The organism is Emticicia aquatilis, assembly GCF_014644295.1.
Classification (GTDB): Bacteria; Bacteroidota; Bacteroidia; order Cytophagales; family Spirosomataceae; genus Emticicia; species Emticicia aquatilis.
Window position 1 is genome coordinate 173,015 of the sequence record NZ_BMKK01000002.1, and the last position, 57,671, is coordinate 230,685.

Annotated in this window: 53 protein-coding genes and 1 pseudogene (2 of these 54 running past the window's edge); 10 read left to right on the forward strand and 44 right to left on the reverse strand. The window is 32.6% G+C overall.

Annotated features, from left to right (window positions below; translation table 11 throughout):
* The 7 genes from IEX65_RS04900 to IEX65_RS04930 form a co-directional block, all read right to left on the reverse strand.
* Window positions 1-408: the 5' portion of a hypothetical protein gene (locus tag IEX65_RS04900; RefSeq protein ID WP_188764913.1), read on the reverse strand. The gene continues 96 nt to the left of window position 1, outside the view; the window shows 408 of its 504 coding nt (coding positions 1-408); it begins with the start codon at window positions 406-408; its stop codon lies off the left edge, out of view.
* A 6-nt stretch (window positions 409-414) separates the two neighbouring features.
* Window positions 415-810 (reverse strand): hypothetical protein, encoded by a 396-nt coding sequence (locus IEX65_RS04905; RefSeq protein WP_188764914.1) that lies wholly within the window; start codon window positions 808-810, stop codon window positions 415-417.
* A gap of 236 nt (window positions 811-1,046) precedes the next feature.
* Window positions 1,047-3,767, reverse strand: coding sequence for a hypothetical protein (locus IEX65_RS04910; protein ID WP_188764915.1), 2,721 nt, complete (start codon window positions 3,765-3,767; stop codon window positions 1,047-1,049).
* Window positions 3,768-4,239: 472 nt separating this feature from the next.
* Window positions 4,240-5,007, reverse strand: coding sequence for a COG1470 family protein (locus IEX65_RS04915; RefSeq protein ID WP_188764916.1), 768 nt, complete (start codon window positions 5,005-5,007; stop codon window positions 4,240-4,242).
* Between the two features lie 88 nt (window positions 5,008-5,095).
* Window positions 5,096-5,719, reverse strand: a complete 624-nt coding sequence (locus IEX65_RS04920; RefSeq protein WP_188764917.1) for a hypothetical protein — start codon at window positions 5,717-5,719, stop codon at window positions 5,096-5,098.
* Window positions 5,720-6,173: 454 nt separating this feature from the next.
* Window positions 6,174-6,563, reverse strand: coding sequence for a response regulator (locus IEX65_RS04925; RefSeq protein ID WP_188764918.1), 390 nt, complete (start codon window positions 6,561-6,563; stop codon window positions 6,174-6,176).
* 914 nt (window positions 6,564-7,477) lie between these two features.
* Complete coding sequence (locus tag IEX65_RS04930; RefSeq protein ID WP_188764919.1) at window positions 7,478-10,198, reverse strand: PAS domain S-box protein; 2,721 nt, start codon at window positions 10,196-10,198, stop codon at window positions 7,478-7,480.
* Window positions 10,199-11,809: 1,611 nt separating this feature from the next.
* Here IEX65_RS04930 and IEX65_RS04935 point away from each other — a divergent pair.
* The 3 genes from IEX65_RS04935 (at window position 11,810) to IEX65_RS04945 (ending at window position 14,719) form a co-directional block, all read left to right on the forward strand.
* Window positions 11,810-12,511 (forward strand): LytR/AlgR family response regulator transcription factor, encoded by a 702-nt coding sequence (locus IEX65_RS04935; RefSeq protein WP_188764920.1) that lies wholly within the window; start codon window positions 11,810-11,812, stop codon window positions 12,509-12,511.
* 760 nt (window positions 12,512-13,271) lie between these two features.
* Window positions 13,272-14,018 carry a helix-turn-helix domain-containing protein gene (locus tag IEX65_RS04940; protein ID WP_188764921.1) on the forward strand — a complete coding sequence of 249 codons (747 nt, stop codon included), beginning with the start codon at window positions 13,272-13,274 and terminating at the stop codon, window positions 14,016-14,018.
* Window positions 14,019-14,224: 206 nt separating this feature from the next.
* Window positions 14,225-14,719, forward strand: a complete 495-nt coding sequence (locus tag IEX65_RS04945) for an AP2/ERF family transcription factor (protein WP_188764922.1) — start codon at window positions 14,225-14,227, stop codon at window positions 14,717-14,719.
* A 247-nt stretch (window positions 14,720-14,966) separates the two neighbouring features.
* Here the strand turns inward: IEX65_RS04945 and IEX65_RS04950 are convergent, their stop codons facing one another.
* The gene (locus tag IEX65_RS04950) at window positions 14,967-17,750 is read right to left on the reverse strand and encodes a PAS domain-containing sensor histidine kinase (protein WP_188764923.1); all 2,784 of its coding nucleotides are present in this window, start codon (window positions 17,748-17,750) and stop codon (window positions 14,967-14,969) included.
* A gap of 1,082 nt (window positions 17,751-18,832) precedes the next feature.
* On the opposite strand from IEX65_RS04950, the gene IEX65_RS04955 reads away from it, so the two are divergent.
* A complete protein-coding gene (locus tag IEX65_RS04955) occupies window positions 18,833-19,045 on the forward strand; it encodes a hypothetical protein (RefSeq protein WP_188764924.1) in 213 nt (70 codons plus the stop codon).
* Window positions 19,046-19,267: 222 nt separating this feature from the next.
* Here IEX65_RS04955 and IEX65_RS04960 read toward each other — a convergent pair.
* Window positions 19,268-20,380, reverse strand: a pseudogene (locus IEX65_RS04960) (IS3 family transposase); the annotation flags it as partial.
* Window positions 20,381-20,405: 25 nt separating this feature from the next.
* Between IEX65_RS04960 and IEX65_RS04965 the strand changes: the two are divergent.
* The 4 genes from IEX65_RS04965 (at window position 20,406) to IEX65_RS04980 (ending at window position 23,732) form a co-directional block, all read left to right on the forward strand.
* Complete coding sequence (locus tag IEX65_RS04965) at window positions 20,406-20,642, forward strand: hypothetical protein (RefSeq protein ID WP_188765401.1); 237 nt, start codon at window positions 20,406-20,408, stop codon at window positions 20,640-20,642.
* A gap of 723 nt (window positions 20,643-21,365) precedes the next feature.
* A complete protein-coding gene (locus IEX65_RS04970) occupies window positions 21,366-21,800 on the forward strand; it encodes a hypothetical protein (protein ID WP_188764925.1) in 435 nt (144 codons plus the stop codon).
* 4 nt (window positions 21,801-21,804) lie between these two features.
* Window positions 21,805-22,050 (forward strand): hypothetical protein, encoded by a 246-nt coding sequence (locus IEX65_RS04975; RefSeq protein ID WP_188764926.1) that lies wholly within the window; start codon window positions 21,805-21,807, stop codon window positions 22,048-22,050.
* Between the two features lie 305 nt (window positions 22,051-22,355).
* Entirely contained in the window at window positions 22,356-23,732 is a 1,377-nt protein-coding gene (locus IEX65_RS04980; RefSeq protein ID WP_188764927.1) for a tyrosine-type recombinase/integrase, read from the forward strand.
* Window positions 23,733-23,779: 47 nt separating this feature from the next.
* On the opposite strand, the gene IEX65_RS04985 is transcribed toward IEX65_RS04980, so the two are convergent.
* The 10 genes from IEX65_RS04985 to IEX65_RS05030 form a co-directional block, all read right to left on the reverse strand.
* Window positions 23,780-25,006, reverse strand: a complete 1,227-nt coding sequence (locus tag IEX65_RS04985) for a hypothetical protein (protein ID WP_188764928.1) — start codon at window positions 25,004-25,006, stop codon at window positions 23,780-23,782.
* Window positions 25,007-25,012: 6 nt separating this feature from the next.
* Window positions 25,013-25,456 (reverse strand): QcrA and Rieske domain-containing protein, encoded by a 444-nt coding sequence (locus IEX65_RS04990; RefSeq protein ID WP_188764929.1) that lies wholly within the window; start codon window positions 25,454-25,456, stop codon window positions 25,013-25,015.
* A gap of 1 nt (window position 25,457) precedes the next feature.
* On the reverse strand, window positions 25,458-26,651 hold the full coding sequence (locus tag IEX65_RS04995) for a di-heme oxidoredictase family protein (RefSeq protein ID WP_188764930.1): 1,194 nt from the start codon (window positions 26,649-26,651) through the stop codon (window positions 25,458-25,460).
* Between the two features lie 167 nt (window positions 26,652-26,818).
* Window positions 26,819-27,595, reverse strand: a complete 777-nt coding sequence (locus tag IEX65_RS05000; protein ID WP_188764931.1) for a sterol desaturase family protein — start codon at window positions 27,593-27,595, stop codon at window positions 26,819-26,821.
* A 64-nt stretch (window positions 27,596-27,659) separates the two neighbouring features.
* Entirely contained in the window at window positions 27,660-28,241 is a 582-nt protein-coding gene (locus tag IEX65_RS05005; RefSeq protein WP_188764932.1) for a Crp/Fnr family transcriptional regulator, read from the reverse strand.
* 4 nt (window positions 28,242-28,245) lie between these two features.
* Window positions 28,246-28,776, reverse strand: a complete 531-nt coding sequence (locus IEX65_RS05010) for a hypothetical protein (RefSeq protein ID WP_188764933.1) — start codon at window positions 28,774-28,776, stop codon at window positions 28,246-28,248.
* Between the two features lie 127 nt (window positions 28,777-28,903).
* Window positions 28,904-30,952, reverse strand: a complete 2,049-nt coding sequence (locus IEX65_RS05015; RefSeq protein ID WP_188764934.1) for a heavy metal translocating P-type ATPase — start codon at window positions 30,950-30,952, stop codon at window positions 28,904-28,906.
* A 30-nt stretch (window positions 30,953-30,982) separates the two neighbouring features.
* A complete protein-coding gene (locus IEX65_RS05020; protein ID WP_188764935.1) occupies window positions 30,983-32,215 on the reverse strand; it encodes an efflux RND transporter periplasmic adaptor subunit in 1,233 nt (410 codons plus the stop codon).
* 10 nt (window positions 32,216-32,225) lie between these two features.
* Window positions 32,226-36,566, reverse strand: coding sequence for a CusA/CzcA family heavy metal efflux RND transporter (locus IEX65_RS05025; protein ID WP_188765385.1), 4,341 nt, complete (start codon window positions 36,564-36,566; stop codon window positions 32,226-32,228).
* A gap of 99 nt (window positions 36,567-36,665) precedes the next feature.
* Entirely contained in the window at window positions 36,666-36,995 is a 330-nt protein-coding gene (locus IEX65_RS05030) for a DUF6660 family protein (RefSeq protein WP_229250527.1), read from the reverse strand.
* 113 nt (window positions 36,996-37,108) lie between these two features.
* Between IEX65_RS05030 and IEX65_RS05035 the strand changes: the two genes are divergently transcribed.
* Entirely contained in the window at window positions 37,109-38,602 is a 1,494-nt protein-coding gene (locus IEX65_RS05035; protein WP_188764936.1) for a 3-coathanger stack domain-containing protein, read from the forward strand.
* A gap of 128 nt (window positions 38,603-38,730) precedes the next feature.
* On the opposite strand, the gene IEX65_RS28010 is transcribed toward IEX65_RS05035, so the two are convergent.
* The 7 genes from IEX65_RS28010 to IEX65_RS05065 all read right to left on the reverse strand — a co-directional run bounded on the left by IEX65_RS28010 (window position 38,731) and on the right by IEX65_RS05065 (window position 41,692).
* Entirely contained in the window at window positions 38,731-38,949 is a 219-nt protein-coding gene (locus tag IEX65_RS28010; RefSeq protein ID WP_229250529.1) for a GDCCVxC domain-containing (seleno)protein, read from the reverse strand.
* A complete protein-coding gene (merTP, locus tag IEX65_RS05040) occupies window positions 38,949-39,566 on the reverse strand; it encodes a mercuric transport protein MerTP (protein ID WP_188764937.1) in 618 nt (205 codons plus the stop codon). The genes IEX65_RS28010 and merTP overlap by 1 nt, the downstream gene beginning before the upstream one ends.
* Entirely contained in the window at window positions 39,563-39,937 is a 375-nt protein-coding gene (locus IEX65_RS05045; protein WP_188764938.1) for an ArsR/SmtB family transcription factor, read from the reverse strand. Before IEX65_RS05045 ends, merTP begins: the two co-directional genes overlap by 4 nt.
* 103 nt (window positions 39,938-40,040) lie before the next feature.
* Entirely contained in the window at window positions 40,041-40,574 is a 534-nt protein-coding gene (locus IEX65_RS05050) for a redoxin domain-containing protein (protein ID WP_188764939.1), read from the reverse strand.
* A 72-nt stretch (window positions 40,575-40,646) separates the two neighbouring features.
* Window positions 40,647-41,027, reverse strand: a complete 381-nt coding sequence (locus tag IEX65_RS05055; protein ID WP_188764940.1) for a hypothetical protein — start codon at window positions 41,025-41,027, stop codon at window positions 40,647-40,649.
* Between the two features lie 26 nt (window positions 41,028-41,053).
* Window positions 41,054-41,383: a YnfA family protein gene (locus tag IEX65_RS05060; protein WP_188764941.1), complete on the reverse strand. Its 330-nt coding sequence runs from the start codon at window positions 41,381-41,383 to the stop codon at window positions 41,054-41,056.
* Between the two features lie 33 nt (window positions 41,384-41,416).
* Window positions 41,417-41,692: a hypothetical protein gene (locus IEX65_RS05065; RefSeq protein ID WP_188764942.1), complete on the reverse strand. Its 276-nt coding sequence runs from the start codon at window positions 41,690-41,692 to the stop codon at window positions 41,417-41,419.
* 87 nt (window positions 41,693-41,779) lie between these two features.
* Between IEX65_RS05065 and IEX65_RS05070 the strand changes: the two genes are divergently transcribed.
* On the forward strand, window positions 41,780-42,178 hold the full coding sequence (locus IEX65_RS05070; protein ID WP_188764943.1) for a MerR family transcriptional regulator: 399 nt from the start codon (window positions 41,780-41,782) through the stop codon (window positions 42,176-42,178).
* On the opposite strand, the gene IEX65_RS05075 is transcribed toward IEX65_RS05070, so the two are convergent.
* From IEX65_RS05075 to IEX65_RS05160, 18 genes are all read right to left on the reverse strand, one after another.
* Entirely contained in the window at window positions 42,175-43,380 is a 1,206-nt protein-coding gene (locus tag IEX65_RS05075; RefSeq protein ID WP_188764944.1) for an MFS transporter, read from the reverse strand. The two genes, IEX65_RS05070 and IEX65_RS05075, sit on opposite strands and share 4 nt — an antisense overlap.
* A 10-nt stretch (window positions 43,381-43,390) precedes the next feature.
* The gene (locus IEX65_RS05080) at window positions 43,391-44,494 is read right to left on the reverse strand and encodes an MBL fold metallo-hydrolase (RefSeq protein ID WP_188764945.1); all 1,104 of its coding nucleotides are present in this window, start codon (window positions 44,492-44,494) and stop codon (window positions 43,391-43,393) included.
* A gap of 65 nt (window positions 44,495-44,559) precedes the next feature.
* A complete protein-coding gene (locus IEX65_RS05085; RefSeq protein ID WP_188764946.1) occupies window positions 44,560-45,123 on the reverse strand; it encodes a Crp/Fnr family transcriptional regulator in 564 nt (187 codons plus the stop codon).
* Window positions 45,124-45,183: 60 nt separating this feature from the next.
* A complete protein-coding gene (locus IEX65_RS05090) occupies window positions 45,184-47,532 on the reverse strand; it encodes a multicopper oxidase domain-containing protein (RefSeq protein ID WP_229250531.1) in 2,349 nt (782 codons plus the stop codon).
* Between the two features lie 2 nt (window positions 47,533-47,534).
* Window positions 47,535-48,269 carry a hypothetical protein gene (locus IEX65_RS05095; RefSeq protein ID WP_188764947.1) on the reverse strand — a complete coding sequence of 245 codons (735 nt, stop codon included), beginning with the start codon at window positions 48,267-48,269 and terminating at the stop codon, window positions 47,535-47,537.
* A 3-nt stretch (window positions 48,270-48,272) separates the two neighbouring features.
* A complete protein-coding gene (locus IEX65_RS05100; RefSeq protein ID WP_188764948.1) occupies window positions 48,273-49,520 on the reverse strand; it encodes a type II restriction enzyme NmeDI-related protein in 1,248 nt (415 codons plus the stop codon).
* The gene (locus IEX65_RS05105) at window positions 49,517-49,981 is read right to left on the reverse strand and encodes a hypothetical protein (RefSeq protein WP_188764949.1); all 465 of its coding nucleotides are present in this window, start codon (window positions 49,979-49,981) and stop codon (window positions 49,517-49,519) included. Before IEX65_RS05105 ends, IEX65_RS05100 begins: the two co-directional genes overlap by 4 nt.
* Before the next feature lie 52 nt (window positions 49,982-50,033).
* A complete protein-coding gene (locus tag IEX65_RS05110; RefSeq protein ID WP_188764950.1) occupies window positions 50,034-50,732 on the reverse strand; it encodes a class I SAM-dependent methyltransferase in 699 nt (232 codons plus the stop codon).
* A 6-nt stretch (window positions 50,733-50,738) separates the two neighbouring features.
* The gene (locus tag IEX65_RS05115) at window positions 50,739-51,185 is read right to left on the reverse strand and encodes a heme-binding domain-containing protein (protein ID WP_188764951.1); all 447 of its coding nucleotides are present in this window, start codon (window positions 51,183-51,185) and stop codon (window positions 50,739-50,741) included.
* Between the two features lies 1 nt (window position 51,186).
* Entirely contained in the window at window positions 51,187-51,732 is a 546-nt protein-coding gene (locus IEX65_RS05120) for a DUF3347 domain-containing protein (RefSeq protein ID WP_188764952.1), read from the reverse strand.
* A 142-nt stretch (window positions 51,733-51,874) separates the two neighbouring features.
* Entirely contained in the window at window positions 51,875-52,330 is a 456-nt protein-coding gene (locus IEX65_RS05125; protein WP_188764953.1) for a hypothetical protein, read from the reverse strand.
* Window positions 52,331-52,364: 34 nt separating this feature from the next.
* Window positions 52,365-53,081 (reverse strand): heavy-metal-associated domain-containing protein, encoded by a 717-nt coding sequence (locus IEX65_RS05130; RefSeq protein ID WP_188764954.1) that lies wholly within the window; start codon window positions 53,079-53,081, stop codon window positions 52,365-52,367.
* A gap of 11 nt (window positions 53,082-53,092) precedes the next feature.
* A complete protein-coding gene (locus IEX65_RS05135; RefSeq protein WP_188764955.1) occupies window positions 53,093-53,389 on the reverse strand; it encodes a four-helix bundle copper-binding protein in 297 nt (98 codons plus the stop codon).
* 143 nt (window positions 53,390-53,532) lie between these two features.
* Window positions 53,533-54,909 carry a DUF2911 domain-containing protein gene (locus IEX65_RS05140; RefSeq protein WP_188764956.1) on the reverse strand — a complete coding sequence of 459 codons (1,377 nt, stop codon included), beginning with the start codon at window positions 54,907-54,909 and terminating at the stop codon, window positions 53,533-53,535.
* Between the two features lie 27 nt (window positions 54,910-54,936).
* Complete coding sequence (locus IEX65_RS05145) at window positions 54,937-55,290, reverse strand: heavy-metal-associated domain-containing protein (RefSeq protein WP_188764957.1); 354 nt, start codon at window positions 55,288-55,290, stop codon at window positions 54,937-54,939.
* Window positions 55,291-55,382: 92 nt separating this feature from the next.
* Window positions 55,383-55,817, reverse strand: coding sequence for a Rieske 2Fe-2S domain-containing protein (locus tag IEX65_RS05150; protein ID WP_188765388.1), 435 nt, complete (start codon window positions 55,815-55,817; stop codon window positions 55,383-55,385).
* 33 nt (window positions 55,818-55,850) lie between these two features.
* On the reverse strand, window positions 55,851-57,308 hold the full coding sequence (locus tag IEX65_RS05155) for a multicopper oxidase family protein (RefSeq protein WP_229250533.1): 1,458 nt from the start codon (window positions 57,306-57,308) through the stop codon (window positions 55,851-55,853).
* Between the two features lie 30 nt (window positions 57,309-57,338).
* Window positions 57,339-57,671 carry the 3' portion of a YncE family protein gene (locus IEX65_RS05160; RefSeq protein ID WP_188764958.1) on the reverse strand. It continues 732 nt past the right edge of the window, so only the last 333 of its 1,065 coding nucleotides appear in the window; its start codon lies beyond the right edge, outside the window; the stop codon is at window positions 57,339-57,341.

Here is a 57,671-nt window from a genome sequence, read left to right on the forward strand (position 1 = left end):
AGATAATCGGTCTTTTATTCCACTGAAAAAAGTTTGTGGTATAATTGTTATTTCTTGATACGCCGTGGTTCCACTTGGATATATTGAAGCTCCGGAAGCAAATGAACTTCCATCATTAGTTTTGTTAACCCATAGTCTTAGATTAGCATTCCAAGTGAGAGGCACACTTGCAACTGATAATTGCCAATTAGAACATCCATCAGAATTGGTAATATTTACGGTAAGGTTACCTTGTGTTCGTGCGATTGTAAGGTCACTACTTTCGTAATCTAATCCTGTTCGACTGCTCGGTAGAGGAGTAAGAGTTTCGGATGACGAAGTTCCTATTAGGCTAATCGTAGGAGTACACTGAGAAAAAGTATCTATAATGGTACTACAAAAAAAACATAAGTATAATAATTGTTTCATTTATTTTTAAGTTATAGTAAAGGTGATACTTAGGTTTGTATTTCCTTCTCTTAAAAGACTGTAATCAGAGATGACTAATTCAAATTTTATATTATATCCATATCCACTACCTTGGCCTGTATATGCTCCGCCAATATTAGAAATTATAACTTGTGGACTTGTTGATAGATTTACTGAAGATACACTGCTACCAAGAACTCCCGCACCTCCACTTGCTGGACTAATAGTTAACTTTAGTGCCATTCCACTCGGAATACTTCCAGATGTAATTTGAGCATAAATCGTACGGGTTAATGAAAACGGTACGGCAGATGTGAAATTAATCCATTTGGATGTGTTGCTACCAACAACTCGTATTGATTCTCCAGCAATTGTTGGAGAGGTTACTACTAAATTAAACACCGAATTATCTGGAGCAAGTGATATATAAGCGACTTCAGTAACAGTTGCAGATAAAGATGCAGTTTGCCCAAAGCAGACCGTTTGAAAAAAAAAGAATACTATTAATTTAATAAACTTCATATAATTATAAGAATTAATTAACTTGCCATATAGCTTTATCAAGCAAATTCACGTATAAGATTGGGTAAATACTGCAAATAATATGTTTTCATTATCGACTATTTAGCTTATAATCGTCAATTTTTTATTAATCTATAATTTGTTTTTTTCTTAGAATTCTGATTTCGAGCTGTTTTTTTAGTTTGTTTTACATTTTTTACATTTGGCTTAGATTTCGGTACTGCAAGAGTAGGTCTGTTAAATTTTTTGTATGATGAATTAGTTGCAGAAAAATCTTTTTTATTCTCTCTTTTATCAGTCAGGTTAAAAGTTGTAGGACTAAACTCAATTGTACGCTTATAATTTTCGATGGTAAAATCCACCTCTATACGATTATCCTCAACTACTTCGATTGATTGAGTAGCATCTGAAATAGAATAATCTTCTTGATTTCCTCCAATAACGCTCGCTGTTATTAACCATTTACCTGGTTTAACTTGTTTACATGAGAATTCATCATCTTTATTAACTTTGGTATAGAATGTTTCTTCATCATTTGATACTTTTATTAAAACTGAGGGTTTTGATTTTCTTTCATCGTTATCAACATTTACAAAGAATACCTTCCCCACAATTGAGCCCGTCTTGGTCAGTGATAAATTTATTTGTTTTGTGCTATCCCCTTTGAGGTCCACTTCTAAAGGGAGCCTAAGATTTGCTATGACTCCCTGAGGTACACTTGCTTTATCAATGTCTATATAGTATTTATCTGATATTAAATTTTTAAAGTAAAACTTTCCGTCTTTATCTGAAACATATTTTCTGTCTCCCAGAGTTATGACAATTCCTTCTTTTTTGAGTCCAGCAGATGTCAGTGATATTTGTCCTTGTATATTACCTAAATTCTTTACTCGTGATATAGGAGCATTTAATAAATACGAATACTTTAAAACAAAATACAATGTGTTTTGCATTGAAGCGTTAAATCCTGGAATAAGTGTTTTTCCTCCTAATAATTGGAAAGTATGCTTTTTAAGGTTTAAATTAACCGTTGTATAGAGGAGACTTTGGGTCTGAGTGAGTTCATCAAGAGCATAGTTACTTCTATAATTGAAATAGGCATTGAGTTTATTATTTACAGGTAATCTGAGAGATGCACCGTAATAAAAATAGTCAGTAAGTATGTTTTGAGCCGAGAACCTGCTCGTTCGGTCATGTTGTAAATAAACACCAGCCCAAGCCCATGGAAAAATACGCACTTCAGGTTGTATTACATTAGATATATTTTGTCTTATAATAGAAGGGTCATCTAAAGTTAACAGATTTTTGGCTTTTCCAAATCGTCCTTCATACCAAATATTTATTCTTGTGCCGTTTAGGTTGTATGCCAATCGAGCATATTCTTGTTGATAGAAAAAACGTTTAGGTTCCATTCTATCTTCATTTTTTTGCCAGTTATAGCTTAGATTTATACTACTATTCTGGTTAATATTATAACCCGCATATCCCATAAAGTTTGTGCTGAAAGGAGAAGTGCTAAAATTGATTACATCCATACTGGGATTTAATCGCATGATATTGGCATTTACTCCCAAGCTTACTTTTTTACTTACATTTGCAGAAATACTGTTTGATAATAAATAGCTATTTCTAAAATAGCCATAAAACTCTTTCCCGGAATAAATGAAATTACCTCCGTAATTTAGTTTTCTGATATTAAATCCAATCTTTGTTAAGGCTGCAAAATCATATTTTTTACTATACATACTTCCTGTAATCTCTGATTCAAAATTGAATCTTTCTGTTCTGTAATTAGTTGCAAGTCCAACTAAATTTACCCATACAAACCGCCTGATTTGTGTATATTTAGAAGAATAATCTATGGAGAGACGCAACTTGGGATTTGGGATAAAGTATAGACTTCCTCCGAATGTAGTTTTTTGTTCATTAAAAAACCTCGGATACGTATAAAAAGCATATATGCCAACTTTATTATAGCGAGTTTCAATGTTGGCCCCTCTACCAAATCGACCGTTTTCCATCAATTGATTTAACTGAAGAGTAAAATCACCTAATTGAACGCTTGACATAAACTTATTTTTGCTGTATTTATACCTTAGAGTATAAATATCATAACTACCTAAAAATGGGATATTGAAATTGGTAGGACCGTGTATGAAGAAGTTTAATAAATGTCTGTTGGCTTTATCTAAATACCCATTCCCACTAATGTCTGCTTGAACACCGTATGTAGCTTTTTTATTAACAAAATACATTGTACTCCAAAAACCTACATTTATAGGAAAACGGTTATATAGTTCAGTCTTTTTTATCTTTTTTGAATATACTAAAATAGAATTTGTAAAAGTTATAGGTTTTAGTGAATCTTTTAGAATTGCCTTAATGCCAAATGTATAATTGAAAGAATTAGTCTCTCCTTCTGGAATCAAAAGTTTAGTAAAAATCTTTGTAGATTCATTAGGATTTATTCCATTAATTTCGCTTTTCCCATCAATTTTTCCCCCAAGTGCTTCTAATTTTAAGTTATCTTTAATATTACCTCGGTTTTCCACTAAGTATTCAACTTTTAAACTATCGCCTTCTTTAGCGGATTCTGGCAGTAAAACTGGTGAAATAATGATTTTTCTGACCGATAAAACTTGAACCTGAAAAGGTTTTTCAATGCGGTAGCCTGATGCGGTGCTTATTAGAATCCGAGATGTGATAGTTCCAGGTGGTGAAAATTCAGATGTATTGATAGAAAATATATACTTTACTTTTTTCTGACCAATGAGTGTTTCTGGTTCTTTTTTAGAGAGTACTTCCCATGTATCAGGTACTTTTAAGGATACTGTCATTTTTTCTTTGAATGTAGATGAAGTTTCTACATCAAATATTAAATTGAAATATGAACCTGGAGCAATTCTTTTAGGTATATTTACTATGCTTACCCTTATACCACTTTGTGATAAACACAAGCTGGAATGTAAAAAGAAAAATAGAATATAGCAGCACTTTTTCACACTTTATAGAAGTTAACTCATTAAATAATATGGTGTACTTTGGAGGTTGACCAAATAAGTAATATTTGTCAATTGTTTTTTATGATTTTAATTGTTTGATACTTTATTTGTGTCAGTTAAGAATGAAGAGCAATCACAAAAAGAATCAAACCATCAGGATAATTATTAGTTAATACTCAGCTTACTATACTATTGAGTGATATCATTTTAAATTAATATAGACCATTTTTTAAATATTCATCTCGCTTAAATAAAAGATTATATTGTATTGTGATGTCTTGATAACACAATAATGTTATAGTGAAGTTTATTCAATTTTTATGCTGATATTCGAGCCAAATATTTTTTTTCCAGTATCAGATATAATAACACCATCATATTTGCCTGGAGGTAAATTTTTTACTTCTATATCATATGTGTTACATCGAGTAGGATAAATTCTCTTACTTTCTGCCTTAGCAACTTGAATTTTTGTTCCCTTAGAATCATACACTTCTAACTGCACCTTTACAGGTACAGCAAAAAAACCTGTATTCTCTAATTCAACTTTTACTATTCTACCATTGGAATTATTTTTGGTTAAGGAAACATTTCTGTAAACCAATTTTGGCGATTCAAATGAACCTAAATCAACAATAATTTGAATAGCATACCTTGCCTTATTTTGAACTTTTAAATCTCTATCAGAAGAAACGATAGGGTCTCCCGGTTCTACCATAGCTGCTCCCCAATATGTACCTGATGTAATATTATTTGGTAGGTTTATTCTATATGTTAGATTAAACTCTTCTTTTGGATTAAGAGTCTTTTCATCAACATCAAACTCTAACCATTCATTTAAACTCCTATCGTGATTTTGAGTATCTGAAAAAAAAGCACCGCTTCCACAGATAAACATAATATTGTATTTAGATGATGTAAAAGCTTGAGGGGTCTTTCCTATATTCTTCAATTTAATTTGTCCGACAATTTGCCCATTAGGAGATGATTGGTAAACATGGCTTAATCCATTTGTTATGACTATCTGTGCGTATGTATTAATAGGAAGAAAAATAATTAGGAAGTACTTTTTCATTTATTATTTAACAATTTTATATATATCCTTAAATAACATAATGATATTTAAGGATATATAGTTAATTTTAATTAACTCCTTAGTGATATTAGATTGTATCAGCCAATGTGTAAACAACTGCAACTGTATAGGTGTCAGCTCTTAATGCTGCATATTGTGCTGATGTTATTCCTGACATTGTTGTGGAATAAGTGAGTGCAGCACCTGAAGTGGCTGTGGTACCAGTAAACCCACTTGTGATACCGCTAATCAGCTTTGGAGTACTTGATACTGGGTTTCCAGTTGAAACTATTCCAGTTACACCTGATGTTTGAGGAGTAACGATATTTATCACACCACCAGTTGCACCAAGATTACCATTACTTGTGATACCTGCGGCATCAACTACTGGTACTGTTGCTACTACTTTTAAAGTAATACCTGCTAAACTCGTCTCTGAAGTTGATGCTGTTACGTAAATAGCTCTATTAGTGGAAGCGGCATTCATCATTGACGAATATTGTAGATAGATAGGTGTTGCTGAGCTAACATCGGCCATATTTGCACCAGCAGTTGTAGGAGCTACGTAGGTCAGATTCTGTGTACTATTACCGACGATTGCAATTAAGGTAACTGATGGAATAACAACATTTACAGTTTGAGTAACTTGTGTTTGTGCATAAGAACGGCCAAATGCAATTAAAAGAACGATTAATAAAGCAGTTTTTTTCATTTGTTTTTTTTTTAAGTGTAAAAAATATGGAGTTGATTTAAAATTCAAAAAGAGTATAATATTAATCATAGAATTAAATCTATTTTTAATAACTTATTATTCTTAACTATTACCTTACACTATTTTTTATTTCCCTAACTATTCACAAATAACATTGAGCAATAACTCAACTACAAATTATATCGTTAGAGGGACACTAATAATCGGCAAATGGAAAAATTTTGCTACTTATGATGAAATAGTATAACCAATTGAAAGCAGAAAATGTAATTGATTTAATTTTATACAATATTGGCAGGAATGATGATTTCTATTGTTACAATTGTATGTATTCAATAATAATTAAAATAAGAGAGAAAAAAGATTTGTAAAGAAGTCAGAAGTAAGTATGGCAATGCTGGGAAATAAATATATTATTTGAAATAAAATTATTAACTTACATGTATATACGTATTTAGTTTGATTGAGTTATTCTAAAGAGATTATAGTTTAATATGTACTTGTCAAGTATAGTTACTATTTCATCTTTAGAATATGGTTTTATTACTCTGCCATTAAAAAGTTGCTTATATCTCAATAATTCATTTGTTGTTTCAGAAGTACTTTGCAAAATAATAGGCGTATTACAATTTTGATTGTTTTTATGTCTAATTTTTCTTGAAGCCTCAATCCCATTCATAATGGGCATTTCTATATCCATTAATATTAAATCAAATTTTTCTTTCAATGAAAGTTCAACAGCATCTTTCCCATTAGCGGCTACTTTATAGTTGTAACCCTGAGAAGATAAAATTATACTTAAATGCTGTTGATTGAAAATCGAATCGTCAACTATTAATATCATAGCGTTATTATGTTATGTGTGTTTATATCTTTTTTAATATTTCGGAGTTAGCCAAAATATATCTTATGATTTAAGTAAGCCCAAAGCTGATATAAATGTAATTATTCTAATTCACAACCAATTTAAATGCGTTTCTTCTATTCGATGAACTGATGTATATAATCTGTGAACGGTTATTTTTTGCTTAGAATTGATTGTGAATCTTGTTTTACTGATATTGATTGATAGTTTCAATCCATTGAAAATTAACTTTTAAAGAAGCTCTAAGGAATTTTTTGTTTATGTATTCACATACTACTTATTTAATATAAGTCTTAACAAATGAAATAATTGATAATAGAATATAAAAAAGAATTATGGTAAGGATATTTAGAGTAGGGTAAATGAATGTGCTTAGTAGTAAGGATAATACTGATTAGCGATTAAGAGTGTCGATTGAACGACTATTTTTTAGGGATAATAAACTAAACCTTATGTTTGTGATAACATTTTAATAAGGTGTTCACTCAAATAGCAATTGAATAATAATAGGACGGAAGTATTGCGTCCTATTATTTTATATAAAAGAGTAAGCTTGACTTTAATGATTCATCATAATATTAATATCAGCAGTATGTTATAGCTTACTATAAATCGAATTTAAAAATTTAAAAAGTACAAATATGTGCTTTTTAAGTATGGGTAAATAATTCACAGCAAATGCAAGTAGATAAGAAAAAATGGACGTTTTGCGTCCATTTTTCTTTTATATACTATTCAACGATTATTGCTGTCGTTTCAGATATATTTTTTTTGTTCCCATTCTAATTGTTCAATATTTGTAACTGGTATGTAAAGAATTCACTTGAGTTTGAGTTGATATTCTTTTCATCGTGGCTTATTGAAAAGTAGGATATATAATTTATCCTACTTTTTTAAGTAAATTCTTCTTTTTTTAGTATTTCAATTTGTTTATCAATAATTTTTTCGATTTTAGTAAGGTCCCAGTATTTGGATAAGTTATTAACTGAATCATTATAACTCGAATTGTTAGAAAGTATATGTTCAATGTCTTGCTCAACGAATGTTAGTCCGACCATTTTAAAAGCTGGTTTTATACTGTGAAGTTTATTCATAGTTTCATTGAAATTTACTTTATCAACATTTAGGATAATTTCCTTAAATTCTCCTAAATAGTTTTGCTTAAAATATTCAAAAACACTTAGAGCATATTCTCTGTCTTTTTCATAAAATTGTTTTAAGAAGACTGTATCTAAATTTGGGTGAAATGGAATCTCTTTCTTTATTGATTGAAGATTATCGGATTTAAAATATAGTTGCATTTTTTCATATAAATCCGAAATGGTAAAAGGCTTTCTAATAATATCATTCATTCCATTTTTTAATATTTCACTCTCAATATTGGAAGTTACTACTGCGGTCATTGCAATTATCGTAAATACATCTTCATTATATTTTTTTCTAAGTTTAGCTGCTGTTTCTATACCAGAAATTCCTGGTAATTGTAAATCCATCAGTATTAAATCGTATTTGCTTTCTTGAAATTCGGTGAGAGCATCTTCTCCTGATGAAACAATATGAAAATTCACTGACCACTTATTCAAAACTTTTGCTACATATTTTTGATTAAGGTCATTATCTTCAACAACTAAAACTTGTACTGAACTAAATTGAGTATTTGTTGTGAAATTTGATTTTGGTGTAACGACTTGTTCTGTTGGATTTCCTTTTTCAAAAACCATATCAAAGTAAAAAGTAGAGCCTTCTCCTTTTACACTTTTTACTTCAATTTTGCTATTTTGTAAAGTTAGTAACCGTTTAACAATATTTAAGCCTAATCCAGAACCCTGTGATTTGTGAAACTTTGTAGAGGGAAGTTGTTTAAATTTTTCAAAAATAACTTCCTTCATCTCTTCATCAATACCAATACCTGTATCTGAAACTTTAAAATTTAGTTTTATTGTATTATCAGTTTCCTCTTGATGAGTTACACTTAAAATGATGCTACCTTCATGCGTGAACTTTTCAGCATTTGAAAGTAAATTGCTCAAAACTTGTTGCAATATTACTTTATCAGCTATAATATTTAAATTTGGTTCAAAGTCAAAATCTATTTTAAATTTTATATTTTTTTTGGATATAACATACTCAAATGTATTAACAATTTTTAAGAGAAAATTTAGTAACCTAAAAGTTGTTTTTTTGATTTCAACATTACCCGATTCAATTTTTGATATATCTAAAATATCAGAAACAAGTTTTTGAAGATACCTTGTTGAGGTATCAAGAATCTCAACATATTCTTTTTGTTCATTATCAATATTTGTCATTCTTAGCAAATCACTCATGCCAATTATCGCATTAATTGGTGTTTTTAATTCATGGGTCATACTCGCCAAAAAAAACTTTTCGCTTTCTTCAGCTTTTTTTGCATATAAGTTAGCATATCTAAGAGCTTCTTCTAAGACTTTTCGTTCGGTTATATCGTAAAAAAACAAGACACTACCTTGAATGTTCTTCTGTTGAGTCTGAATTGGCGAAATATTTACCAGTACCCAATTGCGGTCATTGTTACTTTTGATTAATTGCATCTCTTGACTCTGTTTCTGGCCATTCGAAAGACTCAAAAGGTTTGAAAGATTACTTTTCTTGCAATCAGATAAAATAAATTTATCAATGCACTGCCCAATAAGTTGTTGTTCAGTATATTCAATCATTTTACAAAAGTTTGCCGAAGGATAAGTTATCAAACCTGAATCATCGACCTCAACAACGCCAAATTGTAAATTCTCAAATATTCCTCTATACTTTTTTTCGCTTTCTTTTATAATATCAAGTGCGTAATAACTATTAGTTATATCTTCATATTTCCAGATACTAAATTCGGACTCATACCTGTTTTTGAAAGGGAAATAGCTTCTTTCTAAAACTCTACCATCTTTCAAATGTAAAACTTCGCCTAATACTTCAGTTCTATTATTGGATATTGAAATTGTAGAGGCTCTGAAGCCTTCGGGTGAAGTAAATAAACCCATGACTATATCCAAAGCCTCAAAACAGTTCTTTCCAACTAACTGTTCTGGAGAAACCGCCAAACCAAAAGTATTAATCAATGCTTGATTAATTATAACTATATTCCCGTTAGAATCTTCCATTAAAATTCCAACTTTAAGATTTTCTACTAAACTCTTTGAAAAAATATTCTTCTCATCGAAATCTTCAAATATATCTCGTTTTTGACTAACGTCATTTGCAGTGATAGTAACTAAATTTTCATTTTCTATATTAGTTACAAAGAGATTCAATCTTATCCAAATATATGTACTTTGTGCATTTCTAATTGGGAATTCAACATAAGATGAGGTTTGTGGAGTAGGGGATTTAAAGAGATTTCGGATAAAAGGGCCATACATTTCAAAAAAGATTTTTTGTAGTTTGGGATTGATTCCATAACCTAAAATTCTAATGGCTGAAGAAGAAATAAACTTTACTCTGCCTTTTTTATTAATTACACAGAATAAATCTGTAATCGTTGATTCTAATTGCTCACATGTATTATCAAAATGAGAATCTGGTAATAGATATAAAATATATTTTTTTGTTTTACGATAGTAATTTTTCAAAATAGATATCATGCTTGAATAAAATTTATATGTAATAGAGGTTGTTAATATTAATGAATAAAAAATATAAATACGATGAACAGCAATGAAAAGTAACAAGAGTAAAAAAAAAGTCTATGAATGGTATTTTATAATCGGTGAGTGGTATTGTTACATTATAAAAATGAGAATAATAATTTTAAAAAACTAAATTGTAAATATGAAAAAACAAGTAGTCTGGCAATTGATTTGAATCATATCTCTATCGAGTTATTCAAAAAAAAGTTTTTTCCTATTTCCAATTAAAATTAATTTATTAATTACTTTTCTTTTTATAAAATGCTGATATTTAATGGGTTATAGAGATATAGAATTGATTGTATAATAAATGTGTAGCTGTTTTTTATTGAGAAGAGAACAGATAAATAAAACATTTTAGTATTGTAATGAGTTTATTAACGAATTATACGAATCAAATACAAGTGAATTTGAGAAAGTAAGGAGGTTGACTATAAACTATGTAAAGAAGTAATATAGAATTAATTGTAAAAAAATAGGGGGAATAAAGACTCCCCCATTTTTAATTTTATTTAGTCCCAAAATAAAAATGATGAAAAGGTGCTTACTTATAAAGCCCTGTAACTTAATTTTTACTGTACATGTGCAATTAACAATGAAACTAATTATCGCACAATTTTAATCGGTGAATGGTCGAAATTTATCTATAAATGTGTTTTTATAATTAATATTTGCATTTTAAATGAAAAGTTTTATATTTACAGTATGAAATTAATCCGTAGAAAATACATTTTGACTATCGATTGTTAGTGTTGTTTCATGATTACCAATCTGCCTATTATTTTATGATTTCAATTATTTAGTCTTCTTTTTCATTGTAACATATCTGCTGTTTTACAATAATTGTTATGATTTTTATGTATTGAATATCATAGCTTTATTAAGTTTATAGTATGCTGATTTAACCCAATTTTAATTTATAATATTTTAAATGAACTAACTATTTCTACGTATAGGAGGTGTACAATTATTATTTCGTAAATATTTCAATATACTAAAATTTTCAGAAATAAATCATCATTTTGCCGTTTATATAGTGTTATTTACCGTTCATATAGTGTTGTTTGCAGATAATTTGTGTCATTTCATAGAATTTACATGCCAGTTTTATTAAATTACTTTATTTAAATCCGAACTTAGCATTGTGATTCAGACAGCTTATATGAATATTTTGATTAGAAATCTGTAAGATACATATTGGATTTTAAAGCAAATACGTAAGCTAAACATTATTTTGGACTTTAATTAATGATTTTAACATGTGAGCTTTCAATTATAAAAAAATGAGAACTATCATATACAGAAATAGTCAAAGAAATGTTATGTAACCTGTCTGATTTACGATAAATACTGATTTTAATCTGAAATGCTTTTGTCATATTATTTATGACTTGAACGGATATTGAATTGGATATTGACTTTCCGTTTGATTTCTAAACTATTTTATTAACTAATTCAAATCAAAACAAGAGATTTTTAATTTTCAAAGTTAGTAATCATAATGCTGTGAACTTTTTTGGAGAGGAGTATTTGAATTGAAAAAATTATGTATTAAACTTTAAAAAAATGAATTGTATTATAATTGAAGATGATTTTTTGTCACAGCAAACAATAATTAGATATTGCAAGATGTTTGGTGATGAATTGAACATTTTAGGGGTTTTTGATTCTGTGGAAAGTGCTGAGGCATTTATCAAAAATTGCGAAAAGAAAGTAGATTTAATATTTGTTGATGTGATTTTACCTGGAAAAAATGGAATTGACTTTATTTCTGACTTGTTTATAATGCCATATATTATAATGACAACTTCATATGATAGTTATGCTGTGAAGGCATTTGAAATGAATGTAGTAGATTATCTTAAAAAACCATTCATATACAGACGTTTTGTTCAGTCAATTCAGAAGGTAAAGAAACTAATAAAAATGGACGAAGATAAGGGGTCTAATGAAACTCTTATATTAAAAAATAAAGGAGCCATTACACGATTTTTAATTAAGGATATAGATTATATAGAATCATATTCAGATTATATTAAGATATATATAAAGAAAGATGCTTTTCTGCATCTAATAGCTTTGAGAGATATTTTGAAGAAACTACCTTCTGAGAAATTTGTACAAATTCATAGGCGTTTTATTGTAAATATCGAAAAAATAACCTCTATAAATGAAAATAAAATTTACTTGGATGGGTATGAAGATTTAGAACTCCCTATAAGTCGAGCCCAAAGAAAAAATTTTTATTCGCTTTTTTTGAAGCAGTAAATATAGATAATTAGCGTTTTCTTCTCTCCCCTTAAATTTAGGTCGTTATTAATCAAACTTCTTAATTTAAGGGGAGAATAATTATATATGCCTATCCCTCCAAAATAGTTGGAACAAATCTAACTTTAGTTATCTTCTTAAAAAGTACATAAAAATCAATACTTCTTGTATTAATAACATTCATAAGAATTGTATAATATTTTCTTTTCTGAAATAGATAATAATCACTCACCGAATATGTAATACCATCCACCGAGTATAATTGTATCGAATATCTTGATACCCTAAATTAGTACCTACGATAGGTTGTAATTAAATCGCATTGAATACATCGACTGTAAATTCAAAGTGAAAGTTACTTGTCTTATAGTTAGCGTTCTAAAAGAGTAACTCTATGTTTTGGTCAAAAACGTTTTTATATTTTTTTATATTCGGATTAGGGGTCTTTTTTTTCCTATTAATGGTAAAAAGACTGCGATATTTTGAATCAACGAAATATTTTTTTTATATCAATGTATGTTTTTATTTCATTGTATTTAATCATAATCTAAGTATCATTAAATATAATTCCACAATTCTTTCCGAACTTGATTATACATTCGATTTTATTGCATTTTTAGGTATTTTCATTAGATTCTACATAATGAAGATGACATATCCTGTCAAAACATTTTCGTTAAGAAATTTGAGGCATTTTATACTTCCAACTTTCGTAATAGTTGGGAAAATATTTGTAAAGAATACCCTATTTAACAAAAATATGATACTAATTTTTCAACAGTTTTATATTCCTATTATTAGTGTAAGTGATTTTTCACTGGCCTTATTTATCATAGGCTTTTCATACGTCATTACATCTTTGATTATTATTCTACGATTTATCAATAAACAATCTGCAATTTTTAAGCTAATAAATAAAAAGACCTTGATTTGGTTAAAAATAGTAATATTTGTTACGGCTTTATTTATGATATTAGAATTAATGCTTTTTTTAAATATAGAAAATAAATATAATTCACTACTGGTTTTTGGTCAGCATATTTTAATAATCACTCTAATTTTCTACCTCCTTTTTTCGCCTAAAACAGTAAAGAAAATGCGAGGTTGTGTGCATGTTATTCCAGAAATAAACGACATAAATGTATTGCCCCAGGCTTTCAGAGGAACAACCTACGACTATTGGCATTCAATTATTGAAGATTATATTTCCGTTAAAATGCCATATCTTAATATGAACTTCAATGCCAACGAGATGGCGTCAGATTTAAGTATTAGTAAACAAAAATTGCTTACAATACTCAAATATGTTTACAGAATGGATTTTGTAGAATTTGTAAATCGACATCGAGTTTATTATTTTTTAGAACTTTCAAATGATAAAACATTTAGTTCTTTACATGTAGAGTACCAAGCATTAAGAGTTGGGTTCTATAATAAATCTGATTTCCATTATCATTTCCGAAAATACATGAATTCCTTGCCTCCTTTAAACATCAGTCAAGATTAGTACATTTTTAAACGAGAAATGCTTGAAATAGGTCTACACAAATACTGATTTTTCTTAAAATATCTTTTAATTAACTTTTGAAATCTATTTTTTTTATTCAAAATCCATACAACGACTATGTCCCTCCATTCGTCGAATATTGTTTTTTTAGATGATTATCGTAGTTAGTTTTGAATTACTTAGAAAATCAAAATAAATAGAACTTTATGAAAAAAATACAACTTAAAAATGGTTTAGAAGTTTTAGTTGATGACGATATTTATGGAGAAGTAGTTAACCATAAATGGAATATTTGTACAGTGAAAGGAAAACGTTATGTTAGAACAACTATATACTTTCCCAAAAAACAAGATATTTATTTGCATCATATTGTTTTAGGCGGTTTAATGAAAGGCTATACTGCTTTGTTTGTCGATGGAAATTCTCTTAATTGCCAGAAAGAAAATTTAATTCAGGTACCTTTTCATACCAAATCTCATATTAGACCATGTCATTTCACTAACAAAACATCTAAATATAGAGGTGTTTATGTAAGCAGAGGGATGTATATATCATCAATCCAAATGGGTGGTAAATTTAATTACTTGGGGACATTCATTTCCGAAAAAGAAGCTGCTATTAAATATGATTTGAAAGCAATTGAGCTTTATAAACAGTTTGCAATTACAAATATAATTACGAATCCTTATTTTGTACTATAAAGGTGTACTTTTGATTGACACAGTTTAATCCATTTAGTGTTTTGTGATTATTGGTCTTGAGCTTTTAAGTTTATAGGGTTTTAAACTTTAAGTTTGGGAGATGAAACCGATATTTGAAAAAATAAATGTTTTATATTTAGTTTAAAACCTAATTTAGCATATATATAAAATATGCAGTTTAACAAAATGCTGCATATTTTTATATTTATTTGAATCTAAATAACTTATTTGAGTTTTATTATCTTTTTCAGATTGGCTGATTTTTTAATTGTTTTGTCCTTTTTAAGTCTTCAATTTGATTTTCAATTAATGAACTAATCGTTTTAATATCTTTTTTTAGAAAAATATCACTTAGGGCATTACTTTCAATTTCATTGTTTTTAATTACTTCTTCAATCATTAGTTCCACTTTGGTTAATCCTACCATTTTGAAAGAAGGTTTAATCGTATGAAGTCGTTTTTTTATATCTTCTATTGAAATGTTATTTGAATTTTGAATTAAGGATTCAAATTCTTTTAAATAAACAGTGTGGAATTGAACAAAAACCTCTATTGCATAATCTATATCATCTTTATAGAATTGTGTTAAAAAATCTGTGTCTAATTCATTGTGAAAATGTATTAATGGTTCTGGTATTTTATTCTGTCTGACTGTGTCGAAGCAAATTGAAATTTTATCATAAAGTTCATCAGTAGTAAACGGTTTCTTTATAATGTCATCCATTCCATACTTTAATATTTCAACTTCTATTTTGGGAAATACTACGGCTGTCATGGCAATAATAAAGAAAACTCGATTCTGAAAAGTAGTTCTGAGTTTGATTGATAACTCAAAACCATTGATGCCAGGTAGTTGTATATCTACCATTACACAGTCAAAATGAGTGTTAGAGAATTTTCTAATAGCCTCTTCTCCTGAACCAGCTATTTCATAATATATCGACCATTTGCAGAATAGTCTTTTTAAGTATTCTTGATTTAATATGTTGTCTTCAACAATAAGAACCCTTAATTCATCTAAGGGAGCATTTAAAAATTGATTCGGTTTTTCGATTTTTTTGAGTATTTCAGGTATTTCGAGACCTTTCTCATAGACGAGGTCAAATGAAAAAATAGAGCCTTTTCCTACAGAACTTGATACATTAATACTACTATTTTGTATTTCAACTAATGATTTTACGATAGATAGCCCTAAGCCCGTTCCTTGCGATTTATGCTGTTTGGTTGCGGGTAGTTGCACAAATTTTTCAAAAATATTATCTTCATTTTCCTTACTAAGGCCTATACCTGTATCTTCAACTGTAAATCGAAGTTTGATATGTTGATTTGTTTGGTGAATTCTCTCAACAACTAATTTAACAGTACCAACTTCTGTGAATTTTTCGGCGTTTGAGAGTAAGTTTATAATAATTTGCTGAAGGAGTAGGGGGTCGCCTATAACGTATGTATCAAGTTTAAATTTCCACTCAAATTTGAAAGTGATATTTTTTTTAGATAAGCTATATTCAAAACTTCGTGTGATTTCAGAAAGCATTTTCTTTAAATCGAACGATTGATTATTAACAACTAAATTACCCGTTTCTATTTTTGAGATGTCGAGAATATCAGAAATTAACTTTTGTAAAAACATAGTAGATGTTTCCATGACATCTAAATAGTCTTTTTGTTCGATGTTAAGTTGGGTTAGTTTTAGTAAATCGCCCATACCTAATATGGCATTGATTGGAGTTTTGAGCTCATGGGTCATGCTGGCCAGAAACATCTTTTCTCTTTCAGTTGCTCTGTTGGCAATATCATTTGCATGCTTTAGGTCTTGTTCGAGTTGTTTTCTTTCAGTAATATCATAATGAATGCCAATTGAACCAATTACTTCGTGATTATGATTGAAAATAGGTGTTCCACTAACCAAAAGCCATGCGGATGTTCCATCTTTTTTAACTAAAGGAACCTCATAAGTACTACTAATACCTTGTTCTCTTTTACTTTGATTGATTGTAAATATTTGTTTATTCTCTGGTTTTAAGAAAAGCTCATTTGCTTTTTTCCCAAGTAGTTCTTCTTTGGTATATCCTGTTATTTGACAAAAATGATTATACACATTTGTTATGGTATCATTATTATCAACTTCCAAAATACCAAGTTGCATATTTTCAATTATTTTTGTGTATTTCTCTTCACTTTCTTTAACTTTTTCGTTTAAGTTATAATTTTGTGTGACATCTCTGTAATACCAAAAATAGCTGTACTCTCCATTCGGATTAAGAATCATTGTAAAATCTCTTTCAAAAGTTTTACCATTTTTTGTCTTCAAGACTTCACATTTAATATTTTTTCTTTGGAGAATGTTTTGTTCTATCCCCTCTGAGAATAAATTTGGATAAATAAATGAATCTTTTAAACGGTCAATAAAAACATTACAATCTTCCCCAATGAACGTTGAAGGTGTCTCGTCGTTCATATCAAAAAATGACAATAATCCGTCATTCAAAAACAATATTCGACGATTAGAATCCTCTACCAAAATACCATTACTACTATTTTTAAATATATTGAACCAAATATTTGATTGGTTGGTATGATAAAAATGATTGGACTGAATATTGATATCCTTCATGGTTCCTATAATAAGTAAATCATCATGGATTTTTGTTATCGTTATATTTAATCTAATCCATATGTATCTTCCGTTTTTACCTTTGATGGGGAACTCTACATAGGGATAAGTCCAGTTATTTTTATTAATGGCATCATCAAAGATTTGTTTGAAATAGTCGGTGTAATTTCTTTTAATAAAAATTTTAAAATAGTTTAGTTCGGTTGAGTTAAAAAATACCTGACAAGTTTTTTTTATAAATTTTATGTTATTATTTGTGTCTGTAACCAAAATTAAGTCATCTATATTAGCTTCTAATGTTTCGCATTTTTGTAAAAAAAAACTCTTTTTAGAATTAGTATAAACAAAGTTTTTAATACCAATTATCTTATTAATTATATTATAAGTAAAAATTTTATGTATTGATAGTGATTTCATATTTACATTTTTGTTTCAATCCTTTTTTATTTGGAGCACATTTTTTGAATCTTAATTATTTTGCATAATTCTAAAAATTTAATTGTAGTATTTATTCTTTAACTATAGATTAACCCAGCAGAGTTTCATAAGTTTTTCTTTTATTCCATAATAACATGTTATACGTCATATAACTTTGTGCTGACTGCTGCTTAGGTAATTAAATTTTTAATTAAAATACACTTAAGTGATGGTAAAAATTAAATTGATAATATTTTTTTACCGAGCGTCGGTCGCCACGGAGTTGCCCAGAGTTTAAAAATCACAGAGTTTTTCTATTTTTTCTTTGTGTAACTCCGTGTTGTACTTCGTGTACCTCTGTGGTAGAATACTATCAATTAAATAGTTCTTTATACTTACATACAATTAGCAAATATTTTCAGATTGTTTGATGATTATCCGTATTATCAAAGGTTTATAGAATTCTAAGTAATATACAATTTGAAACATTGGAATATTTAGACTAATGTTTCAGTTATCATTAAAATGTGAATGTAGGAATGATTACTTATACTGTGTAGTGGAGTTTTTTTAAAAACAGCGGCATACATATAAACTCACAATTTATTGATTTTACTCTCCAAACTAATTATTGTTCGACCAATGGTTTTATAAAATCGGTGAATGGTAGTTTTAATACCTAATTTTTAGTAACAAATTGTATTTATTTAATGTACAGGTATATTTCAGATTGGATATGTTTTTGATTTTTTTTACCTCTAATCGCCCAGTATCAGTAACACACTTCCGAACCTTTGTAAAGTTTTAATCCATTGATAATCATATAAAAAATAGATAAAAGTTTAAGTAATAGGTAAGGTACAGTACAAAGTCTACTAATTAATTTAGATGTATTGTATAAAATCATTTTAACCTAAAGCATATTTTACCTATGAGCGATTTTTACAGTCGGTTTATAGACTTTTTTTTTATATGAAGTTAGTTGAGCAGAAATTTAGGAATAAAATTATTTTTTTAGGTACTTGTTAGAAAGCTTAAATAATAATACACGCCTTATTATTTTTCATCTTCAACTTAATATTATGAAATATTTTTTATTTACAATCGGACTTCATAATAATGATAAGGGAATTTGGTTTGATGATGTAATAGTGAAAGGTCCGCAAGTTCCTGACCATTTAGATTTGATTGAGGTCTTGAAATCAAGGTATTTCTCAAAAATTATTGGAGTTACAGGTATTAAAGAGGTTCAATATGAGAAGAATCGGATTCAAGTTATTGTAATGAATAGATAATTCAAAATTTCATTCTCACATAAACTTATAATAATTGATACATAGTAAATATCCCCCTAAATAAGATATTATATATATATTACAGCGAAGGAGGTTCTTCGTCCATTTTGGTGAAATAAGGTGTACCCAATAGTTTAGACAGTATTTTTACTATTGTTGTTGTAAATTTTTCTTTTTTTGCTACTTTTTTTCTTTTGTTAATTGCTGTGGAAAAGTAGATAACTATGCCGCTTTTGAATAGACCTTATCAGGGGTTAAATAGTCTAAGCTCTGATGAAATCGTCTCTGATTATAAAATTCAAAGTATTCTTCTAACCCCTTATTCAACTCTGTTCCACTTTGATAAGATTTTAGGTAAATATCCGCTTCGGCGGTCCGATTCATATTTGACGCTTTTCCAAACTCTCTCTACAAAAATATTATCAATAGCTCTCCCTTTACCGTCCATCGAAATCTGTATTTGATTGTCCTTGAGAATTTGTGTAAAGGTATTAGAAGTAAATTGTGAACCCTGGTCAGTGTTGAAAATTTCGGGTTTTCCAAACTCCCCAATGGTATCTTTTAGGACTTCGGCACACCACTTAGCTTCCATTGTATTGCTAACCGACCATGTTAAAACTTTTCTTGAAAATAAATCTACAATCGCTATCAAATACATAAATCCCTTTGCCATCGGAATATAGGTGATGTCGGTTGCCCATACTTGATTCGGTCGCATAACCTTCAAGCCTTTTAGTAAATATGGGTAAATCGTATGCTCTTTATTTGGTAAAGATGTATTTGGCTTGCGATATACTGCTTCTATACCCATTTTTCGCATTATTCGCTGTACCCGTTTATGATTGACTGAATAACCCAAACTCCTCAAATGTGCAGTCATTCGACGGATGCCATAGAAGGGAGTTTTGAGGTATTGTTTATCTAATTCTGTCATTAAAATTAGGTTTTGGTCGCTTTCCTGACCTACTGGTTTATAATAAATCCGTGAACGGCATAAACCTAATAAATGACATTGATGACTGATACTAAGGTCTTGATTTAACTTCTCTACAAGTTTTATACGTTCTGATGACGGCTTGGCTACAACTTTTTTTTTAGAAAGGCAATGTCCATTTGCAATCTCCCTATTTGCTCATATAAGACCGATGTATCCTCCGACTTTTCTTTCTTACTCTCTGAATCTTGCTCGAATACTAAATTCGCTCCTGCTAAAAATGCCTTCTTCCAATCGCTAATCTGTGTAGGATGCAGTTCGTACTTGGCTGCTAATTCTGAAAGTGTTTGCTTTTCCTTAATAGCTTCTATGGCAACTTTTGCCTTAAAATCCGAACTGAAATCCCATTGTTTTAATGTTTAAACAGTGATTAATTATCTTGCCTGTCTAAATTTTGGGGTACATTATAAGGAATTTGATGAGTTATTAGAAAAGTTGCGAAGAAAAGTATGGCTTAAAATAGGACAAAATGCACTACCAAGTCTCGGTATTATTGATAGAGAAAACGTTCGTTGGTGCAATACTCGTTCTTTAAATGAGATGTTTTTTGGGAACAAAAAAGTAAAAGGTATAAAAAGACATGTAATAGTCGATAATAATTGATTTCTATTAGTAATCATAATAACAGTAGCTAATATTCATGATTGACAAGCCACCTTACAATTGATGCAGGTTTTAAAAAATTTATGAAGCAGAGCGAAAGTGATTTTAGCAAATGCGAGGTTATGGAGGAGAAATAATAGAACAAATAAAAAGGAATTTTGACTATTTGCTCCAAATAACGTTAAGAATAGGTAGAAATATCTTTCAGCAACCTGAATGATAGGTAATCAAACGAAAATTTTCTTGGTTCGATGACTGAAAGCTATGTCATTATTATGAATTATTGATGGAAACTGCCGAAGAAATGGTAAAAATATTAGCTATAAAACTTTTAATTAATAAAAATTAAACATGGTCTTAGTTGAAAGAATTTAAATAAGCTATCGCAGTTATACTCGTAAATTCGTCAATTCTCGGAATGTTGGTAATTTATACTGTTATCCATTTAATTGTAATGAGTGATTTTAAAACATTTTATTACATGAAGATAAATTTTATTTTTTATTGATGAAAAATGTGGAGTTTCTTATGCTATATGTTACTACAATGTTCATTTGTCTTGTCAATTATTGTCCCCACTTGTAATTTATAGACCGCAAATTGCCTCAAGTAAACTCGAATTTACCTTAATTAATTCAAATTAACTAATGTAAACCCTAATTAACCCAAATGTGGTTAGTTAGGGTTTTGTAGTTTAGTACAACAATAAAATAATACAAATACATGCAAACAACAATGCGAACAGGTAGAGCTTTGCAATTAGATGAAATTGCGAACTCTCGAAACAAAGTAACACTTGGCTTTAAATGTAGTCCACAATTGAAAATCGGTTTAGCTAAGGAAGCACAAAGTTTTAGTATGAGTCTTTCAGAGTATGTAGAAGCGATTGTAGAAAATCGAAATACTCACAACAAAACTCAACAATTAAATGAAGTAAATGATAGTGAGGCTTTAATTTGGCAGCTTAATGCACAAGTTAAAGAATTAACAAGGAAGCTCTCTTTTTTCTATGAGGAACCAATGATGAAAAACACTTTTTTAAAATACCGTGGTCAGATTATTCCATATACTGATAAGGATGGAATCTCAAGAAAAGATGCGATAACGAGTATTGAAGATGTGTACAAGATTTTATTTAAAACCAATAAACTTTCTTAAAGCCATGTTTATACAAACAGAAAATCCATTTGGAGAGATAATGCCAGTACCTTATTCTCCTTCGTCATTAATGGAAATTACTCCTTCAAGTAAACCCTCAAATATTTGGAAATTTATTTTGGGTATTTCTATTTTCATAGGTGGAGTATTCGTTTTCTTTGTTTTAAAAAAAAAAAATGAAGAAGCGGGAGCCGCAAATATTGAATTTCAAAAAGTGGAGAGCGGTTTAAACCAAAATGAAATTGTTTAAACCATGTTTAAACCGAGATTTTGTTTAAACTAAAAATATCAATAAAAAAGCCTTATAATCTATTTATTATAAGGCTTTTAACTCTGCTCCCGAAGCTGGGCTCGAACCAGCGACCCTCTGATTAACAGTTATGTAAACTTGCCTTATGATACCCTCTTTTATCTACGTTTTATAGCTTTTTTGTGCAAAAATAGCTCTTTTTTGACCTTTTTTTTCGCTTGTTAATGCTTGTTTGAGGTTGATTGACTACCTTTGTATTGCATATTGTATTGCATATTGTATTGCATATTTTATTCTGAAACATCATGGCATTAGCAACTATAAAACTTTTTTTAGATACCCGACAAATGAAAGTTGAGGGTATTGGCATGGTCAAAATTTTGACTACTTTCAAACGTCAGCAGAAGCTTTATACTACTGGAATAAAAGTATCTTCTCTTGATTGGGCAAAACTTCAAAGGAATGTTGATGAAAATGGACTGTCTTCAAAATTGAGAGATAGTAAGTTCATCGACCTTTACACCCAACTCTATGGAGAGAACAGTTCGCTAAAACGAGCTAAAGTTATTCTTGAAAAATTAGGTGATGATTTTACATTTGAAGACTTTAAGTATCTATTTAGTAAACCTACTGAAAGTGTAGAAATTAGTAATAAGGAAACCAATAATATACTTATTGCTCTTGAGAATAAATCAAAAGAGATGTTAAAAAATGAAAGAATTTCCAGTGCAGACCTTTATCAAACTGTTGCTAATTCTTTGAAAAGATTCCTTACATCATTGAGTAATGATGAGCGATTCGAACTAAAATTGCCAATTTTGAGTAAAAGTAAGATAGAAAAGCCTTTTTTAGATTTTATTCATATCACCCCCGCTTTTCTATTGAAATATGAAAAATGGATGCTGAAATTTGGTAAAATGGCTCAAAAGCAGGGGAACGTGTCCATGCCTGCAAGCCAAACAACTGTTGGTATTTATTTGCGACAACTTCGCACTATTTATAATGATGCAATTGGAAAGGGAATAGTGAACCGAGATTTATATCCGTTTGCTCAAAAAGGTTATGTAATACCTTCAGGCAGAAATGATAAAAAAGCCCTAACTAAAGAAGAGGTTAAAAAAATTATGACTTATGATGCACAGCCCGATAGTTTTGAGCAACGAAGCCGTGATTTGTGGATTTTTAGTTACCTCTCAAATGGAATGAATTTTTCAGACATTTGTCGCCTTACTTGGGGAGATGTAAATGGAAATCAAGTGAAATTCATAAGAAAAAAGACTGCTAATAGTAAGAAATCTGACCAAAAGAAAATAACTGTTACGTTATTCCCTGAAAGTTTTGAAATCATTGAGCGGTGGGGAAATAAAGATAAAAGTCAAGATGCTTATCTTTTTCCATTCATTAATGAGTTGATGGACGAGCGACATAAAAAAGCCACAATTCATCAAGTAATTAAAATTACAAACAAATGGGTCAATCGCATTGCTGAAAAGCTGGGTATCGAAGGAGATGTAAATACCTATCATGCTCGACACTCTTTTGCTACCATCTTATTAAGAAGTGATGCTCCGATTCCATTTATTAGTCAATCACTCGGACATTCAAATATTGCCACGACCGAAGCGTATTTAGGCTCTTTTGAAGACGAACAAGTACAAGGGTATTTGAAAGCATTGATATAATTATGGAGAAAAGGTTATAGGTACTTTTTAAATTTATGAAATATAATTCAAAAATAACTCGATACCCCCAACTGAAATACTCCAGTTTTTGAAGGTGGATTACCCAATAAATCCCATTGTTTTTGAATGCGATAATTGAAGCGAATGACCGTTGACGGGATTGGTCGCCAACTGATTGCAGGCATAATTGAAATAACTTCGTCATAGATTTTATCTCCTGTTTCGGTAAATTTACCTACATTCCAATCCACTCGCTCGATACGACAAGCAATATTGAAAGTGGAATTAGGAAAGCCCAATAATGGCTTTTTATAAACTGGTTGCACAATATCCACAAATCCACCACTTTGTTTACTGCCATATTGCACGGCATAATTGTTAGGTAAATCAACATTTACCCATGCCCATTCGGTTATAATTGATGTTTTAGTTTTTTTGATAGTGGTGTTAAAATCTATGGCAAATACATTTAACGCTCTTTTAGGTGCTAAGATAAAACCATCATCTTGAAATTTATTATAGACACCTCCCATGTATGAAAGCCCAAATTCTCCAATTTTTCGGTTTCTGATGGCTATTTTACCAGTAAAAAGAGCTTGCCCATTACTACTTTCTTCAAAACGGTTTTTATTGGCTTTTGCAGTTGGTAAGGATGTTCGGCTATTTCCATTATCAATTATGGTTTCATCAAAACCATTTGTTAAATAGGCTTCATAAGCAAATACCCATTGTTTGCTGTATTTTTTGCCATAAAAACCCATTCCTACATTGCTAAACGTTGCAGGGAGCATTTGGGTAGCCGAAATAGGTCTATCACTAAATTCCCATTTTGGGCCATCATGGTTTTGGTTAAATGCACCAATCGGATTCATAATAATACCACCTCGAAAATTAAAGAGATTATTGAATTGAAAATCAATGGCAGCAAATTCGATATTGATTTCTTTTGTACCGTCTTCAAATTCAATTTCTGACATAAATTTAATTTTTTGATGCAAACTTCCCCCTAAAAATAAGGTCATTCTTCGCATTTGAAAAGAAAACCCTTCTCCAATACCATCAGTAATACCAAAATTTGTATTCATTTCTGCATATCCCCCAACGCCCAATGGAGTACGCCCAACCTGTAAAAATGGACGACTATACACCGCATCAATATTCATTTTGGTAGAATCTAAAATCGGTTTTCGTCTGAATAATGTGGTATCTATTTGGGCAAAAATATTTTGAGTTAAGCCCAATAAAAATAACCAAAATAAGTATGTTTTTTTCATCACTATTTAAGCTAAATTGATGTAAATATATTCTTGGTCAGTTTTTACAGCGAAAGTTCTCAATGCTTTTTCGGCAGGTCCTTGCGTTACTTTTCCTTTGTTATCAAATTCGCTACCATGTCCTTCACAAACCAAATAATTACCATGAGGTTGCACTTCATTTCCTTGATGCGTACATTCTAAATAAATGGCAGAATATTGGTCTTCATCCAAACGAAAAACGGCTATTGGAAAACCTAATTTTTCATATTTTGCAACGATTACGTTTCGCATACTTTGCTTGTCTTTCTTTATTTCGACAAACTCACTTTTTTTGATAACCAAGTCATTTTGTTTCAAATCAACTTGTTTGGCATAATAGGCTGAACTACAACCTTGTAAGGCGAGCGTTAAGGCACTGCCACCGATACAACTCAAACAGCTTGTACGAATAAAATCACGTCTTTTCATATTATAGGCTTTCTAAAAACTTTATCAATTCTTGTTTTTCTTTACTACTCAATGCTGCATATTTTTGCCTACTTTTGAGTGCTTCCCCACTATGTAATAAAATAGCTTCTTCAATACTTTTGGCACGTCCATCGTGCATTAAATGTACCTTTCCCCCCTGAGAATCTTTGGCTAAACCCAAGCCCCAAAGTGGTGTAGTACGCCATTCAAAAGTTTTTGCAGAACCTTCCGTATAATTATCATCTAAATCTTTGCCCATGTCGTGCATGAGCAAATCGGTATATGCGGCAAATGTTTTATTGTTTAATCCTTGAATGGTCGAGTTTGCCGTTTTCATGCTTGGAGTATGGCAAGCTCCACACTGATTTTTAACAAACAATTCCTTCCCCGCCTTTACTTCTGTTGATTCGACACTTCTTTGAATGGGAGCTTTCAATGTTTGTAAATAATGTACTACATCAGCAATTTCGGCATTAGTTACTTCGGGGTCTAATGCCTCCTTGCTATATGTGTCGTTTGGAGAGTAAGCACTTACTATGCCCATGTCTTGGTTATAGGCATTTACTGTTTGATTGAATAAATTATATACTCCTGCTTTTCTGCCAAAACGACCAATATATTTGCCATTTTTAGTAATAGCATTAGGTTTTGGTGTTAAAAAATTGGCTAATTCAATCCAATTTGGTATGCCAGAAATACCATCATTGTCTTTATCATCAGGGTCTGACAATGCCAAAATATCAGCATCAGAAACGGCTTCTAAAAAACCTAAGCCAGTATTAGATGGAGCAATAAAAGTGGCTTGTGAAGCCCCAGAAGGAATATTTTCAGGATTAAATCCTGTAATGGCTCTATGCTGTAATTGTGGACCACCCAGCAACAGAAATTTATTTCCAGTTTCGTCAGTTTGTCCAAAACGAATTAGACTTGTTGAAGGATGTCCTTTGCCATCGCCAGCATGACAACTGATGCAAGAATTTGATACGAATAAAGGACCTAAACCAGTATTGGCAGTAAAAACCTTTGCAAAAGCGGCATCTCCTCTAAGAAATTGAGCAGTTTCGGCAGTGGTTAAATCTTTTATTGTACCATCTAAAACAGCATTTTCGTAGGGAGAAACAGGCAATAGTTTTTCACAAGCCGTAGCAATGAAAAATCCAAATGTGATGATAGATAAAGTATATTTTGCTTTCATCTTGTTTTGTTTTACAATTCAGAAAGACAAATGTAGAATAATTTAGATTAATCTAAAAATATTATTAGGTATATTGTTTTAATGTTTTAAATATGGGCTAAAAATAAAAACACTACTCAGATATTTCTGAATAGTGTTTGCTAAAATTGTAAAACCTATTAAATGAATTAATTACTATCACTCGTTAATTTATCACGATTTTTTACTTCGTCAAAATGTTCGTCATAGTCTGAGCGTAGTGTTCCCATTGTTCTATCCCAAAAGGTAAAGTAAAGTCCATAATTTCCTTTGAAATACTGATGGTGCAAATTATGATTGACCGAAGTATTTATCCATTTTCCAAACCAGTTTCTACTAAACCCTTTTGGATAAAGTTCAAAACCAAGATGTCCATAAACATTATAGGCAAGGCTACAAATAAAGAATACCACCAAATGATAATCATTCAAAGGCATAATTAGCAATAATAAAACAAAAATTCCTGACTCAACAATTGCCTCCAAAGGGTGAAAAGCATACGCTGCCAAAGGTGTTGGATTGGTAGATTTATGATGTACCAAATGAAATAATTTGAATAATCTTTTATCGTGCATCAATCGGTGCATCCAGTAAAAATAAGTGTCGTGAATGACTATCATTAAAATAAATGCAATACAAAAATAAGTGATACTATGCTCATGAATATTAGAATAATACAATGTATAGGGTCTTATATTATCATTAAGGAGCATTATTACAGGCGGGAGCGTGAAAATCATAATCGAGAGAATTGAGAAAAAAACTTCTCTCTGATAGTCTTTTAATTCGGGAAATTTGAGTTGTATTTTCTTGAAAGCAATCTTTTTTTTCAAGAAAATATAAAAAATCAAGAAAGTAATGCCAGCGATAACGCTGTAATTTCGGGCATTTTCAAGTAGAATAGAGATGATTTTTGACCAATCCATAAATTTGTTGTTTTATATTTTATACAAATTTATGGTCAGTAATAGCGAAAAAAAATAACTCAGGTTACTTTCGACCTAATGCTAATCTTTTTCTAATTCTGCTTAAACTTTGGGGTTCGATTCCTAAAAAAGAAGCAGTATATTTGATTGGAATTCGGTTGTTTGCAGTTGGAAATTGTTGTAAAAATTTCAAATATCTTTCAGTAAGTGTTTCTTTTCTTTCTGCTTCGTTGGCTTTTATTTGCATCAACGATTCGTCAAAAAGTAAATGTCGAAAAATAGATTCAAATTTAGGATTTAATTCAAGAATTTTTGGAAGGTCGGCTTTATTTAAAATTATTGCTTCGCAGTCTTCTAAGGCTACAAAATTTTTATGTGAGGGAATTGGCTGTAAAAGCCCCTCCAAATAGGTAAAAAAACAATTTTCAAAAATAAACTGAGTTGTTAATTCTTTACCGTTGTCGTATAAAAAACTACGAATAAGCCCTGAATTGAGGAAACCGATAAATTGACAATAATTGCCTTCTTTTATTATAAATTCATTTTTAGAATATTTTTTGACAGAAAGATATGGCTGAACTAATAATATCTCATCATCCGAAATTTTAACTTTTGAACTAATAAAATCTTTAAGTTTTTCAAACATTTTTTTAGTTCTGTTTTATAAGTTTTACTTTAGAATAGACCTCGAAATTTTTATTGGGTTCAGCAATTTCAAAAGTTTCTTCAATTTCCTTATCGTTCAATATTCGGTATGTTTCTCTGGCTCGATAGCCTTTGGGTATGTTTTCGATAGCAACCGATGTAAATACCAATGTTTTCTTATCGTCAGATATATTTTCCATTTCAAATTCATTTACAAAACTTTCAATGTGAAACTGACGAAGTTTAAACTTTTTGAGTGCCTTGTCATAACTAAAATAGCCAAAATCCTCATGTATTTCACCTTGAGGATTTTGGTTGGTAGGCTCATAAGTAGATTTGTTTTTAATCTCTATAAAATTTTTGTTCAGTACAAATTGATAACTTCTTTGATATTTCCCCTTGCCAGGTTCTCCGCCACCTTCGCCTACCCAACTACCAATAAATGGCTTTAAAGGAAGCCAAAGACTATCTTTTTTTGAATACTGAGCAAAAATAAAACTGGGTGTAAACAGAAGTATTAAAATTGACTTTTTCATAGATTTATCTTAAATAATTAGTCTGCAAATTATAAAAATTAGTTCAATAAGCAATTTTATAGAGGTAATCAAATATTTTGTCTGCACCCAATTTTTTCTTTATAAATGTAAAACTAATCAGCAATTTTTAAAACTTCATGTTTTGAATCCTAACGGCATTTAAAATTGCCAATAGAGCTACGCCAACATCGGCAAAAACAGCTTCCCACATCGTTGCTAAACCACCTGCTCCTAATAATAACACAACGGCTTTTACAGCAAACGCAAGCGTGATATTTTGCCAAACAATGCGTTTGGTTTGCTTTCCAATATTAATAGCCATTGGTATTTTTGATGGTTTATCATCTTGAATAACAATGTCGGCAGTTTCGATGGTGGCATCACTTCCAAGTCCTCCCATTGCTATGCCCACATTACTTAATGCAACTACTGGTGCATCGTTTACTCCATCGCCAACGAAACATACGGTTTCATTGAGTGCCTTAAATTCTTTGACCTTGTTTACTTTATCTTCGGGAAGCAAATCACCGAATGAATTTGTTATCCCCAATTTATCAGCTACAAACTTTACAACATTATTTTTATCACCACTGAGCATTACGGTATTTACACCCAATGCTTTTAGCTTATTCACAGTTTCTTGGGCATCTTCTTTAATACTATCGGCAATGGTCAAGTAGCCCACAAACTTTTTATTATAGGCAATGGCTATCAATGTATAAACAATAGTTGTCGGGTCAATATCATAATGGATAGAAAATTTATCCATTAATTTGAAATTTCCAACTAATAATTCTTTGTCATTTATTTCAGCTTTAAGTCCATGTCCTGATATTTCTTCTACATTTTTCAGTTCGATGGTCGAGTCAATCTCTCCAACAAAATTATGAATGGCAGTAGCCACTGGATGCGTACTTTGACTTTCCAAAGCATTGACCATTTTTAAGATTTCATCTTTATTAAAATCTTGCTTTATAATAACTTCTTGTACTTTAAACACCCCTTCGGTCATTGTACCTGTTTTGTCCATCACTACGTTTTGGATACTGGCGATAATGTCCAAAAAATTGCTTCCTTTGAAAAGAATACCATGCTTACTGGCGGCACCAATGCCTCCGAAATAGCCCAAAGGAATTGAAATAACCAAAGCACAAGGGCATGAAATAACTAAGAACACCAAAGCTCTGTATAGCCATTGACTAAATACATAATTCTCAACAAAAAGCATAGGTATTATACAAATCAATACAGCCAATAAAACAACAATCGGTGTATAAATTTTGGCAAATTTTCTAATGAAAAGCTCTGTTGGAGCTTTTTGAGCCGTAGCATTTTGTACCAATTCCAAGATTTTCGACAATTTACTATCTTTATAAGCTGTTGTAACTTTGACTTGCGAAACCGTATTAAGATTTATCATTCCTGCCAACACTATTTCACCTTTTGCTTTGGTATTGGGCTTGCTTTCGCCTGTCAATGCTGCGGTATTGAAAGAGGCAGTTTCAGAGAGTAGTTCACCATCTAAACCCAATTTTTCACCTGCTTTTAGTTGAATAATATCACCAATATTTACCGATTCTGCTTTAATAGTTTTTGCTTGATTATTTTGTAAAATCGTTACTTCGTCGGGGCGTTGGTCAAGTAAGGTTTTGATATTTGCCTTGGCTCTTTTGACTGCCAAAGTTTGGAAAACTTCACCCACAGCATAAAAAAGCATCACTGCTACACCTTCGGGATATTCGCCAATGGCAAAAGCTCCGATGGTAGCAATGCTCATTAACAAAAATTCAGAAAAGATTTCTCCTTTACCAATGCTTTCTATTGCTTCTTTTAGCACGGGAAAACCAACAGGTAAGTAAGCAACACCATACCAAATAATCCGAACCCAACCTGTAAACCACGATTGAGGGAAATAATTATCTAATGCAATGGCAATGAGTAATAAAGCCAAGCTAATGATGGCTGGCAAAAACATTTTGAAAGTGCTTTCATTTCCTCCCGAATGGTCGTGTCCATCATCGTCTGAATGCTCATCGTGTTTTGGTTCATCAATTGCACAACAACCTACCTCTTTGTGTTCTTTCTTTAATTGTTTATGGGCTACCATATTGATTTTTTCTTCTTGCGTACAACAAAGTTGTTTGCCGTCCTTGTCATAAATGTGTTTATGTTCCATTGTTCTGAATTTTAAAATTAAAAAAACAAATTAGTGATTATGCTCATCACCGCCTTCCGAATTCGACATAGTAGATTGCAAATAGTAAGCACCTTTTGCCACTATTTTTGCTCCAGCAGGTATTTCTTGCAAAGGCGTTACTTGCACAAACCCCAATTGAGTTGTTCCTGTTTTCACTTCAATTCGCTTGAAATGAACACCCGTATCAACCTCTTGTCCTTTGCCTTTTGGCTCTTCCTCATGTTCTTCTTGAATAAAAATAAACTCCTTACCTTCAGCTTTGGCAATCGCATCTATTGGCAAAGTTTCTACATCATTTTTACCAATATCAATTAAGGCATTTACGTACATTCCTGGAATCAGTCCAATCGTAGAATTATTGATGTCGGCATGAACCGCTACTGATTTTGATTCATTTTGAAAAGCCTTTCCAACGCTAAAAATACGACCGATAATTTCTTGGTTTCCTTGATTGGTCAAAACAAACCGAACACTTTGCCCTACTTTTATACGGAATAGGTCTTTTTCATAAACCAATAAATCAACGTGCATTTTAGAATTATCTACAATGGAAAATAAAGTATTATTAGCTGAAATACTACTTCCAATTTTCACTTTCACTTCTGTTATATAACCCGAAATTGGAGCTACGATAGAAAGTATTGAAGCATTTTCATTACCACCAAGCAAAAGATTTTGGTCTAAAATAATGATTTGATTTTCAGTATTTCTGATTTTATTCTTGATGGATTCCAGCTCAGTATTGATTTTCTGAAAAGTTTTTTTTGCCGTTACATTTTCATCGCTCAATTCTTTCTGACGAGCAAACTCCAACTCTAAAAAATCTTTGCTTACTTTAGCTTGTTGCAATTCTTCGGTCAATTTGGCTTTTGCTAAACGGATATTGTTGAATTCCATGCTCTGAAATGTTGCCAATGTCTGCCCTTTTTTTACAAATTGCCCCTCGATAACGGCAATCGTTTTGATAATTCCACCCAAAAACACCGACACATCGGCTTGATTCTGAGGGGGAAGTTTAGTGTAGCCATTAGCTGTGATAACTTCACTTAGGTTTTTCTTTTCAAAACTCCCGAAAACTATTTGAGCCGATTTTACTTGGGCAGGTGTAAGTTCTACTGCACCAGTTTCATCGTGGTGTTCTTCTTCGGTTGCTGTTTCTGTACTTGCTGTTTTGTTACAGGCAATCATCAACGAAATTCCGATGATTGCGATTAAATATTTATATGATTGATTGACTTTCATTTGCTTAAAATTAATTGTTTAACAAATATTGAATATTGGTTGCATTTTGGTTGAAAGCATTGATTGCGTGCAAATAATTTTGCTGAATGCTCAAAACCGTTTCTAAACTTTGTAGATATTCTACATAACCTACTTCTCCACTTTGATAGGCTTTTGTAGCATTTTTGGTTATGATTTCAGCATTTGGCAACGCCGTTTGCACATAATAATCAATCATTGATTGATTGGTTTTCTGCTCTTGAATTTGCTGCAAAAGTTGGCTATTCAGTTGGTTTTTAAGGTATTCTGAACTTTTTTGTTGAACCTGAATTTCAGTTTCTGATGCTTGAATGCGGGCTTTATTGGCTTTACCAAAAATAGGGATACTCATACCCAAATTCACACCTTGAAAGCGAGGAACACCATTGTAGAAAACCGTTTTATCATTAACCAACTGATTACCTGTGAGCGATTGCAGGAAATATCCAGCCGAAAATTCGGGTTTTGCGATAGCTTTTTCAAGGTTTTTGTTAGCTGTTGCTATCTCAATTTGTTGCAAAGCCATTTGTAAAACAGGATTTTGATTAATAAAAGTCGAATCGGCAAAAGATACCTTTGAGGGTAAAAATGAAGTTTCAACAATCGTAAAATCATTGTTTATATTCAATATGCTTTTTAGTTTAATTTTTTCACTTAAAATCAAACTTTCATTTTGTTTTCTGACCTGTATTAAACCTTGCTGCTTGGTTTCGGCAGTAGTTTTTTCTAACAATGTACTCTCACCTGTTTTTAGTTTCAGATTTGCTGCCTTTACAAATTGTTGCAAATAATCGTCTTGCTTAACCAATAATTGATTTATTGCCATTAAATACAAAATGGTGTTCCAAGATTGCCGAATCTGAAAAGCAATGTCGTGCTTAGTTACTATCAATTTCAGTTCACTACTCTTGATGTTTTCATTGATAAGCTGTTTTTTTGCTTGAAACTGAAATGGGCTAAACCCTTGCGAAACGCTAAAATTTTGGTCAAAACTTCGGGTATTGTATTGCCCCAGCATGGCATTTACATTTGTTTTTGGAAGCTCCCTTGCCGTTGGTTTTAGCTGATTTTGCATTTTAACCGCCAATTCATTGGCTTGTACCAAGGCATTATTTTTCATTCCTAAATCAATGGCTTGTTGTAAACTAAGCGGTGTTTGAGCATGAGCAAAACTACTTGACAGCAAGAATCCCAAGATTATTATAGAAACAATTTTGGAAACTTTGGGCATTCTTAACCCTTTTTCAAGCAACAAATACAAAATTGGTAGCACAATTAAGGTGAGCAATGTTGCCGTTATTAACCCTCCAATTACAACAGTTGCCAAAGGTTTTTGAACTTCCGCACCAGCACCGCTACTTAAAGCCATAGGCAAAAAGCCCAACGAAGCTACGGCGGCGGTCATTACCACGGGTCGTAATCTTACTTTTGTACCTTCTTTGATTCTTTCTAAAACATTGTCCCATCCTTCGGCTTTGAGTTGATTGAAATAGCCAATCAATACGATTCCGTTCAAAACTGCCACACCAAATAAAGCAATAAAGCCAATGCCTGCCGAAATACTGAACGGCATGCCCCGCAACCAAAGGGCAAAAACACCGCCAATAGCAGAAAGTGGAATGGCAGTAAAAATCAATATTGATTGTTTGATGGAATTGAAAGTGAAGTAGAGCAAGACAAAAATCAAAAGCAAAGCTACGGGTACGGCTATGGCAAGGCGTTTGTTGGCTTCTACCAAGTTTTCAAACTGCCCACCGTAGGTTACATAATAGCCTTCGGGAAGTTTGAGTTTTGCATCTAATTTTGCTTGTATATCATTGACCACACTTTTCACATCACGTCCACGCACATTCAGACCTATCACAATTCTACGCCTGCCATCTTCACGGCTTATTTGTGCAGGTCCTTGTTCAAAATTCACATCGGCTACTTGCTCCAAAGGAATTTGGTTGCCATTGGGTAGGCTTACAAATATATTTTTCACATTAGAAATATCCTGACGAAAATCTTTGTCCAACCTCACCACCAAATCATAGCGTTTTTCGCCTTCATAAACTGTTCCTGTGGCTTCCCCTGCAAAACCAGTTCGTACAACTTTGTTCAAGTCGCCCACATTTAAGCCATATAATGCCAGTTTATCTGGATTATAACGAACAGTAATTTGCGGCATACCTGTTACCTGCTCTGCTTTTATATCTGCTAATCCTTCTATGTTTCCTATTAATCCAATGGTATTATTGGCTGCAGCTGCTAATTTTTCTAAATCTTCCCCAAAAATCTTAATTGCAATATCGCTTCTTACTCCTGTCATTAACTCATTGAAACGCATCTGAATCGGCTGAGAAACCTCAAAACCTACGCCTGGTATTTTCTCCATTTCTTCTTTCATTAAATCTGCCAATTCGTAGAAATCTTTGGTGGTTGTCCACTCTTTTTTGTCTTTCAAAATGATAATCAAATCGCCTGTTTCAATAGGCATTGGGTCGGTTGGAATCTCAGCAGAACCAATTTTAGAAACTACTTCCACCACTTCGGGAAACTTCGCTTTTAGTAGTTTTTCTAATTTTGTGGCTGTTTCAATACTCATATTCAATGAACTACCCCCTGCATTTCTAAAATTGATGGCATAATCTCCTTCCTCCAAAGTAGGGATAAATTCGCCACCCATTCTGCTAAAAACAAACAAGGCAATCAGAAATAAGGCAACCGAAGCACTTAATATGATGGTTTTTAATTGCAAGGCTTTGTCCAAAATAGGTTGATAGAAGCGATAAATAAAATCAATTATTTTATCTGAAATATTCTTTTTATGGCTAATGTTTTTACTTAAAAACAAAGCAGAAGCCATCGGAACGTAGGTGAGCGACAAAATAAATGCCCCCAAAATAGCAAACGAAACGGTTTGAGCCATTGGTTTAAACATCTTGCCTTCCGTGCCAACCAATGCCAAAATAGGTAGATAAACAATCAAAATAATAATCTCACCGAAAGCAGCACTACTTCTGATTTTTGTTGATGCCTGTAAAACTTCTTCATCCATCTGTTGAGCGGTAAGCCTTCCTTCTTTGTTTAGATGCAATCGGTGAATGACGGCTTCTACTATAATAACCGCACCATCCACAATCAAACCAAAATCTATTGCTCCTAAACTCATCAAATTGCCACTTACACCAAATAAATTCATCATTATTACGGCAAAAAGCAATGCCAATGGAATAACGGAAGCCACCACCAAACCTGCTCGCCAATTTCCTAAAAGCAGAACCAATACAAATATTACAATCAAAGCACCTTCCAAAAGGTTAGTCTCTACAGTACCTATGGCATTGTTTACCAATTTTGTACGGTCTATAAATGGTTCAAGAGTTACACCTTCAGGCAATGATTTTCTGATTTGTTCGACCTTCGCCTTTGTTCTATTCACAACTGCCGACGAATTTTCTCCTTTGAGCATCAGCACCATTCCGCCTACTACTTCGCCCTTACCGTCTTTCGTTACAGCACCATAACGCAATGCCGAACCTTCCTGTACTTTTGCCACATCACGAATGAGAATTGGAACTCCGTTTGAATTTTTTACAACTATTTTTTCAATGTCGGCAATGCTTTTTACCATACCCAGAGCCCTGATAAAGTAAACATAAGGTTGTTTGTCGATGTATGCACCTCCTGTATTTTCATTATTTTTTTCGAGTGCCTCAAAAATATCAGTGATAGTTGTATTCATACTTTTCAATCGGTCGGGCTGCACAGCTATTTCGTACTGTTTGAGATTTCCACCCAAGGTGGTAACTTCCGCAATTCCTGCCGTTCCAAGCAATTGAGGTTTTACTATCCAATCTTGAATACTTCGAAGTTTAGAAGCATCGTATTGGCTTTCAAAGCCCTTTTTTGCAAAAATTACATATTGGTAAATTTCGCCCAATCCTGTGCTTATGGGGGCTAACTCTGGAATTCCTGCACCTTTAGGAATAAGTCTTTCCGCATCTTTGAGTTTTTCGCTCATTTGCTGCCTTGCCCAGTAAATATCCACATCTTCCTCAAAAACGAGGGTAATCACGCTCAACCCAAAGCGAGAAAACGAACGCATTTCTACGATTTTTGGAATCGTTTTCATGGTTTGTTCAATAGGATAAGTAATAAACTGCTCTACCTCTTGGGTTGCCAAAGTAGGTGCAGTAGTAATGACTTGTACCTGATTATTTGTAATATCGGGCAGGGCATCAATGGGCAGGCGGCTTACATTATAAATTCCGACCAATACCAAAGCGGCTGTACACAAGCCAACGATAAATTTGTTTTTTATCGAGAAATGAATGATTTTATCTAACATATTTTGCATCTAATTTTGAAAAAATTCATAAATAGCCATAAGCAAAGAATCCTGCTGAGTAAAATTTCAGCAAGTAGCAAAGGCAATAATTTTCAAGAATTAGATTTTGGGCGGTTGCCAAATATTTCCGTAGAAATCAGAAATAAAAGAAGTATTGTAGAAATTTACAGTTACTTTTTCAGATAAAAAATTGGGTTCTATTACCGAAATGAGGGGAGAGAATGAAAAATTTAAGACAATATTTGTACCACAACAAGCACAAATACAGAAAGGTGAACAAGTTTCGGTATCCTCTTGGTGGGTGCTATGGTTGGTTTCTGAAAATGCTATTTTTTCATTATCTACTACTTTACAATCTTCCACATCTCCGCAAGGCAGACACGAAAGTACAAGTAAGTAAATGGATAATATGATTGAAAATGCTTTCATACAGCAAAAGTATATAAAAAACAAGTGCAACAGGGAGTCAAAAAGGAAATATTTTGAAAAACAAAAAATAGTTGTATGTTTACATTTATCTAATAGCTAAGTAAGAAGCAGGTATGAAGTTTTTTTTACTATTCATTTTTATTGAAATTACCCACATTACCTTCGCTCAATCGCCAATCATTGAATGGCAGAAATCTATTGGAGGAAGTTTTAAAGATAATGTTGAAAAAATAATTGATACTTCTGATGGTGGGTTTGTAATTGTAGGCTATTCGGTTTCAAATAATTTTGATATTCCTTCAAATAATGGTCAAAACGATATTTTTATATGCAAAATAAATAGACTTGGACAGATTCAGTGGAGCAAATCTTACGGAGGGAGCGGTGAAGACTTAGCAACAGGTATCGTAGAGATTGATAATGGATTTATTGTTTGTGGAACATCAATTGGAGGGAATAATGACTTTTTTAGGAATTATGGTCATACCGATATTGTCTTGCTTAGGCTCAATCAAAATGGTGATTTGATTTGGAAAAAGAACTTTGGAGGTAGTGAAAATGATTACACAAGAGCATTGATAAAAACCAATGATAATAGTTTATTATTAGTAGGATATACACAATCAAATGACAATGATATTTCTGGAAATATCGGAAATTTAGATGGTTTAATCTTGAAACTTAATATGGAAGGGGTAATAATTTGGCAAAAATTACTCGGAGGGGTCGCAAATGATTATTTTTATTCAGTTGCTCAGACAACAGATAGTGGGTTTGTTATTGCTGGAATGTCTAACTCATCATCTTGGGGGAATTATGGTACAAATGATGCGTGGATAATCAAAGTAAGCTCAAATGGACTTTTTGAATGGCAAAACCATTTTGGAGGCACGGAAAATGATAAATTTATATCTGTTGTCCAATTGAGTGATGGTAAATATGTGGCAACGGGTGAGACATATTCTTTTGACTATGATTCTATTGAAAATCATGGTGTTGCTCAAAACAGAGATTGTTTTGTTGTAAAAATTTCCAATAGTGGGCAAAAAGAATGGTCAAAATGTTTTGGTGGGACTTCGGAGGATGATGGAAGAAGCATTGTTCAATCGACAGATAATAATTTAGTAATACTTTGCCAAATACACTCTAATGATGGAGATATTTACCCCGCAATGAATGGTGAAGCAGATTATTGGTTAATAAAATTAAACAGTAATGGTACAATTTTATGGAAACGAGCTTATGGAGGTAGTGGGCATGAAGTTGCTAAGTGCTTGTTACAAACATCAGATAATGGGTATATATTCGTTGGAGATTCCTACACACTTGATAGTGGGGACGTTACAGGCAATCATGGTGATGATGATATTTGGGTAGCAAAGCTCATAGCACAAGAAAATTGCTACCCGATTCTCAATTTAGATAAAACAATTTATCAAGAAAATGCAACTTTTCAATCAAATACGATATTAAATTCTCATTCAAAAATCATCAATTCTTCATCAAATATTCAGTATAAAGCTCAAAAATCAATTATTCTTACAACTGGTTTTGAGGTGAAACAAGGCAATACTTTTCGTGCAGAAATTGGTAATTGTGAGAATTGATATTAGCTTATCTCAAAGAAAACACCCTAATCTCCTACTACTGTCATGAATAATTCAATTCTATATCTTTTTTGCTTGGTTTGGTATGGTTGGTTTCTATTTAACTTTTGAGAATCAAATTCTATTTTTTACACCCCACAGCACGATTTAGCGTCTTGTTGAATTGGCGGACATGGTACAGTTCCATAGCTACAAAAAACACAACAATCTCCATTAAGTGGCTTTAAAACTTGCTTACATTTTTCACATTCATAAAAATATTGGCAAGCATCAGTTGGCATTATTTCTACTTTTTGGTATCCACAATTAGGACAAGTTATTTCTGATTCTAAACTAATATTTACCATTATAATATATTTTTATGATTCACAACTTTGTAACCTGTTGAATTAATTGCTTTTGTGATTTCTTTAATGTTTGTTTTTTTGTTATCAAATTCCACGAATGCCTTCCCTTTTTCATACGAAACTTGTGCTATAATAATCCCTTTTAATTTACTGATTTCAGATTTTACATGAACTTCGCAACCTGTACAGGTCATACCACTAATTATAAACTCAATTTTCTGGCTTTTCACCGCTTGGTTTATCGTAACTTTATTATCAGGTTTTTGAAAAAATAAATGGGAATAACTTGGAAAGGATAAGAGTAAAATTGACAAAATAGTTATCATGGTTAAAAATGTTTTAGTTTGTAAAAATGATACTTTACTATCTATTTCACAATTGCAATTGAGCGATTTGTCGCTTGTTTGTTTTTGTGGTTTTAGTTTTTGATACCAAGCCAAACCTAAAATAAAAGCTGTTGAGCCAATAAAATAAGGTCTTGCAGGGTCGAGCCACGAAAAAGTGGAAGCAATGCCAGTTGTGCCAGCCAGAATAGCGAAAACGGGCATAATACAACATAGTGAAGATGCCAAAGCTGTAATAATACTTAAATTTTGAAGTGAGGTGTTAGTTTTCATAATGCTAATTCGGCTTGCTGAATATGCTGAAAAAGTGGTTCGATTACCTTTAAATGATTGGGTTTTAGAGAGTAAAAAATTGTTTGCCCAACTTTACGAAACTGAATTAGGTTTGCATCTTTGAGTTTACGAAGATGCTGAGAAACAGCAGGTACACTCATTTCTAAAATATCAGAAATATCACAAGGACAAAGTTCATTTTCTTGGTTAAGTAGAAAAAGAATTTTCAAACGCACTTCATTTCCTGCTAAATTTAGCACTTGGGCAAGATTAGCAAATGAGTTTTCGGCAACTTTGAGTTGTTGCTTACAGTTGTAAATCTGAACTTGGTCGGCAAAAGCTCTAATGCAACTTATTTCTTGATTATCCATTTAATGGTTTTGAATTATGTAACAAATATATTAATTATTTAAGCAAATCCTTAAATAACTATTTAAAAAAATCTCATTATAGTGTATATAATGAGATTTTTATTTATTTACGATAAGTAATCGTACAGCCTTTGGCAATACTGGTCTTGGTTTTTATTTCTTCTTTTGCCAAAATCGAAGCGATGGCAGTTTCAACATATTTGGTTGTTATCTTGGTTTCGTCTCTATTATCATCAATTGCACCGATGTAGGCGATTTTGTAAGCACCTTTTTCTTTTACCAAAATAACGGTATGCGTATTGACAATCGCACCATAAGCAAATGATATTTTTTGGTCGGCATCGTGCAAATACTCAAAATTAAAACCTTTTTCATTGGCAACGGTTTTCATATCTTCCCTCGAATCGGCAGGGTCAATCGCAACCACAGGAAAACCTAATTTTGCATATTTTTCTTGCAAATCTTTTACCCGACTTTGGTACATTTTTGCAATCGGACAATTATTAGTCAAAAAAACAAGAATAACACCTTTTGAATCTTTGAAGTTTTCCAAAGAAACAGATTTTCCATCAATATTTTTCAAGTCGAATCCAATCGCATTACTATTTATAGATGGAGCGGTTGGTGTATCGCTCAAGAAGAAGCTAAAACTTAGAATAAAACTAATAGAATTTTCATAAAATTATTTGATTAAAACGAATGATAATTATTACAATGTTAGTTCAGACTTGATAAAATCTTTTACTCCTTTTGGCCCAGTCAATGCCAAATACACATACTTTTTTTCAGCAGAAACAGAAAGCTGAAAATTGAAAAAATCGCAACACTGTCTTTCTGTTTTGATAAAATCTGCCAACATAGCAATCGTTTCATCGCTGTCTTTGAAGGCATATTTCATGCCATTTTTGAGTTCAACCGTCTCTACAATTTCCTTTTTCAAATTTGTAATAACAGTTGCTTTTCTTTCTTTAAATTCTGCTGATGTGAGTTTGCAAGCCATTGCAGTACCTTCACTACAACATGATTCTTTTTTTTGAGCCACCGCTTGAAAGCAACAAAAAAAGAGTCCGAGAATTGTTAGTTTTTTCATTTTTATAAAATTGAGTTTTGTTGATTTTATTGCCTTTTAGCAAAGAAAATGATAGAAATACCTATGAAAGCTATTATAGAACCGATGATGTCATATTTAGTAGGTCTGAAATCATCAAAAATATAAGCCCAAATAAGCGACATAATAATGAAAACGCCACCATAAGCGGCATAAGTTCTGTCAAAATTATTGGGCTGAAGTGTGGCCACGAAGCCATAAGAAATAAGTAAAATTGCTCCAATCACTCCAAACCAAACTGATTTTTCGTTTTTCAACCAAATCCATATCAAATACCCACCACCAATTTCACACAAACCAGTTAAAACAAAAATTGATATTACTTTTATGACATTCATTCGGCTTGTTTTTATGACAAAAATAATGGCATTTTATGATTTTATGGCATTTTCCTCTTTACATTCACAGTCTGTTTCGCATGAAGTTGCACAAGCTTTCTTTGCTTGATTTTTTTGATAGAAATAGTAGGCAAAAAAGATTCCTGCCAACCCTAATGCTACAATTCCGATTTTTTCGAGATAAAAAGCGATTGCAGTCAATGAGCTAATACCCGCAACTGCACCTACAATTGGTAAAGCACAACACAATCCACAAAGTGTAATACCAATCCAACCTAATTTTTTTGCTGTTTTTTCAGTTTTTTTCATTGTTTATTTTGTTATTAAATTACATTTGCAAAGATAAACAGTGGAGTATAGTCCATTGTCAAGCGAAATTTTTAAAACTTTTGAAAAATGTTAATTGGAGAATTATCAAACAAAACAGGATTATCGAGAGATACAATTCGATTTTACGAAAAGCAAGGGCTGATTTCGATAGGTAGAAAAGAGAGACGAGAAAATAATTATAAGGAATATTCCGAAAATACGCTTCACAAACTGCTTACTATCAAGCGAATAAAGAATTTTGGTTTTACGTTGAATGAAACGGAAGAGTTTTTGGCTTTGCTTGATAGAGATGCGGCAACTTGTGAAAATGTTGCTGAGAAAATGAATGAGAAATTATTTAAAATAGACGAAAAAATTAAAGAACTTCAAGATTTGAGGTCGTCATTATCAAGCAATTTGACCATCTGTTTAAGCAATTGTTGCCAATCAGAAAGCAATAATTGCCAGATGTTAAGTGTAAATTAATTTTCTAAATCAGGCATTCTTATTTGAATTATAACTGACGAAATTAGAGTGATAACTCCTATTAAAATAATAGCATATTGTATTCCGAAAATATCGGCAGTTATACCCGAAATAATAGCCCCCAAAGCATAGCCTAAATCTCGCCAAAGTCTGAACGTTCCGATACTTTCTGCTCTTTGGCTTGGGTTGGTAACTTGGGCAATTGTTGATAAAAAAGTAGGGTAAACCAAAGCTGTTCCAATACCTAAAAAGGCTGATAAGGTGGCTAATAGATAGAAATCTATTGCAAAAATTAATAATACAATAGCTATTCCCTGCAAAAACATCCCCCAAAAAAGCATTTTTTTCTTGGAAAACACATCTGACATTTTTCCTGTAAAAAGCTGACCAAAACCCCAAAATGTAGGATAAATAGCAGTTATAATACCTATATTTTGATTATTCAACTTTAAATGCAATAACAAAATTGGCAAAAGTCCCCAAATCATACCGTCATTTAGATTATTGACAAGACCTGCTTGTGTTACTGAACTCAATGTTTTATCGGTAAATGTAGTTGTCATAAATACATTTTCAGCATTTGTAATCGTTGTTTTTTTGGCTTCTAACGAAACATGACTCTTGGTATCCTTCACCCAAATAACAGTTAGTAAAAACCCTAAAATAGACATGACGATTCCGATATAAAAAGGATAGGGTCGCACTCCATAATTTTGAGCAATAAAACCCGTCAGAAAGGCAACAATTCCAACTGCCAAATAACCAGCAAACTCATTGATTCCCATTGCTAAACCACGTTGTTTTTCACCAACTAAATCCATTTTCATTACAACGGTGCTACTCCAAGTAAGTCCCTGACTGACACCCAGCAGAATATTTGCAAAAATAATCCAAGACCAATTGTTAGCATAAATAATAATAAAAGGTATTGGTAATGCTATGAGCCAACCAATGATTAGCAAATTTCTCCGACCAATTTTATTGGCTAACTTTCCTGTAAAATAATTAGCTATGGCTTTTGTAATGCCAAATGCAACGATAAACGAAAGTATTGCAGATTTTGAGGATATACCAAATTCGGTTTCAGCTAATTGTGGAATAATTGAACGCTCTAAACCTACCATACCGCCTACGAAGGCGTTTACAATTACCAATAAACCAAACTGTTGCCAGTTTTCTTTGAGTCCTAATTTTGTTTCCATGAGATTGATTTTATGAAATAGCACATCTGTTAGCTCCTGCTTCTAAGTCTATTGGGTTAATATCGCTAAAATCGCCTTGAAGATTTTTCTCAACAATTGCAAGGTAATTGGCTGGCGTAGCAGGAATTCGACCAATGATAGTTTCAATGAAATCTTCTTCATTCAACTGCAAGAGAGGAATTGATTTTACTTTTTCTAAGGTGCTATGAATCAGAAGCTTATCAAACGCAATAGGCTGACTTGTGTGGGCAGGCAGTACAATTATTTCGTTATTAAGGCTCAATAATTTTTGAAGCGATTGGTACAAAAGTTTTGCTTTTACTTTCATTCCTTCGGTATCTGCCTTCAAATCAGGTCTTCCAACACCATTTGTAAATAAGGTATCACCAGTTAGTAATACTTTATTATCAATGTTAAAACTCATGCTTTCTAATGTATGCCCTGTTGTTGAAATGGCTGATACTGAAATATTTCCAAGTTTGAAAACAGTATCATTTTCGATAGCTTGATACTTGAATCGTAGATTATTGTTAGGGGGTAAAAATAAGGCTGCGTTATTTTTCTCCGCTAATTCCTTCGACCTTGAAAGGTGGTCAGCGTGTGTATGGGTTTCTATTACAAATTTTAAAACCGCATCATTGGCTGAAAGATATTGCTCATATACGTTTGTATCTAATGAAGCATCTACAACCATCGCCTCCTTATTAGCTATTACCATGTATGACAAACAGCCTTTACCCGTTCGACGAAATTGTATGACCTCAAAATTTGAGAAATTAATTGTTGCAGTGTTCCATGCCAAACTCCATGCCTTCAAGCCTCCTTCCAATGAATATGTGTTATAACCGTGCATTTGTAGCATTTTGGCAGCAACTAAACTCATTTTTCCGCCACCACAATAAGTTACAACAGGTACGCTTTTGTCAAGATGCAACCCACTAAATGCTTCAAAATCATTGTTTTTTAGCTTTTCATAGGCATTAAAATGAATACTGTTGGGAATATACCATTCGGCTCTTTCGGTGATGGGACGTATATCGAGGACTGAAACAGGTTGTCCTATTTCTAACCAATTACGCAGGGCACTGGCATTAAGTGTTTTGATTTCTTCCATTTTGCATATATTTTATGCAAATGTAGAAACCTCAATTTTAATAAAATTTAACATAAGATAAATAATCAGCGTATGCCTCTGATGCGGCTAAGGCTCACTTGTGTGATGCCCAGATAAGAAGCGATATATTTTAAAGGTACTCTTTGTAGAACATTTGGACTTTCTTTCAGTAAAGCATTGTAACGTTCTTCGGCAGAATGAAATTGGATACTTTCCACTCGATTGACGGTATCTACATAAGCAGATTCAAATATCTTTCTGAATAATCTTTCGATTTCGGGGAAAGTATTATAAAGGTCAAATAGTTTGGCAGAACTTATTGCTATCAGCTCCGAATCTTCAATCATTTGAATGGCTTTACGAGAGGGTTTGCCAGTAAATAAACTTTCAACCCGTGCAATGATGGCATTTTCAAAAGCAAAACATTCTGTTATTTCAATATCTTCTTTGTAATAATAAATGCGAGCCACACCTTTTTTGATAAAATAGATAGTTCGGCAGGTATGCCCAATAGATTGTAAATCTTGATTTTTTTTAATATTTACAGATTTACATATCTCAGCAATGGCATTGATTGCATTTTCTGAAAGTGGATTGTATTTATTGAAATATGAGATTAGTTCATTCAAAATATTGATTTTAACTGTTTAACAATAACATAAAATTTTATGTTCATTATTGATTATAAATCAATAATTCAAACCAAACCCCACACCAAATCCCATATCACTGTCATAATGGATTCGACCTCTAATATTTCTTGAAAAAATATAATCAAATCCGCCCATGTACTCTTTATCTGTATTTACCATAAACATTCCTCTTACTCGTTTACTCAATGGTATGTCTTCTCTTGATAATTGAAGACGAAAATTGCCATCAGTAAATACTTCTGACTGTAAACGTACCAACATTGGTAAGGTATAATTGAATCCTAAACTCAATAAACTACGATTATCTTTGGTATTGGTTTGTCCGAAAATATTTTTTTCTACTTCATCCATGCCAAATTTTCTATATCGCCAATCAAACCCAATAAATGGCATAAACCATTGCATTTTACCTATATATCGACCGAGATGAGTTTCGGTTTCATAGCCGTGCATATCATTGTAGCCCAATCGCCATTCAGTACCGATACTCCATCGAGTGTTTTGTAGCATTAACATTCCATCATTTCCGTTGGTGGCAAAGTCGTTTTCAGCCATCAAATGAAACTTTCTATCATCGGCAAAAAGTTTTCTTTGGGCTAATTTAGGATTAGGAATTAGAGGATTTGCTGCTTGATTTTCATAAGTAAAAACCCGACCCATACCACTCATCATGTGGTAGAGAATATGGCAATGAAAAAACCAATCACCTTCAACATTGGCGTTAAATTCGAGTGTATCGGTTTCCATTGGCATAATGTCCACAATATTTTTTAATGGAGCATAGTCGCCCTGTCCGTTAAGTAACCTAAAATCATGTCCGTGCAAGTGCATGGGGTGTCGCATCATAGAGCCATTATAAAGCACAATTCGTACATTTTCGCCTTTTTTTATTAAAATTTTGTCGGCTTCCGAAACTACTTTATTGTCTAAACTCCAAACATATCGGTTCATATTGCCACTCAATTCAAAACGCAATTCTTTGACTGGTGCATCTTTGGGAAGGTTGGTTGTTGTAGGAGATTTTAGCATTGTATAGTTCAAGGTAACTATATCTGAAAGTTCGTTGCTGTTGTATTGAGATTCATCCATTTTCATTTCATGCCCTTTCATATCGCCCATTTCCATGCTTTTCATGTCATGTTTTTTTGCTTCTCCTGTAATTTCAGGGTACATCACCACATTCATATCCATCTGATTGAGGCTCATTGACATTCCCATATCGTCCAAATCTCCATTCATTTTCATCATGCCATTCATCATTTTCATTCCCTCAAAATATTTGAGTTTTGGCATTGGTTTGGCTTTTACTTGATTTCCAGCTCCTAAAAACAGAGAGGCTGACTTTGTGCGGTCTTCGGAAGTTACTAAAAATTCAAAAGATTTATCTTCTGGAATGGTAACGATTACATCATAAGTTTCAGAAACTGCAACAATCAGTCTATCAACTTCAACTGGCTCTACATCGTTGCCATCATTGGCTACTATAGTTATTTTTCCACCCGCATAATTTAGCCAAAAATACGTTGAAGCTCCGCCGTTTGAAATTCTCAAACGTACTTTATCGCCTGCTTTGAATTGTGAAAGCTGATTTTCATTCTTACCATTGATTAGAAATTTGTCATAATAGACATCGCTCACATCCATAGCGTTCATTCGTTTCCACTCGTTGGTTACTTTGGTTTTAAAATAACCTTGTTTAATGGCTTCGCCGTAACTTTGGGTTGTTCTTTTTTTAATAGCAAACCAATCAGTGGCATTGTGCAACATTCGATGCACATTATTAGGATTGTAGTCAGTCCATTCGCTTAAAACAATCGGAATGGTAGGTAAATCGTCAATATCATTTCTGAAATTTTTGTCGTCAGGCTTTTTCAACATTACAAAATTGCCATACATTCCGATTTGTTCTTGTAAGCCCGAATGACTATGATACCAATGTGTACCATGTTGAATAATAGGGAATTTGTACAAATGCGTAGTATGAGGTTTTATGGGCATTTGTGTTAGATTTGGTACTCCATCTTCTTTATTAGGCAAAAACAAACCGTGCCAGTGCAATGAAGTTTCTTCATTCAATTCGTTATGCACATAGATTTCTGCCGTATCGCCTTCGATAAAAGTGAGTGTTGGCATCGGAATTTGCCCATTAACAGCAATAGCACGTTTTGATTTGCCACTAAAATTGACAATGGTATCTCTTACATATAAATCATATCGAACGGTTTTTGAAATATGTTTTTCCTTTATACTTGATTTATTATCACTGATTTTCTCTACGGTTGCAGTAGATGTTTGAGGCGTAGGCATTGTATGATGCTCATGCTGGGCTTTTAGAGAAAAAGCTCCAAAGGAAATACCTACGATTAAAGCAACTTTAAATTTCATTATTATTTTGATTTTCTTTGACTTACGAAAAATAGAATAAACCCTGTTGAAATAGTAAGCAAACCAAATATTGAGAAAGCTCGTAATAACCAATTAGAAAGATTATCTCGGGTTTGATAATCCATCGTGTGCATCATCCAAAGAAAATCAAAGATTCTCCATTTGTTGGTTCTAAATTTCTGAACTGTACCTAATTCTGAACTCACATAGACTGTTGTATTTGAAGGGTGGTCAAAAGTAACAGCATAAGCTGGCAATGGGCTTTCTCGATATTCGTGATGTCCATTGGTGGTGGTCAAATATTCAACTTGCTTTACTTTTGCATCATCTGCAAAATTTGTCTGAGCTACTTCGGTAGCTTCAAGTTTGGTTAATGCTCCTCGTAATTCGCCTGTTAAGGCATTGGCTAACTGAATCTTTCTGCCTCTATCATGTTCTTTTGAATAATGAATTTGAAAGGTGGGATTTCCTAAAATCTGAACCAATCGAGTATCAAAAATATAGTTTACTGTATCTTTTTCTTTTAGTTTTTGCAGAATATCAGCCAAATTAGCCAATTTTACATCTCCCCCAATTGGATGTACGTGGGCTTTTTGGTGGTCGCCATGCACTTCGTCCATATTCGACCAACTGAAATACAAGCCTCCAATTGTCCAAAATAGAAATTGAATACCTAAAATAACGCCCATCCATCGGTGGGTTTTTCTGATTTTTCTGTGAAATTCTGCTTTTTTCATTTTTTAAACCGTTTTTGAGATTTTTTTCATGATTCTATGACTATCACCAAATCGGCAAAGTGCATCGCAATTTTGGCGTAACTCGTTAAATAATATGTATTTGATAGGTGTTTTGATTTGTTTGATAGATGGACGTGAAAGTTGCATCACCACATCTTTTTCACGACTTTCGGGAACAACCAAATAAAAGATTTCATCACCATCAGCGATTGAATAGGAAAGGTCGGTCAGTCGTAAAATTCCAGAATAAATACTTGTACTTTTTTCTACTTCAAATGCACAAATGACATTGTTTGTACCTTTTTCAAACCACAAAACATCAATCAATTTGATGGTGTTTGCTGTATCTTTGTCGCAATCAATAGCAGGAAACTTATCAGGACTCATAAACGAAAAACTTTTGCCATTATACGACCTCGAACGGTCATTAGATGCCACAAAAGCATCATAACCCAAACTTTGACCAATTTTCAATAAATGAAATTGCATTTCGGAATGAAGATTTTCTTCCAATTTTTCTTCTTTGATTTCCTTTTGGCGTTTTTCAATGCTTTTTTCTAATTTATTTCGTTCTTCTTCGCTCAAATATTCATCATTGCCAATGAGCATTTTTTGTGTTCCGATTTCAAAACAAAGACCTGCGATTGCTCCTAAATCATTTGATAATTCAGTTTTATGTTTTTGATTGGTTTCTATCAAAACTTCTCTAATTTTTAAATATTCAGACCATGAGCCTAATTTCTTTTTGTCGTTAAACAAAGTATTGAACCCGTTGACTATGGCAGTATTGAAAGGGGGAAATAGAGTAGGATGTAAAAAATACAAAATACTGCCAACGGCTGGACCTAAACCTTTAATTTTAAGGGCATCTAATCGTACAATTTCTTTGATAATTTGCTCCTCAGTCTTGGCATTGATACAGTTTTCAAGAAATTGACCAAAAGCAACTTTGTTATTTTGGTTTTCATAAATATCAGGAATCCTAAGTTTAGGTTTCCAATAAAACGGATGCGACACCCCTACAAAAACTTGTTTTTGTTCGGCAATACAATTCAAAACAAACTCTAAGGAACTGCCCTTAAAATCGTTAGGAAAAGTTTTATTTTTAATGTCTTCGACCACCTGTAAAACACCCCTTCGGATAGTGCGAAAGGCTTTTAATCGTTGGTCGTTATCAATAAACCAAGTATTAAAGACACTCTGACTGTCGTTTTTGTATTGCTGAATGATTTGGGTTAAATGTGTTGTCATTCGATTAGTTTTTCTAAGTTTTTAAATTCTTCGATGGCGTGCTTTGTTAGAGCATTTTGTCTTGAAAGAGTAAAAATAAACTTTTTGATAAACCAATCTTTAATTCCATCGGATTTATGCTGATTACCTATTTGTAAATCATGTGTTACCATTGTTCCATTTAATGTTTTATCAAAGGTTAAAAACAAATAAACAGGAACTTTATATATAGCTTTCAGAATAATTTTGTGATTTTTAATAACCCCAACTACTTCCCACTGATGATTTACTCGAAAATCGCCTATTCTCTCATCGAAATAGAAAACCGACCCTCTTTTTACATCCGTTTGCTTGATTATTATAAAGCCTGCATGGTCTTCGGGATGCCATGCCATGTATTTGGGTTTATCTAAACCAAACATAAAATCATAAATCTGACTTGGTTGTTTACCAACAATTTCGATTTTCGTTATGTGATTCATGGCAAATACTTGAGTAGCAAGCATCAGTAAAACGATTGATTGACAACACTTTTTAACAAGCAGAATGCCACCTGTTTTTTTGAAAATCGACTTTAATAATTTCATTTTTTCGAGCTGTAAAGTATGAAAATGTGCCAATAAGGGTATTGATTGAGTCTGGAATAAAAATATTATCAAAACCCGCCTTTTCTATGAAATTGGGCATTAGCCCTCTTACATTGTCGTTGGTGGTTTTGAATCCATCTAAAATTTGAACCAATCCAAAAGTTAGTCGCATAATTGGATTAGCAGCTTCGCCCCAATCTGCAATTATCAACTTTCCGTTTGGTTTCAAAACTCTAAATAACTCTTTCAGGCATTTTATCTTGGTATCAGCATCTAATTGATGAAAAACCAAACAGCTATACACTTTATCGAATTGATTGTTGGCATAAGGCAACGTAACACCATCGTAAAGGTCTAATGGAATGGAAAGATTGTTTTTAGCTATTTTATAGGCTGCTATTTCTTTTACTTTTGGGTCAATATCTACGCCTCGTAAATCTATATTTGCACATTCTTTTTTTACTAAAAGTAGATTTTGGGCAGTTCCAAAGCCAAATTCTAAAATCTTTTCATTGGGATTTGGTTTGATAGTATCAACCAAAAGCCTACGAAATTTCTTTTCGGGCATGGTTAGTTTGATTGCTAAATCGTAGTATTCCGTCAAGAAATCATAGCCTAATGCGGGTACAAATTTTTGATTTTCCATGAGTAGTTATTCGTCCGTAGTAATAGCGTTTATCCAAGTAATTACTTCTTTTTTTTGTTGTTCAGATAATTCAGCATTTCGATGAATCAGCGTATAAGAAGCCAGTGGCATTTCGTTTGATTCGATTTGTTTGGCAATTCTATCTAATTTTGATTCTTGTCTTCTTTTACTATAATTTCCCCATTCACTAAAATTTAGGTTCTCTTTTCCTATTTTTATATGGTATTCCATTAAAAACCTTGATGGCTGTAAATAAGAATACCAAGGGTAATGTGTGTTGTTACTGTGGCAGTCGTAGCAAGAGTTTTGCAAAATTTGCTGTACTTTGATGGGTATATTATAGACTTTGGCAATATGAATCGGCAAAACCTGCCCGTTGTCTGAATTTCGGGCAGGTTGGTATAATTGCAGGAGTAAGAAAACAATTAAGCTAAAAAAAAGGGCTTTTTTCATCTTAAATCTCTTTTTTTACAGAGCCACAAGTCATCATTGCTTTACCATAATAAGGGTTTTGGATTGCTTTTGTTTCACTAATCCACATCGCACCTTTACCTCCATTTGCCATCGGGCAGAAATCTTGATAAAGTTTTGGTCCACTATTGCCAAAGGTTTTAAGTAAATCGTTCACATCTTTACTGAGCATCACAAAATGCTCTCTTTGATGAGCTATTTTTCCAGCATTTTCTTCAATATGCTTGGCATTTTCTTTTAAATCATCGGCAACATCCATATAGCCTTTCATTTGGCTGGCTGACAAGCTTTTCATGTCAATTTTAGCCATTGCTGCTATGATTGCTTTTCCTGCGTTGGCAGCACCTTTTGCATCATCTTTGATTAGGGCATTTTTCAAAACCAAGTAATTGCTTACTATTTCATCAATAATCGACGTTTTTTGTACCGTTGTTGATGATACTTTCATTCCGTTTGTTGTGCCTGCATTGGCATTGGAAACGATGAATACGAATGCCATTGCTATGGCTGAAAACATTGTTTTTTTCATTTTTTTGACATTAAATAATGGACGATAAATGGTTTATTGACAACATTTCTTTACAAAAAGAAATTTAAAGACCTTAATTAGTACGTTTTTCATTTGATTTATCATTTAAAATAGATGAAGAAAAAACAAACTTCGTCAGGAATCAATGCTTATGCTCTGCCATTTTATCAGATGGCATACAATGGTTTTCGTACAAACAATGGACGGCACAGGCGGCTTGCTGTTTGTAGTTATTGTGCAAAAGCATTACTACTTCTCCTTTGGCATTTTTTACTTCGCACATACCTGTATGAGTAGGTTTACCGATTGTATAATTTTCTTCTGTTCCATTGATGTAGTAAACAAAAGTGCCATTTTTAGGGGCTTTGCCAATCACTTTGTTGTTCATATCAACAATATTTCCATTGGCATCTACTTTCGTAACTGCTTTTCCGTTTTGGTCTAAACCTCCTTTTGAATTTAAAGAGCCAATTTGTTTTTTCTCATAATAAATATGCCCTTTATAATCAACCTTGGGAATCATAACAGTTGTTTTTTGAGCAAATACGCTTAATGAAGCGATAAAAAAGAATGCGAAAATTGCGAATGTATTTTTCATCGAAATAATTGTTTAAATTGATGTAAAGACTATTTTACTTGTTCATCATTAGAAGCATTGCTCCGCTCATAGCAATCATTAGAGCATCTTCAATGATAGTTACAGTACTCATGGGCAGATTAAAAACTGCTCCTAAACAAGCACATTGAATTTTCTTTTTGTTTAAAACACTTTGTAAAACGCCAATAATGCTAATCGTCATTACGATAAGTGTTAGCCAGTTTGTCAGAATTGGTTGAAAATTGCTTAAAAAAGCCAATCCTAAACCAAGCTCAATGAATGCGTAGAGATAAGCCCAAATAGGTAAGCGTTTGGCTAAAACATCATACATTACATAGCTTTCTGCAAAACCTTTGAGGTTTAACATTTTGAAAAATGAAAAAATCAGAAAGAAACCTGCCATAAAATGATTCATCCATTGCATCAAGTTGAAAGAATCGTTGTTCAACTGAATCAATAGACTTACTGTTGTGATGTATCCAAAAATAAGCAAAATCGGTTTATAGGTTTCAAACCAAGATTTTGTATGCTCGACAGCTTCGCTATGATTTATCGCTGAAATTTGGTATTTGCTGTCTAAAACTTTTTGAAAATCTTTTAAGGCAATGTGTTTATCCATCGTAATAGTAGCCGAGTTTTCATCTTTTGAAACATCAACATTCGTTACGTTTTCTACCATCAGCAAAGCAGACTTTACCTTTGCTTCGCAACTTCCGCAAGTCATTCCAGTTAATTGATATGTATGTGTCATTGGTATGAGTTTTAGATTTTACAGGCTTCCGCACATTTTTTACAACTTTCTACGCATTTTCGACAACAATCTTTGTCATGTTTTGAGCAATTTTCGATACAACGCTCACAGGCTTGTACACAAAGAGCCATTACGGTTTCTGCATAAATAGAGTTTCTTGAGCATAGTTTAGCACATAAAGCAGCTATATCTGCACAGTCTTTACAACAATTGCAACTGTCTGTATCACAACATTCGGGGCAATTACAATTTTCGCAGTCGGCTACACAAGCCAAACAAGCATCCATACAACTTTGGTGATTTTTCATATAATTATTTGTCTATGGTAGAAGCATTTCTACACTACAAATGTCTGATACTTACCCTTAAAAGTTGTTACAAAATTTTGTGTATGATTTATATAATTATGGCTTAAAACGGTCAAAATCTAATAATTAACCCTGTTTTTTAATTATTTTATGGTATCCTGTACATTCCCACAAGTAAGCATTGAACTACCATAATAAGGGTTTTTAACAGCACTCTCATTACTCAACCAAGCTGCTTTTTTCATTGGGCAATATTGCTGGTAAATAGGCTCACTTGATAGTTTTACGCCTTTTGCCATCACATAAAAATTATCAGAAAGACTTTGGAACGTTTCTCTTTGTTTCTTCAAATCATTTGAATCAGCAATTTTCTGAGCATCAGCAATAATTTTAGTGTTTACTTTCATAAACTCCATGTGCTGCTTCATTTCCATTTTACCCATATCGACGGCTTTCATGGCGGTTACTAATGCTGTTGCCGATTTGGCAGATGCACTTGCATCGGATTTTACTAAGGCATCTTTTATCGCATAATAAGCATCTAATAGTGGTTGTAGATTGGTTTTAGCTTGTGCTTTGTCGTTGTTCATCGAAGCCATGTCGTGTCCACTGTGTTCAGAATGGTTATCGGCAGTCATTGGACTTACGGCAGGTGCAGTTACGCCCGTTATTTTTTGCCATTCTTCTACCTTCTTTTGCCAGTTGGCAACTGCGGTTTTCATGTTCTTTTTAGCTCCTAACTCAATTGCTTTTTGAGCTGATTTGATGGCGGCTGGATAATCTTTTTGTTCTTCTAAGATTTTTGTTGTCAAATTTGCATAAACAAAATTGTCGTCAACCATTTCTTCCGATTTCTTTGACCATGCGAGAGCTTGTTTTAAATCTTTCTTATTAGCAAAATAGTATTGAGCCGAAGCATTAAAAAATTTGGCATCTTCTAATTTCTCAACATTGATTTTCTTGTTGATTTCATTCATTACAATTACGTCCGCATTACTTTGCATCGGAATTTTGACCTGTGTATTTTCCCAATTTAAGTACAGGTTTGCCGAATGGTCAGGCATGATGTCTTCTAAGGTAATCGAAAATGATTCGTAAGTACGAGTGGTCGTCTCAGGTTTCACCTTCACTCGTAATATATCCTTTTTCTCATCATAACTAAATGCTCCATGACTGGTAGTATCAGTATTCAAAATGATTGTCCATTCGGTAGGATTAGGAATCGTAAACAGTGAATAATGCCCTTTTTTTACTAATTGTCCGCCAAAAGTCATGTCATCGCTCAAACGAATACGTGTACTTTCACCTGCACCTGTACGCCAAATTTGGTCGAATGCTACTAAGTTGCCGAACACTTTACGACCACGCATCAATGGTTTTTCATATTTGAGGCTAATCTCTGTGAAACCTACTTTTTGTTTCCATTCGGCTTCGGGGCTTGGTGGTGGTGTTTTTAGCTCAACTTGGGCATTTGTCAAATAAGAAATGCTCAGAAATAATATGAATGCAATTTTTTTCATTTCCATTTTATTTTGGTTAAAAGAATGTTAGTTTTTCATTGGTTCGCCATCTTTCTTACAGCATGAAGGCAGTTTTTCATAGCTTTTTTCATTGGCTATTGTTTCATCTGCATCATAACCAGCATCATTGATAGCTTGCTTGATTTTGGTGGCATCTGTTTTCTTTGGGTTAAAAGTTACAGTTACAACCTTTTCTTTTAAATCAAGATTTGACTCGCTTACTCCCTTTGTAAAAGCTAATTGCTTTTCGATACGTTCTTTACACATCTCGCATATAGCAGATGTTTTGATTTTAACTTTTACAGGTGGTTCTTGAAAATTTGCCATTGACAAAGAACCAATTATTGCTAATCCAGTAGTTAAAAAAAATCTCCTTTTCATTGTATTGTTTGTTTTATTAAAATTTTGTTTTCAAATTTTTGTTATGTTTGGAGTAAGTGATACTACCACCTACACCAAACAAATTATTTAGGTCAGCCAATCATTAAAGTTTTGCCAGAGTCCATCACCATTACAGGGTAGGTTTTAAGCCCTTTGCTACCATTAGCATTCAAACCCATACCCATTGTGTCAAACCTTGCTTGATGTGCCGTGCAAAGAAATTCATTACTTGAAGTGAAAGTAACTTGTTTTCTTTGTTCATGGCTACAAATTAAAGTTACAGCAACATAGCTCCCTTGCATTGTCCGAGCGATGACTACATCATTTTTTATGATATATCCTCCATTTTTTGTAAGAGCTACATTAGCAGAGTCGGTTAAGTCTATATTAAATTGAGCAACATCTGGAACAACTGATGCAACATTTTTACAAGCACCAACACAATATATTGCCATGAGTGCAGCACCACCTAAACCTAAATTCTTTAAAAAACTACGTCTTTCTATTTGCAATTGATTATTTTTCATTGATTGTATATTGATTAGGTAATTAGAAATTAATTATTTTACTTCAAAGTTGAGCATCATGCCATCATCTTCATGTTCGAGATTATGGCAATGAAAAACGAATTTTCCCTTTTGTTCAAATTTTACAATCACTTTTACTTTTTCAGTTGGAGCAACCAAAACCGTGTCTTTCCAAGCCTTTTCTTGTGGTAAAATGGTGTTTCTACCACCTGTTCGACTCACTACTTGAAATTGAACACCGTGTATGTGCATCGGGTGTGGTTCATCACCAGTAGAATTATCAAACTCCCAAGTTTCGGTTGAGCCAACGGCAACAGTTTCGTCGATTCGGGTAGCACTATATATTTTGCCATTAATTTTGTGCATTCCACCACTCATATTTGCCATATCCATTGTTAAAGCAAAAGACCTATTTTTTGTGGCATTACTCAATTTTGCAAGTGAAATTAAACTACTCGGCACTTTGAAAGTATCCGTTTCTTGCTTATTAACAATAAATTTCATAACCTTAAATGCTTGTGTTCCTTGTGCCGTACCCATACCAGTAAAAGTTTTATTTTCCAAATACACTTCTGTATTAAGGGCGATATTGGTAAAATCAACCAAAATATCGACTCTTTCACCAGAAGCAAGGAGCAATGAGTTGACAGATTCAGGTTTTTCAAGCATTCCGCTGTCAGCTCCAATGACATAAAAATTTGCCCCATTGCTTAAAGCTAAATTGTAAATCCTTGCTGATGAGCCATTTAATACTCTAAAACGATAAAAACGAGTAGAAACATTTAGATAAGGGGAAGCTGTACCATTAACCAAAATATTATCGCCCATATAGCCAGACATAATTTCCATCATAGTCGGGCTATACTTGATAGTTGCATCAGTATTAAAGCGTTTATCTTGAATAACCAAAGGTACTTCGTAACTACCATTAGGTAGATTTAGAGCCTTTTCTTCGGAACTTTCAACGATGAAAAAACCTGCTAAACCTTGTGTTACCTGTTTTCCTGTTAATCCGTGCGGGTGTGGGTGATACCAATTTGTACCAGCTTGCTGATTAACAGTAAATTGATAATTGAAATTTTCGTTCGGCATTACCATTTGGTCGGGGTGTCCATCCATTTCGGCAGGAATAACCAAACCATGCCAGTGAATATTAGTATGCTCGGCTAATTGGTTGCTGAATTTTATATTAAAATTAGCTCCCTTTTGAAGTCTAAAAGTTGGTCCCAATAAACCCGAACGATAACCAATGTACTTGGCATTTTTTCCATCCATGACGGTATCTTGCACCGCTTGGGCAATCATATTACTTGGACTTGTGATTGTTTCAGGAATTTTCAGAGCATTTTTAAAAGTAGTATCACCACTGACAGGAACAGGGTCGCTACCACCCATGTTCATATTACCCATACAACTTGATATTAGGACGGTAGAACTTAGTCCAAATCCTAACTTTTCGAGAAAATCTCTACGGTTAATTTGCTTGTACATTCTTAAATAATAGGTTAAAAAATATATAAATTAAAGTTTAATGACAATTCCATTAGGTTTCAAACCAACAGTTAGTGTTTTAGTAACCGTATGCTGCATTATATCAATAACTGATACGCTGGCAGCTTCTTGGTTGGTAACATAGGCGTTCATTGCATTGAAAGCGATAGCATGAGAACCTGCTCCCGTTAAAAAAGAGCCTGTTCGTGTCATTTTTCCATCAGCTCCTTTTGTCCACCAATGTACTTTTCCTGCGGTGGGGTCTGTTACCCACATTTCTTTCATATCAGCTTGGTAAGCAACAAAACCTGGCATAAAGCCTAATGTAACGGTTTCGACTATTTTTAATGTTTTCACATCAAT

Bases quoted from the DNA above. Each gene is read 5' to 3' on its own strand.
- IEX65_RS04920 (WP_188764917.1), bottom strand. From the start codon at position 5,719: ATGAAAAAAACTGCTTTATTAATCGTTCTTTTAATTGCATTTGGCCGT.
- IEX65_RS05135 (WP_188764955.1), bottom strand. From the start codon at position 53,389: ATGAAAAATCACCAAAGTTGTATGGATGCTTGTTTGGCTTGTGTAGCC.
- IEX65_RS05035 (WP_188764936.1), top strand. From the start codon at position 37,109: ATGAAGTTTTTTTTACTATTCATTTTTATTGAAATTACCCACATTACC.
- IEX65_RS05130 (WP_188764954.1), bottom strand. From the start codon at position 53,081: ATGACACATACATATCAATTAACTGGAATGACTTGCGGAAGTTGCGAA.
- IEX65_RS05045 (WP_188764938.1), bottom strand. From the start codon at position 39,937: ATGGATAATCAAGAAATAAGTTGCATTAGAGCTTTTGCCGACCAAGTT.
- IEX65_RS04940 (WP_188764921.1), top strand. From the start codon at position 13,272: ATGATACTAATTTTTCAACAGTTTTATATTCCTATTATTAGTGTAAGT.
- IEX65_RS05090 (WP_229250531.1), bottom strand. From the start codon at position 47,532: ATGAAATTTAAAGTTGCTTTAATCGTAGGTATTTCCTTTGGAGCTTTT.
- IEX65_RS05145 (WP_188764957.1), bottom strand. From the start codon at position 55,290: ATGAAAAGGAGATTTTTTTTAACTACTGGATTAGCAATAATTGGTTCT.
- IEX65_RS04985 (WP_188764928.1), bottom strand. From the start codon at position 25,006: ATGAAAAAAACATACTTATTTTGGTTATTTTTATTGGGCTTAACTCAA.
- IEX65_RS04915 (WP_188764916.1), bottom strand. From the start codon at position 5,007: ATGAAAAAGTACTTCCTAATTATTTTTCTTCCTATTAATACATACGCA.
- IEX65_RS05025 (WP_188765385.1), bottom strand. From the start codon at position 36,566: ATGTTAGATAAAATCATTCATTTCTCGATAAAAAACAAATTTATCGTT.
- IEX65_RS05155 (WP_229250533.1), bottom strand. From the start codon at position 57,308: ATGTACAAGCAAATTAACCGTAGAGATTTTCTCGAAAAGTTAGGATTT.
- merTP (WP_188764937.1), bottom strand. From the start codon at position 39,566: ATGAAAACTAACACCTCACTTCAAAATTTAAGTATTATTACAGCTTTG.
- IEX65_RS05055 (WP_188764940.1), bottom strand. From the start codon at position 41,027: ATGAAAAAACTAACAATTCTCGGACTCTTTTTTTGTTGCTTTCAAGCG.
- IEX65_RS05115 (WP_188764951.1), bottom strand. From the start codon at position 51,185: ATGAAAAAAGCCCTTTTTTTTAGCTTAATTGTTTTCTTACTCCTGCAA.
- IEX65_RS05065 (WP_188764942.1), bottom strand. From the start codon at position 41,692: ATGAAAAAAACTGAAAAAACAGCAAAAAAATTAGGTTGGATTGGTATT.
- IEX65_RS05140 (WP_188764956.1), bottom strand. From the start codon at position 54,909: ATGAAAAAAATTGCATTCATATTATTTCTGAGCATTTCTTATTTGACA.
- IEX65_RS05000 (WP_188764931.1), bottom strand. From the start codon at position 27,595: ATGGATTGGTCAAAAATCATCTCTATTCTACTTGAAAATGCCCGAAAT.
- IEX65_RS04935 (WP_188764920.1), top strand. From the start codon at position 11,810: ATGAATTGTATTATAATTGAAGATGATTTTTTGTCACAGCAAACAATA.
- IEX65_RS05060 (WP_188764941.1), bottom strand. From the start codon at position 41,383: ATGAATGTCATAAAAGTAATATCAATTTTTGTTTTAACTGGTTTGTGT.
- IEX65_RS28010 (WP_229250529.1), bottom strand. From the start codon at position 38,949: ATGGTAAATATTAGTTTAGAATCAGAAATAACTTGTCCTAATTGTGGA.
- IEX65_RS04990 (WP_188764929.1), bottom strand. From the start codon at position 25,456: ATGAAAAGACGTGATTTTATTCGTACAAGCTGTTTGAGTTGTATCGGT.
- IEX65_RS05125 (WP_188764953.1), bottom strand. From the start codon at position 52,330: ATGAAAAATACATTCGCAATTTTCGCATTCTTTTTTATCGCTTCATTA.
- IEX65_RS04930 (WP_188764919.1), bottom strand. From the start codon at position 10,198: ATGATATCTATTTTGAAAAATTACTATCGTAAAACAAAAAAATATATT.
- IEX65_RS05150 (WP_188765388.1), bottom strand. From the start codon at position 55,817: ATGAAAAATAATCAATTGCAAATAGAAAGACGTAGTTTTTTAAAGAAT.
- IEX65_RS04980 (WP_188764927.1), top strand. From the start codon at position 22,356: ATGGCATTAGCAACTATAAAACTTTTTTTAGATACCCGACAAATGAAA.
- IEX65_RS04925 (WP_188764918.1), bottom strand. From the start codon at position 6,563: ATGATATTAATAGTTGACGATTCGATTTTCAATCAACAGCATTTAAGT.
- IEX65_RS04955 (WP_188764924.1), top strand. From the start codon at position 18,833: ATGAAATATTTTTTATTTACAATCGGACTTCATAATAATGATAAGGGA.
- IEX65_RS04945 (WP_188764922.1), top strand. From the start codon at position 14,225: ATGAAAAAAATACAACTTAAAAATGGTTTAGAAGTTTTAGTTGATGAC.
- IEX65_RS05010 (WP_188764933.1), bottom strand. From the start codon at position 28,776: ATGAAAAAGTCAATTTTAATACTTCTGTTTACACCCAGTTTTATTTTT.
- IEX65_RS05005 (WP_188764932.1), bottom strand. From the start codon at position 28,241: ATGTTTGAAAAACTTAAAGATTTTATTAGTTCAAAAGTTAAAATTTCG.
- IEX65_RS05100 (WP_188764948.1), bottom strand. From the start codon at position 49,520: ATGACAACACATTTAACCCAAATCATTCAGCAATACAAAAACGACAGT.
- IEX65_RS04995 (WP_188764930.1), bottom strand. From the start codon at position 26,651: ATGAAAGCAAAATATACTTTATCTATCATCACATTTGGATTTTTCATT.
- IEX65_RS04910 (WP_188764915.1), bottom strand. From the start codon at position 3,767: ATGACAGTATCCTTAAAAGTACCTGATACATGGGAAGTACTCTCTAAA.
- IEX65_RS04950 (WP_188764923.1), bottom strand. From the start codon at position 17,750: ATGAAATCACTATCAATACATAAAATTTTTACTTATAATATAATTAAT.
- IEX65_RS05110 (WP_188764950.1), bottom strand. From the start codon at position 50,732: ATGGAAAATCAAAAATTTGTACCCGCATTAGGCTATGATTTCTTGACG.
- IEX65_RS05075 (WP_188764944.1), bottom strand. From the start codon at position 43,380: ATGGAAACAAAATTAGGACTCAAAGAAAACTGGCAACAGTTTGGTTTA.
- IEX65_RS05070 (WP_188764943.1), top strand. From the start codon at position 41,780: ATGTTAATTGGAGAATTATCAAACAAAACAGGATTATCGAGAGATACA.
- IEX65_RS05095 (WP_188764947.1), bottom strand. From the start codon at position 48,269: ATGAAAAAAGCAGAATTTCACAGAAAAATCAGAAAAACCCACCGATGG.
- IEX65_RS04970 (WP_188764925.1), top strand. From the start codon at position 21,366: ATGCAAACAACAATGCGAACAGGTAGAGCTTTGCAATTAGATGAAATT.
- IEX65_RS05020 (WP_188764935.1), bottom strand. From the start codon at position 32,215: ATGAAAGTCAATCAATCATATAAATATTTAATCGCAATCATCGGAATT.
- IEX65_RS05120 (WP_188764952.1), bottom strand. From the start codon at position 51,732: ATGAAAAAAACAATGTTTTCAGCCATAGCAATGGCATTCGTATTCATC.
- IEX65_RS05015 (WP_188764934.1), bottom strand. From the start codon at position 30,952: ATGGAACATAAACACATTTATGACAAGGACGGCAAACAACTTTGTTGT.
- IEX65_RS05030 (WP_229250527.1), bottom strand. From the start codon at position 36,995: ATGAAAGCATTTTCAATCATATTATCCATTTACTTACTTGTACTTTCG.
- IEX65_RS05080 (WP_188764945.1), bottom strand. From the start codon at position 44,494: ATGGAAGAAATCAAAACACTTAATGCCAGTGCCCTGCGTAATTGGTTA.
- IEX65_RS04975 (WP_188764926.1), top strand. From the start codon at position 21,805: ATGTTTATACAAACAGAAAATCCATTTGGAGAGATAATGCCAGTACCT.
- IEX65_RS05105 (WP_188764949.1), bottom strand. From the start codon at position 49,981: ATGAATCACATAACGAAAATCGAAATTGTTGGTAAACAACCAAGTCAG.